The organism is Halobacillus sp. Cin3 (assembly GCF_947311855.1).
In the GTDB taxonomy this organism is placed as follows: domain Bacteria; phylum Bacillota; class Bacilli; order Bacillales; family Halobacillaceae; genus Halobacillus; species Halobacillus kuroshimensis.
On the sequence record NZ_CAMZMV010000005.1, the window covers coordinates 168995 to 225073 of the forward strand.

63 protein-coding genes, 2 tRNA genes and 1 other annotated feature (1 of these 66 running past the window's edge) are annotated in these 56079 nt (G+C 46.7%); of the genes, 45 read left to right on the forward strand and 20 right to left on the reverse strand.

Features of this window, described 5'->3' with window-relative positions; genetic code table 11:
• The first annotated feature begins 8 nt into the window (after nt 1–8).
• From QMA39_RS16195 to moaD, 4 genes are all read left to right on the forward strand, one after another.
• Entirely contained in the window at nt 9–293 is a 285-nt protein-coding gene (locus tag QMA39_RS16195) for a metal-sulfur cluster assembly factor (protein WP_035531397.1), read from the forward strand.
• Nucleotides 294–412: 119 nt separating this feature from the next.
• On the forward strand, nt 413–943 hold the full coding sequence (gene mobB, locus QMA39_RS16200) for a molybdopterin-guanine dinucleotide biosynthesis protein B (RefSeq protein WP_281659328.1): 531 nt from the start codon (nt 413–415) through the stop codon (nt 941–943).
• Entirely contained in the window at nt 933–1394 is a 462-nt protein-coding gene (locus QMA39_RS16205; protein WP_027953518.1) for a molybdenum cofactor biosynthesis protein MoaE, read from the forward strand. Before mobB ends, QMA39_RS16205 begins: the two co-directional genes overlap by 11 nt.
• Complete coding sequence (gene moaD, locus QMA39_RS16210; protein WP_027953519.1) at nt 1391–1624, forward strand: molybdopterin converting factor subunit 1; 234 nt, start codon at nt 1391–1393, stop codon at nt 1622–1624. Before QMA39_RS16205 ends, moaD begins: the two co-directional genes overlap by 4 nt.
• 125 nt (nt 1625–1749) lie before the next feature.
• Here the strand turns inward: moaD and QMA39_RS16215 are convergent, their stop codons facing one another.
• Both QMA39_RS16215 and QMA39_RS16220 read right to left on the reverse strand, forming a co-directional pair.
• Nucleotides 1750–2562 carry an undecaprenyl-diphosphate phosphatase gene (locus tag QMA39_RS16215; protein WP_027953520.1) on the reverse strand — a complete coding sequence of 271 codons (813 nt, stop codon included), beginning with the start codon at nt 2560–2562 and terminating at the stop codon, nt 1750–1752.
• Nucleotides 2563–2708: 146 nt separating this feature from the next.
• Nucleotides 2709–2882, reverse strand: a complete 174-nt coding sequence (locus tag QMA39_RS16220; protein ID WP_084162939.1) for a DUF2929 family protein — start codon at nt 2880–2882, stop codon at nt 2709–2711.
• A gap of 131 nt (nt 2883–3013) precedes the next feature.
• Here QMA39_RS16220 and QMA39_RS16225 point away from each other — a divergent pair, with 131 nt between their 5' ends.
• Both QMA39_RS16225 and QMA39_RS16230 read left to right on the forward strand, forming a co-directional pair.
• Nucleotides 3014–3526: a hypothetical protein gene (locus tag QMA39_RS16225; RefSeq protein WP_206931686.1), complete on the forward strand. Its 513-nt coding sequence runs from the start codon at nt 3014–3016 to the stop codon at nt 3524–3526.
• An 88-nt stretch (nt 3527–3614) separates the two neighbouring features.
• On the forward strand, nt 3615–4562 hold the full coding sequence (locus QMA39_RS16230; RefSeq protein ID WP_206931691.1) for a BMP family ABC transporter substrate-binding protein: 948 nt from the start codon (nt 3615–3617) through the stop codon (nt 4560–4562).
• 41 nt (nt 4563–4603) lie between these two features.
• Here the strand turns inward: QMA39_RS16230 and QMA39_RS16235 are convergent, their stop codons facing one another.
• Entirely contained in the window at nt 4604–4792 is a 189-nt protein-coding gene (locus QMA39_RS16235) for a hypothetical protein (RefSeq protein WP_281659329.1), read from the reverse strand.
• Between the two features lie 197 nt (nt 4793–4989).
• Between QMA39_RS16235 and QMA39_RS16240 the strand changes: the two genes are divergently transcribed.
• A complete protein-coding gene (locus QMA39_RS16240) occupies nt 4990–5928 on the forward strand; it encodes a beta-ketoacyl-ACP synthase III (protein WP_027953524.1) in 939 nt (312 codons plus the stop codon).
• Between the two features lie 16 nt (nt 5929–5944).
• Nucleotides 5945–7186 (forward strand): beta-ketoacyl-ACP synthase II, encoded by a 1242-nt coding sequence (gene fabF, locus QMA39_RS16245; RefSeq protein ID WP_027953525.1) that lies wholly within the window; start codon nt 5945–5947, stop codon nt 7184–7186.
• 22 nt (nt 7187–7208) lie between these two features.
• Here the strand turns inward: fabF and QMA39_RS16250 are convergent, their stop codons facing one another.
• Complete coding sequence (locus tag QMA39_RS16250) at nt 7209–8219, reverse strand: LCP family protein (RefSeq protein WP_281659330.1); 1011 nt, start codon at nt 8217–8219, stop codon at nt 7209–7211.
• A 157-nt stretch (nt 8220–8376) separates the two neighbouring features.
• Here QMA39_RS16250 and QMA39_RS16255 point away from each other — a divergent pair, with 157 nt between their 5' ends.
• Together QMA39_RS16255 and QMA39_RS16260 are read left to right on the forward strand one after the other, a co-directional pair.
• Nucleotides 8377–8577: a hypothetical protein gene (locus QMA39_RS16255; RefSeq protein ID WP_160834913.1), complete on the forward strand. Its 201-nt coding sequence runs from the start codon at nt 8377–8379 to the stop codon at nt 8575–8577.
• Nucleotides 8578–8667: 90 nt separating this feature from the next.
• Entirely contained in the window at nt 8668–9429 is a 762-nt protein-coding gene (locus tag QMA39_RS16260; RefSeq protein ID WP_281659331.1) for a YjbA family protein, read from the forward strand.
• A 27-nt stretch (nt 9430–9456) separates the two neighbouring features.
• Here QMA39_RS16260 and trpS read toward each other — a convergent pair whose 3' ends face one another.
• Together trpS and QMA39_RS16270 are read right to left on the reverse strand one after the other, a co-directional pair.
• Nucleotides 9457–10458, reverse strand: a complete 1002-nt coding sequence (trpS, locus tag QMA39_RS16265) for a tryptophan--tRNA ligase (RefSeq protein WP_206931697.1) — start codon at nt 10456–10458, stop codon at nt 9457–9459.
• 72 nt (nt 10459–10530) lie between these two features.
• Nucleotides 10531–10731 (reverse strand) — a binding site (T-box leader).
• 56 nt (nt 10732–10787) lie between these two features.
• Nucleotides 10788–11150, reverse strand: coding sequence for a DUF3899 domain-containing protein (locus tag QMA39_RS16270; RefSeq protein ID WP_242520213.1), 363 nt, complete (start codon nt 11148–11150; stop codon nt 10788–10790).
• A 416-nt stretch (nt 11151–11566) separates the two neighbouring features.
• Here QMA39_RS16270 and QMA39_RS16275 point away from each other — a divergent pair, with 416 nt between their 5' ends.
• The 8 genes from QMA39_RS16275 (at nt 11567) to spxA (ending at nt 20923) form a co-directional block, all read left to right on the forward strand.
• A complete protein-coding gene (locus tag QMA39_RS16275; RefSeq protein ID WP_281659332.1) occupies nt 11567–13249 on the forward strand; it encodes a peptide ABC transporter substrate-binding protein in 1683 nt (560 codons plus the stop codon).
• Nucleotides 13250–13421: 172 nt separating this feature from the next.
• The gene (gene opp3b / locus QMA39_RS16280; RefSeq protein ID WP_281659333.1) at nt 13422–14348 is read left to right on the forward strand and encodes an oligopeptide ABC transporter permease; all 927 of its coding nucleotides are present in this window, start codon (nt 13422–13424) and stop codon (nt 14346–14348) included.
• 6 nt (nt 14349–14354) lie between these two features.
• Entirely contained in the window at nt 14355–15485 is a 1131-nt protein-coding gene (gene opp3C / locus QMA39_RS16285) for an oligopeptide ABC transporter permease (RefSeq protein ID WP_206931703.1), read from the forward strand.
• A 16-nt stretch (nt 15486–15501) separates the two neighbouring features.
• Entirely contained in the window at nt 15502–16560 is a 1059-nt protein-coding gene (locus QMA39_RS16290) for an ABC transporter ATP-binding protein (RefSeq protein ID WP_281659334.1), read from the forward strand.
• Nucleotides 16557–17495: an ATP-binding cassette domain-containing protein gene (locus QMA39_RS16295; protein ID WP_027953535.1), complete on the forward strand. Its 939-nt coding sequence runs from the start codon at nt 16557–16559 to the stop codon at nt 17493–17495. The genes QMA39_RS16290 and QMA39_RS16295 overlap by 4 nt, the downstream gene beginning before the upstream one ends.
• Before the next feature lie 176 nt (nt 17496–17671).
• A complete protein-coding gene (locus QMA39_RS16300; protein WP_206931705.1) occupies nt 17672–18886 on the forward strand; it encodes a putative glycoside hydrolase in 1215 nt (404 codons plus the stop codon).
• A 762-nt stretch (nt 18887–19648) separates the two neighbouring features.
• Nucleotides 19649–20242, forward strand: coding sequence for a GNAT family N-acetyltransferase (locus QMA39_RS16305; protein WP_027953537.1), 594 nt, complete (start codon nt 19649–19651; stop codon nt 20240–20242).
• A gap of 285 nt (nt 20243–20527) precedes the next feature.
• Nucleotides 20528–20923, forward strand: a complete 396-nt coding sequence (gene spxA / locus QMA39_RS16310) for a transcriptional regulator SpxA (protein WP_027953538.1) — start codon at nt 20528–20530, stop codon at nt 20921–20923.
• Nucleotides 20924–20984: 61 nt separating this feature from the next.
• Here the strand turns inward: spxA and QMA39_RS16315 are convergent, their stop codons facing one another.
• A complete protein-coding gene (locus QMA39_RS16315; protein WP_281659335.1) occupies nt 20985–21650 on the reverse strand; it encodes a TerC family protein in 666 nt (221 codons plus the stop codon).
• Nucleotides 21651–21947: 297 nt separating this feature from the next.
• Between QMA39_RS16315 and mecA the strand changes: the two genes are divergently transcribed.
• The 3 genes from mecA to pepF all read left to right on the forward strand — a co-directional run bounded on the left by mecA (nt 21948) and on the right by pepF (nt 25752).
• A complete protein-coding gene (mecA, locus tag QMA39_RS16320; RefSeq protein WP_281659336.1) occupies nt 21948–22640 on the forward strand; it encodes an adaptor protein MecA in 693 nt (230 codons plus the stop codon).
• 90 nt (nt 22641–22730) lie between these two features.
• A complete protein-coding gene (locus tag QMA39_RS16325; protein ID WP_281659337.1) occupies nt 22731–23873 on the forward strand; it encodes a competence protein CoiA family protein in 1143 nt (380 codons plus the stop codon).
• 70 nt (nt 23874–23943) lie between these two features.
• Nucleotides 23944–25752, forward strand: a complete 1809-nt coding sequence (gene pepF / locus QMA39_RS16330) for an oligoendopeptidase F (protein ID WP_281659338.1) — start codon at nt 23944–23946, stop codon at nt 25750–25752.
• Between the two features lie 129 nt (nt 25753–25881).
• On the opposite strand, the gene QMA39_RS16335 is transcribed toward pepF, so the two are convergent.
• The 4 genes from QMA39_RS16335 to QMA39_RS16350 all read right to left on the reverse strand — a co-directional run bounded on the left by QMA39_RS16335 (nt 25882) and on the right by QMA39_RS16350 (nt 28064).
• Nucleotides 25882–26058 carry a hypothetical protein gene (locus QMA39_RS16335; RefSeq protein WP_035531133.1) on the reverse strand — a complete coding sequence of 59 codons (177 nt, stop codon included), beginning with the start codon at nt 26056–26058 and terminating at the stop codon, nt 25882–25884.
• Nucleotides 26059–26144: 86 nt separating this feature from the next.
• Nucleotides 26145–27032: a ClpXP adapter SpxH family protein gene (locus QMA39_RS16340; protein WP_027953543.1), complete on the reverse strand. Its 888-nt coding sequence runs from the start codon at nt 27030–27032 to the stop codon at nt 26145–26147.
• 2 nt (nt 27033–27034) lie between these two features.
• Nucleotides 27035–27427, reverse strand: a complete 393-nt coding sequence (locus QMA39_RS16345) for a protoglobin domain-containing protein (protein WP_281659339.1) — start codon at nt 27425–27427, stop codon at nt 27035–27037.
• Nucleotides 27428–27482: 55 nt separating this feature from the next.
• Nucleotides 27483–28064 carry a CYTH domain-containing protein gene (locus QMA39_RS16350; RefSeq protein ID WP_206931708.1) on the reverse strand — a complete coding sequence of 194 codons (582 nt, stop codon included), beginning with the start codon at nt 28062–28064 and terminating at the stop codon, nt 27483–27485.
• A 131-nt stretch (nt 28065–28195) separates the two neighbouring features.
• Between QMA39_RS16350 and QMA39_RS16355 the strand changes: the two genes are divergently transcribed.
• From QMA39_RS16355 to QMA39_RS16365, 3 genes are read left to right on the forward strand one after another with little or no spacing between them, the layout of a single operon-like run.
• Complete coding sequence (locus QMA39_RS16355) at nt 28196–28834, forward strand: GTP pyrophosphokinase family protein (protein ID WP_281659340.1); 639 nt, start codon at nt 28196–28198, stop codon at nt 28832–28834.
• A gap of 14 nt (nt 28835–28848) precedes the next feature.
• Nucleotides 28849–29655: an NAD kinase gene (locus QMA39_RS16360; protein WP_027953547.1), complete on the forward strand. Its 807-nt coding sequence runs from the start codon at nt 28849–28851 to the stop codon at nt 29653–29655.
• Nucleotides 29621–30526, forward strand: coding sequence for an RluA family pseudouridine synthase (locus QMA39_RS16365; protein ID WP_281659341.1), 906 nt, complete (start codon nt 29621–29623; stop codon nt 30524–30526). The genes QMA39_RS16360 and QMA39_RS16365 overlap by 35 nt, the downstream gene beginning before the upstream one ends.
• Before the next feature lie 44 nt (nt 30527–30570).
• Here the strand turns inward: QMA39_RS16365 and prpE are convergent, their stop codons facing one another.
• On the reverse strand, nt 30571–31305 hold the full coding sequence (prpE, locus tag QMA39_RS16370) for a bis(5'-nucleosyl)-tetraphosphatase PrpE (protein ID WP_027953549.1): 735 nt from the start codon (nt 31303–31305) through the stop codon (nt 30571–30573).
• Nucleotides 31306–31590: 285 nt separating this feature from the next.
• Between prpE and mgtE the strand changes: the two genes are divergently transcribed.
• The 4 genes from mgtE to QMA39_RS16390 all read left to right on the forward strand — a co-directional run bounded on the left by mgtE (nt 31591) and on the right by QMA39_RS16390 (nt 37046).
• Nucleotides 31591–32955, forward strand: a complete 1365-nt coding sequence (mgtE, locus tag QMA39_RS16375; protein WP_027953550.1) for a magnesium transporter — start codon at nt 31591–31593, stop codon at nt 32953–32955.
• A 16-nt stretch (nt 32956–32971) separates the two neighbouring features.
• On the forward strand, nt 32972–34834 hold the full coding sequence (locus QMA39_RS16380) for a monovalent cation:proton antiporter family protein (RefSeq protein ID WP_027953551.1): 1863 nt from the start codon (nt 32972–32974) through the stop codon (nt 34832–34834).
• A 417-nt stretch (nt 34835–35251) separates the two neighbouring features.
• Nucleotides 35252–36031: an enoyl-ACP reductase FabI gene (gene fabI, locus QMA39_RS16385; protein WP_281659342.1), complete on the forward strand. Its 780-nt coding sequence runs from the start codon at nt 35252–35254 to the stop codon at nt 36029–36031.
• A gap of 487 nt (nt 36032–36518) precedes the next feature.
• Nucleotides 36519–37046, forward strand: coding sequence for a CotO family spore coat protein (locus QMA39_RS16390; RefSeq protein WP_281659343.1), 528 nt, complete (start codon nt 36519–36521; stop codon nt 37044–37046).
• 44 nt (nt 37047–37090) lie between these two features.
• Here QMA39_RS16390 and QMA39_RS16395 read toward each other — a convergent pair whose 3' ends face one another.
• Complete coding sequence (locus tag QMA39_RS16395; RefSeq protein ID WP_027953555.1) at nt 37091–37564, reverse strand: CotY/CotZ family spore coat protein; 474 nt, start codon at nt 37562–37564, stop codon at nt 37091–37093.
• Between the two features lie 189 nt (nt 37565–37753).
• Here QMA39_RS16395 and QMA39_RS16400 point away from each other — a divergent pair, with 189 nt between their 5' ends.
• The 5 genes from QMA39_RS16400 (at nt 37754) to QMA39_RS16420 (ending at nt 39897) form a co-directional block, all read left to right on the forward strand.
• A complete protein-coding gene (locus tag QMA39_RS16400; protein WP_027953556.1) occupies nt 37754–37987 on the forward strand; it encodes a hypothetical protein in 234 nt (77 codons plus the stop codon).
• Between the two features lie 67 nt (nt 37988–38054).
• Nucleotides 38055–38381 carry a DUF1360 domain-containing protein gene (locus QMA39_RS16405; RefSeq protein ID WP_027953557.1) on the forward strand — a complete coding sequence of 109 codons (327 nt, stop codon included), beginning with the start codon at nt 38055–38057 and terminating at the stop codon, nt 38379–38381.
• Entirely contained in the window at nt 38378–38608 is a 231-nt protein-coding gene (locus QMA39_RS16410) for a hypothetical protein (RefSeq protein WP_244877712.1), read from the forward strand. Before QMA39_RS16405 ends, QMA39_RS16410 begins: the two co-directional genes overlap by 4 nt.
• 54 nt (nt 38609–38662) lie before the next feature.
• On the forward strand, nt 38663–38974 hold the full coding sequence (locus QMA39_RS16415; protein ID WP_206931716.1) for a hypothetical protein: 312 nt from the start codon (nt 38663–38665) through the stop codon (nt 38972–38974).
• A gap of 23 nt (nt 38975–38997) precedes the next feature.
• Nucleotides 38998–39897: an MBL fold metallo-hydrolase gene (locus tag QMA39_RS16420; RefSeq protein WP_281659344.1), complete on the forward strand. Its 900-nt coding sequence runs from the start codon at nt 38998–39000 to the stop codon at nt 39895–39897.
• On the opposite strand, the gene QMA39_RS16425 is transcribed toward QMA39_RS16420, so the two are convergent.
• The 4 genes from QMA39_RS16425 to QMA39_RS16440 form a co-directional block, all read right to left on the reverse strand.
• Nucleotides 39884–40561: a DUF421 domain-containing protein gene (locus QMA39_RS16425; protein WP_027953561.1), complete on the reverse strand. Its 678-nt coding sequence runs from the start codon at nt 40559–40561 to the stop codon at nt 39884–39886. The genes QMA39_RS16420 and QMA39_RS16425 overlap by 14 nt on opposite strands.
• Before the next feature lie 103 nt (nt 40562–40664).
• Nucleotides 40665–41093 (reverse strand): GNAT family N-acetyltransferase, encoded by a 429-nt coding sequence (locus tag QMA39_RS16430; protein WP_281659345.1) that lies wholly within the window; start codon nt 41091–41093, stop codon nt 40665–40667.
• A gap of 5 nt (nt 41094–41098) precedes the next feature.
• Nucleotides 41099–41614, reverse strand: a complete 516-nt coding sequence (locus QMA39_RS16435; RefSeq protein WP_206931721.1) for a YjcG family protein — start codon at nt 41612–41614, stop codon at nt 41099–41101.
• A gap of 35 nt (nt 41615–41649) precedes the next feature.
• On the reverse strand, nt 41650–42378 hold the full coding sequence (locus QMA39_RS16440) for an alpha/beta hydrolase-fold protein (protein ID WP_281659346.1): 729 nt from the start codon (nt 42376–42378) through the stop codon (nt 41650–41652).
• 235 nt (nt 42379–42613) lie between these two features.
• Between QMA39_RS16440 and QMA39_RS16445 the strand changes: the two genes are divergently transcribed.
• Nucleotides 42614–42686, forward strand: a tRNA-Val gene (locus tag QMA39_RS16445).
• Between the two features lie 153 nt (nt 42687–42839).
• The gene (locus QMA39_RS16450) at nt 42840–43085 is read left to right on the forward strand and encodes a biotin/lipoyl-containing protein (RefSeq protein WP_027953565.1); all 246 of its coding nucleotides are present in this window, start codon (nt 42840–42842) and stop codon (nt 43083–43085) included.
• Between the two features lie 54 nt (nt 43086–43139).
• Here the strand turns inward: QMA39_RS16450 and QMA39_RS16455 are convergent, their stop codons facing one another.
• On the reverse strand, nt 43140–44468 hold the full coding sequence (locus QMA39_RS16455) for a DUF2254 domain-containing protein (RefSeq protein WP_281659347.1): 1329 nt from the start codon (nt 44466–44468) through the stop codon (nt 43140–43142).
• Nucleotides 44469–44900: 432 nt separating this feature from the next.
• Between QMA39_RS16455 and QMA39_RS16460 the strand changes: the two genes are divergently transcribed.
• The 3 genes from QMA39_RS16460 to QMA39_RS16470 all read left to right on the forward strand — a co-directional run bounded on the left by QMA39_RS16460 (nt 44901) and on the right by QMA39_RS16470 (nt 45978).
• Nucleotides 44901–44973 (forward strand) — tRNA-Val (locus QMA39_RS16460).
• A 180-nt stretch (nt 44974–45153) separates the two neighbouring features.
• On the forward strand, nt 45154–45426 hold the full coding sequence (locus QMA39_RS16465) for a hypothetical protein (protein WP_281659348.1): 273 nt from the start codon (nt 45154–45156) through the stop codon (nt 45424–45426).
• A 222-nt stretch (nt 45427–45648) separates the two neighbouring features.
• A complete protein-coding gene (locus QMA39_RS16470) occupies nt 45649–45978 on the forward strand; it encodes a DUF4257 domain-containing protein (RefSeq protein ID WP_027953568.1) in 330 nt (109 codons plus the stop codon).
• A gap of 22 nt (nt 45979–46000) precedes the next feature.
• Here the strand turns inward: QMA39_RS16470 and QMA39_RS16475 are convergent, their stop codons facing one another.
• Nucleotides 46001–46489 carry a hypothetical protein gene (locus QMA39_RS16475; protein WP_281659349.1) on the reverse strand — a complete coding sequence of 163 codons (489 nt, stop codon included), beginning with the start codon at nt 46487–46489 and terminating at the stop codon, nt 46001–46003.
• Nucleotides 46490–46600: 111 nt separating this feature from the next.
• On the reverse strand, nt 46601–47461 hold the full coding sequence (locus tag QMA39_RS16480) for an SDR family oxidoreductase (RefSeq protein WP_281659350.1): 861 nt from the start codon (nt 47459–47461) through the stop codon (nt 46601–46603).
• Between the two features lie 235 nt (nt 47462–47696).
• On the opposite strand from QMA39_RS16480, the gene QMA39_RS16485 reads away from it, so the two are divergent.
• From QMA39_RS16485 to QMA39_RS16515, 7 genes are all read left to right on the forward strand, one after another.
• A complete protein-coding gene (locus QMA39_RS16485) occupies nt 47697–49169 on the forward strand; it encodes a CoA-acylating methylmalonate-semialdehyde dehydrogenase (protein ID WP_027953571.1) in 1473 nt (490 codons plus the stop codon).
• A gap of 192 nt (nt 49170–49361) precedes the next feature.
• Nucleotides 49362–50252, forward strand: coding sequence for a nitrilase-related carbon-nitrogen hydrolase (locus QMA39_RS16490; RefSeq protein ID WP_281659351.1), 891 nt, complete (start codon nt 49362–49364; stop codon nt 50250–50252).
• Nucleotides 50253–50361: 109 nt separating this feature from the next.
• Nucleotides 50362–51735 carry an NAD(P)-dependent oxidoreductase gene (locus QMA39_RS16495; protein WP_281659352.1) on the forward strand — a complete coding sequence of 458 codons (1374 nt, stop codon included), beginning with the start codon at nt 50362–50364 and terminating at the stop codon, nt 51733–51735.
• A gap of 27 nt (nt 51736–51762) precedes the next feature.
• The gene (preA, locus tag QMA39_RS16500; RefSeq protein ID WP_027953574.1) at nt 51763–53049 is read left to right on the forward strand and encodes an NAD-dependent dihydropyrimidine dehydrogenase subunit PreA; all 1287 of its coding nucleotides are present in this window, start codon (nt 51763–51765) and stop codon (nt 53047–53049) included.
• Between the two features lie 17 nt (nt 53050–53066).
• The gene (gene hydA, locus QMA39_RS16505) at nt 53067–54482 is read left to right on the forward strand and encodes a dihydropyrimidinase (RefSeq protein ID WP_027953575.1); all 1416 of its coding nucleotides are present in this window, start codon (nt 53067–53069) and stop codon (nt 54480–54482) included.
• Nucleotides 54483–54569: 87 nt separating this feature from the next.
• Nucleotides 54570–56063: an NCS1 family transporter gene (locus QMA39_RS16510; RefSeq protein WP_281659353.1), complete on the forward strand. Its 1494-nt coding sequence runs from the start codon at nt 54570–54572 to the stop codon at nt 56061–56063.
• 13 nt (nt 56064–56076) lie between these two features.
• Nucleotides 56077–56079, forward strand: the beginning of a protein-coding gene (locus QMA39_RS16515) for a hypothetical protein (protein WP_206931730.1). The gene runs 234 nt beyond the window's last position; only the first 3 of its 237 coding nucleotides appear in the window; the start codon lies at nt 56077–56079; the stop codon falls past the right edge of the window.

Here is a 56079-nt window from a genome sequence, read left to right on the forward strand (position 1 = left end):
AAAACGCAATGGGCGCCCTTGAGAATGTCATTGACCCGGAACTCGGCATTGATATTGTCAACCTCGGTCTTGTCTATGGTGTTGATATAGAAGACAACGGAGACACAAAGGTGACAATGACCTTGACCGCCATGGGCTGCCCGCTCGCAGGACACATTGAGCAGGACGTTAAGCGCGCACTTGCTGATCTGCCTGAATTGAATGAGATTACCGTAAACATTGTTTGGAATCCACCTTGGACGAAGGACCGCATGAGCCGTTATGCGAAAATCGCTCTTGGAATTCCGGATTGATGAAAGGTGAGCCCCCTGCCGTATGAAATGCGGCAGGGGTTTTTACATAAGTAAAGCATTTGGATTGGGATAAGGAAGCGTGCAGTGCCTGCTCGTGAATACGAGAGGGAGGGAACGATATGAAAGAAGCGCCGGTTTTCCAAATCGTCGGGTATAAAAACAGCGGAAAAACATCCCTGCTCTCCGACTTGATTGCTTTTGGAGCAGAGCGGGAAGAAAAAGTAGCCGCAATCAAACGTCATACCCATGAAGAACCATTGAAGGTGATGCATCATGAAACAGACAGCTACCGCCTTCATGAGGCGGGTTCCTTTATGACAGGGGTCGACAGTCCCGGCCGTTTTCAGCTTGAGCTGTCCCATCAAGAGGACTATACGCTCGACAAGCTTATTTTTTTATACCGCCAGTTTGATCCGGATTTAATTGCTGTAGAAGGGTATAAGAACGAAGCCTACCCGAAAGCCGTCATCATCAAAAGGGAAGAAGATCTGGAACTGCTCGATCAACTGCACAATATCCAGCTGGTCATTACATGGAATGAAGCGATGACCGCGGGCGTTCCTTTTCCAGTGGTTGCACTGAAAGACTGGAGAAAGCGTCTGTCGGAGGTCTATCGTCTGGCGAAAGGGGAGGAGAGCTGTGAACGGTAAACAAGTATGGGTGACCGAAGAACCTTTGTCTCCCGGCGAGATTATTTCCAGGGTGACGCGTAGGGATGCAGGGGCAATCAACACGTTCATTGGTACGGTACGTGAGTTTACAAAAGGAAAAAAAACACTCTATTTACACTATGAGGCTTACCCAGCCATGGCAGAAAAGAAGCTTCAACAGATTGCAGACGAGATAGAGAAGCAGTGGCCGGGCACAACAACGGTGATGGCCCACCGTACCGGCCGCCTTGATATTACGGATATCGCTGTTGTGATTGCTGTTTCCACCCCGCACAGGGACGCGTCCTATGCGGCAAGCCGGTATGCCATCGAACGGATTAAGGAAATTGTCCCGATTTGGAAGAAAGAACACTGGGAAGATGGCGAAGAGTGGATCGGGAATCAGAAGGAAACAAAACCTGGAGTGCCGACGAAGGAGGAAAGCCGATGAATCAGCTGTTGTTTTTTGCCGGATTGAAAGAAGCTGCCGGTACGGAAAACGTTAACATGGATCTTGCCGGATTGACGGTGGAGGAAGTGAAAAAGAAGGTCTTTGAAGTCTACCCAAGTGAACAGCTTCAAACAAGTATGGTCGCGGTCAATGAAGAGTTTGCCGGTCAGGAACATAAAATTGAAGAAGGCGACACGATTGCCTTTCTTCCTCCGGTAAGCGGTGGCTGAAATAAGAAGGGATTCCCGCCCCTCCATATTGAGGTGAGTGGAAAGAGCGGGCTCTTGAACATCCACCGGATTTTTCTGCAAAATAAAGAGGCGTTTCACACCTGTGTGAAACGCCTCTTTTACACTTATAAGAATAAAACGACAAGTCCGCCGACGATGAAGCAGTAGAAAGCGAAGTATTTTAAGTTTCCCCGCTCCATAATGTTCATGAACCAGCGAAGAGAGTAATAGGAAGCGACTACCGAGCCGGCAAAGGCGAGAACATAGGCAATCCACGTACCTGTAGAACCGCCGGCATCCGCAATGACATCCTCTACCGAAAGCAGCATCGTCCCTAGACTGACAGGGATGAACAGAAGAAAAGAAAAGCGCAGCGCGGTTTCCTGCTTCATGCCAAGGAACATAGCCGCAACAATGGTCGCTCCTGATCGGCTGATGCCTGGGATCAAGGCAACCGCCTGTCCGATACCAACGATGAGCGCATCCTTCCACGTCATCTGCCCGTCACCTTTTCTGCCCTTCATGTTACGGATCAGCCATAAGGCGATTCCTGTAATGATCAGTGTGATTCCAACGGTCTGAACACTGGATAAGGTTTCAATCGCATCCCCGAGTAAAACGCCGAGAACACCTGCAGGAATTGTTCCGATAAACAAGTACAGGATGAAATCAAAATCATCTTTCTGCCTGCTGTCCCTCGTCATGATATAGCCGATGCCGTTTCTGATCAAACGGATCAGATCTTCTCTGTATATGATCAGGACGGCGACAAGAGAGCCGAAGTTTACGAGCACCTCAAAGGTGAGCCCCTTCAGGTTTAAGCCGAGCAGCTCCTGTACGATAACGAGGTGTCCGCTTGATGAAATCGGGATGGGTTCGGTAAACCCCTGGAATATCCCGAGAAATAAGTATTTAATAATCAGCCATATTTCTTCCATGTTTTTCTCCTCCTACACCTGGATCAACCATAGCTTTATCCACTATATCGTTGATTGATTTTTATGTACAATCGGTCTATTTATTCATATCTTCAGCTATTCAGACACATAAAAACGCTGCCATCCGAAGATAGCAGCGTTTTGGCTCAAGCTTCGTCCTTGATCAGACCGTCCCCAAGTACAACAGCGGCTAATGTGAAAAGAATGGTCATCACAATCACCTGACTGAAAGCGAAACTGCCTCCGGCCATGTTGCTGATCACATACGCTGACATAAAACTTAATACAAAAGCCCATAGAATTGTCCATATCATCCGCATCGTTACTCACCTCATTTACGCAATCTATTTCTATAGTAGCAGAATGTCGAAAAAAAAGAAATATGAAATCGCTTCATGAAAAGACATCAGGTGGAATAGGATGTAGGAAGATAAAGAAGGAGTGATTTTCTATGCTTGTAACCGTCCAGCCGTGCTTTCACTGGATTGGATTTCATATCACATCCTATCTTCTTCAGGAAGGCGTGGAAGTGATCGGGGTCGATCCTATTGAAACGAATCAGAGTGATTTCTTATATATGTATGTCGGCCGCAACAGTAATTTTCAACACTTTTTCCAAAAGGAAGATAAGGAAAACCACGTGCAGGGGACAGAGAAGGAAGCCTCTGTGGAATATGTCGATCATCACCTCCTTGTCCGGAAAAACGGGGAAACGCTCTGGGTGAAACTTCCCGCCCTGTACGGTGAATGGATGGACCTTCAGCGGTTTGGTATTCAAGATAAGGACCAGCTGAAATCATGGATTAAGAAAAAAGAAGCGGTGTATATCGGAGACTTTCTGAACGACTTACTTAAGAGCCTTTTACACAATCAGTCTTTTCAGCTTTCCAGCCATGTCGAAGATGAGGAATTAATGGAACAGCGGATCGAAGCCGTCTTCCACAGCCAGCAGCTCCTTTGTTGACCCCCTGCCCTCCCGGCATAGCGTTCTCTTTGAAAAAGATGTAGAATAAAGGGATAGACTAGCCGCAGGGGTTTAGGAGTGCATACCGTTGAAAAATCAAGTCATCATGATTCTGCTTCTGATTCTTTTTCTAGCTGGCTGCCAATGGTTCCCTGGATATGAAAAGGACGCCGATGTCGGCCTTCTCGTGGAAACTTCGATTGACGATAAATCCTGGGGACAGCAGGGGTACCAGGGGCTGAAGGCGATTCAGGAAGAGTATGGGGTGGATATCTATTATAAAGAAGAAATCCGCAGCTACCAGCAATCGGCGGAAGCCGTGGAAGAGCTTGTTCAGCAGGGAGCTGAGGTGATTTTCGGACACAGCAATATCTATGGAAATTACTTCCGTGAGCTGCATCAAGCGTATCCTGATATTGATTTCATATACTTTAACGGTCAGTTTGCCGCTGAAAATGTAACCAGCCTGAACTTTGATGCGCGGGCAATGGGTTTTTTCGGGGGCATGGTCGCCGGTGAAATGACGAAGGCGGATCAGGTTGGTTTGATTGGTGCCTTTGAATGGCAGCCCGAGGTGGAAGGATTTTATGAGGGTGTGAAGTATCAGAATCCGGAGGCAGACGTCGATGTGGCTCTTTTGAACAGCTGGGAAAACACAGAACTTGCTCTTATGCAGTATGAAAGAATGAAGGACAAGGGAGCTGACGTTTTTTACCCGGCGGGTGATTTGTTTGCGGTGCCCATTATTGAACAGGCGAGGGAAGATGGGCATCTTGCAGTCGGTTACTTGGAAGACCAGTCCTCCATTGCTGCTCAAACGGTTCTGACGAGCACGGTTCAAAACGTTGATGAAGTATACAAATTGGCTATGGAACGTTATATCAATGGAGACCTTCCTGGAGAAGCACTGACCTTTGATTTCAGCGAAGGAGCGATTACGATGGGGGAATTCAGTCCTGTCGTTCCGGAAGAATTCCAGGAGAATCTGGAAGCGGAAGTGGAAAACTATAAGGAAACGGGCACGCTTCCGCAGTGAAAAAAGACTTTGAGGCTTCTGCCTTCAAAGTCTTTTTTTGTTCATTTCTTAAATTTATCCATAAACGGCTTCATCATCGGAGAAATGGATTTCCATGTTTTCGAAGCTTCCTGAAATAAGTCGGGGAACTGGAGGGAAGACTCCTTTTCTTTTTCCTGCTCTTCACGGTCATCGTCTTTTTTGAACCCCCAGAAATCATCAAAGGGGGAGGAATTGCGCTTGGCCATCAATGATACACCTCCTTATTTCTACAATATGAACAAAAGCCCCGGCCATGTGGGCGGCTTTTTTATAGAAATGGAAGGCACCGCATTTTTTTGAACGGGGAGGAGATGGCGGCGTGCTTGCAGAAATGTTCTGTATGAATTAGAATTAGTACCAAGTCATAAGAATTGATATTAGATATTACCTTTAAGGGGATGAACATATGAAGGCAGGATTCTTAGGAATAGGACACTACACGCCTGAAAAAGTATTGACCAACAAAGATATGGAGAAAATAGTAGATACAAGTGATGAATGGATCCGGACGCGGACAGGAATTGAAGAGCGCCGCATCGCCTCCGATGATATGGACACTTCTGACCTTGCTGTCCGCGCCTCTCAGGAAGCTTTGAAGGATGCCGGTCTGGACATTCAGGACATCGATATGATTCTTGTAGCGACTGTCACTCCGGATACGCCTTTCCCTTCGGTCGCAACCGTACTTCAGGAAAAGCTGGGAGCAAGAAAAGTGGCCGCTATGGACTTGAGTGCCGCCTGTGCAGGATTCATGTACGGGGTGATAACAGCGAAACAATTTATTGAGTCAAACGCCTATCAGAATGTACTCGTTGTCGGTGTTGAGAAACTGTCTAAAATTACGGACTGGAGCGATCGTAATACGTGTGTTCTCTTCGGAGATGGCGCGGGTGCAGCTGTTATCGGTCCTGTCAGTGATGACAAAGGTATCCTTTCCTTCGAACTTGGATCTGACGGATCAGGCGGTAAGCACCTATACCAGAAACCTGAGGAAAAGCTGCAAATGAATGGTCGTGAAGTATTCAAGTTCGCGGTCCGTCAAATGCCGGAATCATCCGTGAACGTAGTTAAAAAGATCGGCTTAAGTGAGCAGGATGTTGATTACCTGGTGCCTCACCAAGCCAACATTCGTATTATGGAAGCGGCCCGCCAGCGTCTTGGAATACCGGAAGAGAAAATGTCTACAGCCGTTAAACGGTACGGAAATACCTCTTCTGCTTCTATTCCAATCGCTTTGTCAGAGGACGTGAAGGCAGGTAAAATTAAAGATAATGATCTAGTAGTTCTTGTCGGATTCGGCGGCGGTCTCACATGGGGTGCCGTAGCTCTTCGATGGGGTAAGTAACCAAGGAGGAATTTTCATGGATAAACAACGTGTCGTCATTACTGGAATGGGAGCCGTAACTCCTGTCGGTAATACAGTGGAAGAAATGTGGAACAGTATTAAAAACGGCGTGTCCGGTATCGGAGAAATCACAAAAGTGAATAAAGACGATTACCCGGTGCATGTCGCTGCGGAATTGAAGGATTTCGACCCTTCCAAGTGGGTGGATCGTAAAGATGCACGCCGTATGGATCCATTTGTCCAATACGCCATGGCTGCTTCTCATATGGCCGTTGAAGATGCCGGCCTTGAAATTACAGAAGATATTGCGCCGCGTACCGGAGTATGGATCGGATCAGGAATCGGAGGCATGGGAACGTATGAGTCCCAGTTTGAGACCTTCCAGGAGAAAGGATACCGTCGTGTCAGCCCATTCTTCATCCCGATGATGATTCCGGATATGGCTGCAGGACAGGTGTCGATTTCTCTCGGTGCGAAAGGAATCAACTCCTGTACAGTAACGGCCTGTTCTTCAGGTGCCAACTCGATTGGAGATGCCTACAAGGTTATCCAGCGTGGAGACGCGGACATTATGATTGCGGGTGGTACGGAAGCACCGATGAACAAAATGTCCTTCGCAGGGTTCGCATCCGCCCGTGCGCTTTCCTTGAATGAAGATCCAAAGACTGCGAGCCGTCCGTTTGACCAGAACCGTGATGGTTTTGTTATGGGTGAAGGTGCAGGGATTCTCATTCTTGAGACGCTCGAATCTGCGAAAAAACGCGGAGCGAAAATCTACGGTGAAATCACAGGTTACGGATCGACAGGAGATGCGTATCACATTACTTCTCCAGCCCCGGAAGGCGAAGGAGCATCAAGAGCTATGCTTCAAGCCATCGATGATGCCGGCCTGAAACCAGAGAATATCGATTATTTGAACGCTCATGGAACATCTACAGAGCTGAATGATAAATTTGAAACCCATGCGGCGAAGACTGTATTCCAGGATTATGCCGGAAAACTGGCGATTTCTTCTACAAAATCGATGACTGGTCACCTGCTGGGAGCTGCCGGTGCGGTTGAGGCGGTTATTTCATTGAAAGCGATCAATGATGGCATTCTGCCTCCAACGATTAATTATGAAACACCGGATCCGGAATGTGATCTGGATTATGTACCGAACGAAGCCCGTCACCAGGACGTGAACACAGTGATGAGTAATTCCCTCGGTTTCGGTGGACACAACGTCAGTCTGATCTTCCAAAAATATCAGGATTAATAGAAAAGAGTCCGATGTGTCGTTATGACACATCGGACTCTTTTTCTTCTTCGAAAAATTGTTCCAACGTCTGAGCGGTCTCTACAAAATCATGATTCAGCACGAGGCCGACCGGATAGTCCTTCCGTTCATTCCATACGTTATCATTAGTCGGAACACTCATCATGTCGATGCTCCCGGAAGATTGGAAAAGAATATCCTTCCCGGCATTAAGAATGCTTGTTCCACTTAGATTGGTGTCGATGTAGGGCTGAATGGAGCCGACGAGGCGGGGAGCTTTCAAAACACCCTGCACAGACAGCAGTTCGTCCTTCAAAATTTGAATCACCTTCTGCTGGCGCTCCACTCTGCCAAAGTCTCCCGAAGCATCACTACGGAAGCGGACATAACCAAGCAGTTCATCTCCGGATAGAGTCTGGTCTCCCTGCTTGAGGTCAATATTGGTTGAGCCGTCCCCGGACGTATACTGCATATCTTTCTCTACGTCGATTTCTACTCCGTCAGGGGAGAGGGTGTCCACAATTTCGGTAAAACCGTTAAAGTCTATGATCGAATAGTACTCAGCTTCAACACCGAAGTTTTCAGCGATCGTTTCACGGAGGAGTTCAGGTCCGCCGATGGCAAAAGCTGCATTCAATTTGTTTTTGCCGTGACCTGGAATGTCCACATACATATCTCTCATTAATGAAACGATCTTCGTACTCTGCGTCTTTTTATCATACTGAGCCAGCATCATCGTATCCGTTCGGGACACTTCTGAACCTCTCTGGTCAATACCGAGAAGGAGGACCATCATTTGGTCGTCCCCATTATCGACACCTTTAAATTCATCCTTATAGAGGCTTTCCGTCGTTTCTGAGAAGGCATTCTCGGCCGATGCGGTCTGGTTATTGAGAGAACGGTGCTTGCCGGCTAAAAATTCGTAAGCGGTATAACTGCTGAAGGCCAGCAATATAAAAGCGAACAGGGCGATTATCCCCTTGCGTCTGCGGCGTTTATTCCGTCTTTTCCGCAAGGAACGGGAATTACTCAAACCTCATCATCCTTTCAAAGTAGAAACGTACCTGATAAATAATGTACCTGTTAATGGAAGAGTTGTAAAGACTGGGATTTCTCAGTATTTCCGCGCATTTCCAGAAGATTTTCTTCATAAGATAGCTGTAGGAGGACGAGCAGGGAGGAGGCTGCCTGTGTGGTATTGGTTATTGCTGTTAACCGGTTTCGGTTTTGCTGTGGCTGGAGGGACGATCACAATCACCTATTTGAACTTTGTTCCCGCAGGTCTCAGCTGGATTGAATTTTTCCTGCTGATCCGAACCCGCCTGGAATGTTACTTGTTTCCTCTTGGGATTCTACTCATAACAACGGCCCTGATTTTAATGGATGATTAATTTTCTAAAATATGGATTGAAAGAATAAAAAAGCCAGTAATGGTCATAATGTAACCAAAAGAGATCACTGATTGAAAGTGAGGGTCCGTAATGTTATACATGCATGATCTATGGGTGAACTGGTTTGAAGGTGAAGAGAACGGGTACAACGTGTGCCGTTTCCATGAGTGGAGGAAAGAAGACGGCATCGAATTGATCGATCAGATTCCACTTTTGTTTGTGAATGATGAGCTGTTTCATTTTATTGAAAACGACCTTCAGGATCTGCCGCCGGCACTGCTTCAGGATATCCATGGGAAGACGTATATGAAAAAGAACCAGGAGCGGCAGACCGTGGATTATGCTGCGGTTGTGACGAATGGTAAGGATGTCGTCGTTTTTGACACCATCGGCTATACCCTCCCGGTCAAGAAGAGCCGTCTGATTCCAAGGCAGGAACGTCTTGTTTTTGAAATGGTTCAGGGGAAAACGCCGGAATCCTATTATATGGATAAAAACATTTTGAAAGAGCATCATATTTTATCCCTTGATCCCCGGAAAATGGCCGGCTTAACCCGCAGGGAACGGCAGTTAAAGCAGCTGCTTATGATGGCGCTTGATCAGCTGAAGAATTCGGACCATCCTGAGGAAGTACGCTACTGGCTCACAGAATGGGATCCGGGTCAATATGCGTCCATCAAGCAGTTCAGTGTACAGGAAGCCTGGGACCGTTTGTATAAAGGGACATGCAGCGGGTGGTCAATGGTTCATGAAGAATTATGTAAGAAGATGGTTAAAGGACAACCATTCTTTGAAACCATCTGGCACGGAGAGAATGAACGCGTTTCCCAACATATGAACAGCCGGAATTGAGAAGACTCAATTCCGGCTGTTTTTGATTTATTTCTTTTTCACTCTTCCAAGGCCCATGGCTTTTTTCGCTTTCCGGATCATCTTCCCGGCTTCATAAGACGCTTTTTCAGCACCTTGATCAAGAATATCATCCAGCTCTTCCGAGTCAATCAGGCTTTCATAGCGGTCTTGAATCGGTTTGAGAACGGAAATGACTGCTTCCGCCACTCCCTGCTTGAAGTCGCCGTATCCTTTTCCTTCATATTTCTTTTCCAAATCGCTGATGGAAACACCACTGCAGGCAGATTCAATGGTAAGCAGGTTGGAGACGCCTGGTTTGTTTTCCTTATCGTATTTCACAATTCCGTCCGAATCGGTCACTGCGCTTTTCACTTTCTTCAAGATTTTTTTCTCGTCATCCAGCATTGAAATGAAGCCTTTCTGGTTCTCATCGGATTTACTCATTTTTTTCGTTGGGTCCTGCAGGGACATAATCCGGGCTCCTGCTTTAGGAATGCGCACTTCCGGAATCGTGAAAATGTCATTGAATTTGTTGTTGAAGCGCTGGGCCAGGTTTCGTGTCAGCTCCAAGTGCTGTTTCTGATCATCGCCGACAGGCACTACATCCGTTTTATAAAGAAGGATGTCAGCAGCCATCAATGGAGGGTACGTCAGGAGGCCGGAAGAAACGCCGTCCTTACCTCCGGAGGCAGACTTATCCTTAAACTGTGTCATTCTTTCCAGTTCTCCGATATAACTGATGCTCTGGAGCATCCATCCAAGCTGAGTGTGTTCAGGAACTTCAGACTGGATGAACAAGGTTGCTTTGTCCGGATCAATGCCTGAAGCCAGATACAAAGCAGCGAGAGAACGGATGTTCTTTCTGAGCTCCAAACGGTCCTGGGGAACGGTAATGGCATGCTCATCTACTATACAGAAATAGCAGTTGTTCTCATCCTGAAGCTCTGTAAAGTGTTTCATAGCCCCGATATAGTTACCCAGCGTCAATGTTCCACTCGGCTGAATACCGGAAAAAATCGTTTTTGTCATTTTTTTCACCTCTGGTTTAGTTTATAAGTAAGAAAAGCAGGGATATAAAAAAGCCATTCATCCCTTCCATATGGAAGGGACGAATGACCGTGGTGCCACCCTTATTACTTTCGTTTAAACAAACGAAAGTCTCTCGAATCGTTAACGCCGATGCTACGTCTATCAGAAGCTCCGAAGACCCAATTCCCGTTCATGCCCTCAGCTGTTCACAGCAGCCACAGCCTCTCTGGAGAGGGGAGATGAACCGTACTTAATCTTCTTCCCAGCTTTTCATCTTATGTTTGAAGTAGTTTTGTATTATAGCGTAACACCGGTATTTCCGCAAGTATCTATAGAAGATAGTAAATGACAAGTAAAATAAGTAAACCCACCATTAAGACGAAACCATGGAATAAGAAGAAGCGCGGCCAGGAGCCGCTGATTGTCTTAGAAGGAAGGGGCTTATCCTGCCAGTCGTCCATATAATCCCCGTTTTTACTCATTCTATTGGTGAAGCGCCGGAACCCGTAGGTAATTCCATCAAAAAAACCTCCGCGGGTCACCCACGCCATCAACCCGATCCCTAAATAGAAGAAGGACAGGTAAAAGAGCTGGTTAATGTAATGATTAAGATCGTATACAGGGGCGAGGATGATGAATAATAAAGTAGCGACCGCCAGATTAATACCGGTCATCATCCATTTATTTCTCATGATGCTCACAAGGTCTCCACCTTTCTGACAAACTCACCCATCATTATAGCATGGAGAGCAAGTATGAAGGCAGAGTAAAGTTGTTAATTAAACAGAATATTTAATAAACATAAAATAATGTATAAAACATACATGTGCTTTAGCGTAGGACTGCGCTAAACAACACATGCTTATCAAAAAGCCCCTTTTTTTATACAGAAAGGCTAATATTTACTAGAGTTTATTCCAAACTCTTTGTAAAATAAACTAGGTATTTGGTCTTATTTTGTGTTAATGAAACGTAATAATGATGGGAATTTGGGAATTTTCATTAAAAAAAGGTAATGCAAAATAGTTAGAAAACTTGTATAATTCGATATGTGGACAAAATACCACAATAATTTCTTGAAAATTTTTAGGGGAGGTCATTTTCAAAGATGAAAAAGACAAATTGGCTGCTGCTGGTCCTGGCACTGGCACTAAGCATGTTCCTCGCAGCATGTTCCGGCGGATCGGACGAGTCGTCTGATTCTGCAGACAGCGGGGACTCATCAGACACAGAAGGTTCTTCTGAAGCTTCAGGGGAACAAGTACTTAGCTTGATGGATACAGCGGATATTCCAACAATGGACGCTTCGCTTGCAACAGACGCTGTTGCGTTCCAATGGCTGGGATCTACGACAGACGGTCTTTACCGCCTGGGTGAGAATGGTCAACCCGAGCCGGGTGTTGCAAAAGAACACGAAGTAAGTGAAGACGGTTTGACTTGGACATTCACTCTTCGTGAAGACGCTGTTTGGTCAAACGGCGATCCGGTAACTGCCAACGATTTCGTGTACGCATGGCAGCGTGCTGTAAACCCTGATACAGGATCTGAATACGGTCCATATATGATGGGTGGAGTAATTGCTAATGCAACAGCTGTAGCTGACGACGAAGTTCCTCCTGAAGAGCTTGGCGTTAAAGCTGTAGATGACTACACATTCGAAGTTACACTTGAAAAGCCGATTCCATATTTTGAGTCTATGACGACGTTCGGCACGTTCCTTCCAATGAACGAGAAGTTTGTTGAGGACAAAGGCGAACAGTACGCGCTTGAATCCGAAAACCTTCTTTCCAACGGACCATTTGTAATGACGGAATGGAATCACGGGGAAGGCTGGAAGCTTGAAAAGAATGAAGACTACTGGGATGCAGAAAATGTGCAGCTTGAAGAAATCAATGTAAAAGTTGTTAAAGAAACAGCTACAGGGGTAAACTTGTATGATACAGGTGAAGTTGACCGCGTTAACTTGACTTCTGAGTTTGTTGATCAATACCGTACTTCTGATGAATTCAGTGTGAAGGAAGAGCCTACTCTTTTCTACCTGAAGATGAATCAGGAAAGCGATATGCTGAGCAATGTTAAAGCACGTCAAGCGGTTCAGATGGTCATCGACCGTCAAAGCATGATTGACGTTATCTTGAATAACGGTTCTGTTCCAGCAGGCGGCGATGTTCCTGGAAACTTCGCGAAACACCCTGAAACAGAAGAAGATTTCCGTGAAATCAACGGAGAGCTTGTAGAAACGAACGTTGAGGAAGCGAAGAAACTTTGGAACGAAGCGAAAGAAGAAGAAGGTATGGATTCTGTAGAGCTTGAATACCTTGGCGGTGACACAGAAACGGCCCTTGAAATGGACGCATACCTGAAAGATCAGCTTGAACAGCTTGAAGGACTGACAGTTAAAGTAACGTCTGTACCATTTAAAGAGCGTATCGAGCGCGATAAGAACATGGAATATGACTTCCAGAATGCTGGATGGGGTCCGGACTACATTGACCCGAACACATTCCTGAACATGTGGGTGACAGATGGTGGTAACAACCATACTGGCTATTCCAGTGAAGCTTACGACGGCATGATTGAAAAAGCGAATAATGAACTTGCACAAGAACCAGTTGAGCGCTTCGAAACTTTCCTAGAAGCAGAAAAACTGTTGATTCAAGAGGATGCTGTACTGGCTCCACTTTATCAGCGTGCACAGGCTCAGCTTTGGAAGCCGTATGTTAAGGGTGTCATGGCTCAGCCGATGGGTCCTGACTACACGTACAAATATGCTTATATCGAAGGTAAATAATTGAGGAATTCCAACCACATATAGGCTTGCTTAATAGGGAAGAGAGTATATGTCCAACGAGTTGGCATATGCTCTCTTTTTCCCTGTCAACCTATTATTCTGATTATAAACAACTTTCAGTTAATTCAGGCAATGAGAATAGACTGTGGTTTATCTAATGGAGGTGTTCAATATGACTCGTTATATTATTCAACGGCTTATCTACTTGGTTATAACGATGATCTTAATTGCTACCTTAACGTTCTTCCTGATGAAGTTTTTACCAGGTACTCCCCTAAGTGCTGCAGATAAATTATCAGAAGAACAACAACAGGTAGTTTTGGAAAAGTATGGCCTGGATGATCCAGTGCCGATTCAGTATTTCAATTATATGGTTAATCTTGCACAGGGAGACCTGGGTATTTCCTTCCAGTTTGATAACCGTGAAGTTTCAACGATCATTATGGAAAGAATCGGCCCGTCGATGCAGCTTGGTGTGCAGGCGATGGTAATTGGAGTCATTCTGGGAATGCTTTTAGGTTTGGTTTCTGCAATCTACCATAACGGATTTATGGATTACACTTCCACCTTTTTAGCTGTGCTGGGTCAGTCCATTCCGTCCTTTGTATTCGCAGGACTTCTACAATTTTATATTGGCGTTAAGTTCGGCTGGTTTCCAGTTGCCTTGTGGGAAGGCTGGGAGTATACCGTTCTACCAACCGCTTCGTTGGCCATCTTCCCAATTGCAATTGCCGCCCGCTTTATGAGAACAGAAATGCTTGAGGTAATGGGTTCCGATTATATCGTGACTGCCCGTGCCAAAGGGGTCAATAAAGTCGGTGTCGTATTCAAGCACGGTCTTCGTAACGCTTTGATCCCGTTGATTACGGTTTTAGGCCCTTTGGCGATCAGCTTGATGACAGGTTCTTTGGTTATTGAGAACATCTTCGCCGTACCTGGAATCGGTGAACAGTTTGTAAAAGCGATTAATGTGAATGATTACCCAATCATTATGGGGACAACATTGCTGCTATCTTTCATGTTCATCATCATCATCCTGGTCATCGACCTGCTTTATGGAGTCATTGATCCTAGAATCCGACTGGCAGAAGGAGAGTAGTCATTTATGGAAAACCATAAACCAAATAAAGATTTATTTGTTCCTGTGGATACCACAGATACTGAAAGTGAAAAGATTACCCGGCCGAGCCTGTCGTTCTGGCAGGATTCCTTTATCCGCCTTCGTAAAAACGTGGGAGCGATGATTGGCCTTGCTGTGCTAGTTATTTTAGCTCTGCTTGCAATTTTCGGACCGTACTTGAATGATTACGGTGTATACGAACAGGACCTTTCCCGTTCTAAAATGCCTCCGAAGGTAGAAGGGCTTGGATGGCTGGGCATGGATGGTACGCTGTCCGACGTCCAATCAGCCGCTACGCTTGAGCAGGCAGAATCCAAAGCGTTGATGCGCTTTAACAATCAGGAAGATTTCATTGAAACAGAAGTTGTTAACGACGGTACTAATGGTGAGCCCGCACAGGTAAGGGCGACGTATGATGTTTATGCTGCGAAAGATATTCAGGAAAACTACTGGTTTGGGACAGACGGTCTCGGTCGTGACCAGTGGACACGTACGTGGATGGGAACGCGTGTATCCTTGTACATTGCTTTCCTTGCTGCAGCGATTGATATGCTGATTGGTGTTGCCTACGGTGGTATTTCAGCTTACTACGGCGGCCGTGTGGATAACGTCATGCAGCGGATTATTGAAATTCTCGTAGGTATTCCAAACCTTGTTCTTGTTATCCTGATGATCTTGATTTTAGAGCCGGGGATCTTATCGATTACGATTGCCCTTGCGATAGCCGGATGGATAGCGATGGCCCGGATTGTCCGTGGTCAGGTTTTGAAATTGAAAAACCAGGAATTCGTGCTTGCTTCACGCACACTCGGTGCTAAAGACAGCCGGATTCTTCAAAGGCACTTGATTCCAAACGTCCTTGGGTTGATCATCATTAACACGATGTTCTCGATCCCGTCAGCGATTTTCTTTGAAGCCTTCTTAAGCTTCATCGGCTTAGGACTGCCGACGCCGATGGCTTCATTGGGTACGTTGATCAATGCCGGTTTCCAGTCGCTGCAGATTTATCCGCACATCTTGTTGTTCCCGGCAGTTGTCATTTCCTTAATTATGATTGCCTTTAACGTCTTAGCGGACGGTCTGCGTGATGCGTTTGATCCGAAGATGCGTGAATAGGAGGTAGGTGTAACCAATGGAAAAATTACTAAAAGTAAAAGATTTACATGTATCCTTTGACACCTACGGCGGTGAAGTAAAAGCTGTACGTGGGGTTAATTTCGATTTGAATAAAGGGGAAACCTTGGCGATTGTGGGAGAATCGGGTTCCGGAAAATCCGTTACGACCAAAGCGCTGATGCAGCTGATTCCAATGCCTCCAGGGCGCATTAAGCAGGGGGAAATCCTTTTCGAAGGACGCGACCTTGCTAAAATGTCGGATAAGCAGATGCAGAAAATCCGCGGGAAGGAAATCTCCATGATCTTCCAGGATCCGATGACTTCCCTGAACCCTACCATGAAGGTTGGAAACCAGATCATGGAAGGATTGATCAAACACCAGAAAATGAGCAAGCCGCAGGCACGTAAACGTGTCGTTGAGCTTCTTGAACTTGTTGGCATTGCAGACGCAGAAAACCGGATGAAGCAGTATCCTCACCAGTTCTCAGGTGGAATGAGGCAGCGTGTGGTTGTAGCGATCGCTCTTGCGTGTAATCCTAAATTATTGATTGCCGATGAGCCGACCACAGCTCTTGATGTAACGATCCAGGCGCAGATTCTTGAATTGATGAAGGATATTCAGAAGAAGACGGATTCAGCTACCATTTTCATTACCCACGATCTCGGTGTTGTAGCCAACGTAGCGGACCGTGTGGCGGTTATGTACGCTGGTAAAATTGTAGAAGTCGGAACGGTGGATGATATCTTTTATAACCCGAAACACCCTTATACATGGGGGCTTCTAGGGTCCATGCCGTCTCTCGATAGTGAAGATGAAGAGCTTTATGCCATTCCAGGTTCTCCACCGGACTTGTTGAATCCTCCGAAAGGGGACGCATTCGCAGCCCGGAATGAATATGCGATGAAAATTGATTTGGAACAGGAGCCGCCAATGTTTAAGGTAAGCGATACGCACTACGCTGCCACGTGGCTGCTTCATGAAAATGCTCCGGATATCGACCCTCCAGCTGCAGTGAAGAAACGCATGGAAGGCATGGCGAAAACATCCGGCGGTTCGGAAGGTGAACAACGATGAGTAAGGAAAAATTAGTAGAAATTAAAAATTTGAAGCAGCACTTTAAAACCGGAAGACACAGCGTTGTAAAAGCTGTGGACGGCTTGAATTTCGATATTTACAAGGGTGAAACCTTCGGCCTTGTAGGAGAGTCGGGCTGTGGGAAATCTACAACCGGCCGGACTATCATCCGTTTGTACGATGCTACCGATGGTGAAGTCCTCTACAACGGCGAAAACGTGCATGGGAAAAAATCCCGTGACCAGTTGAAGAAATTCAACAGGGAAATGCAGATGATTTTCCAGGATCCTTATGCATCCTTGAACCCACGTATGAAGGTCGAGGATATTATCGCAGAGGGCATGGACATCCACGGTCTATCAAAAGATTCGAATGCAAGAAAAGAGAGGGTTCATGAGCTGCTTGAAACGGTCGGTTTAAATAAGGAACACGCCAACCGTTATCCTCACGAATTCAGTGGCGGACAGCGCCAGCGTATCGGGATTGCCCGGGCGCTGGCTGTGGATCCTTCCTTTATCATTGCGGACGAGCCGATTTCCGCCCTGGACGTTTCCATTCAGGCCCAGGTGGTCAACCTTTTGAAGAAACTGCAGAATGAGAACGGACTGACGTATTTATTCATCGCCCACGACCTGTCCATGGTGAAATACATCAGTGATCGTATCGGTGTGATGTACTTTGGTAAGATGGTGGAACTTGCAGATGCAGAAGAACTGTATAAGCACCCGATCCATCCGTATACACAGTCTCTTCTTTCCGCCATCCCGCTTCCTGATCCGGATTATGAACGTTCCCGTGAACGTTTCACATATGATCCGAGTCAGCATGATACAAGTGAGGAACCGGAATTCCGTGAAGTACGCCCGGGACATTTTGTCCTTTGTACAACGAAGGAATTTGAGCAGTATCAAAGAGAGCATGGTACGGGTAGATAAGAAAGAGAAAGAAGACTCTGTCTCCATAGGCAGAGTCTTTTTCATGCGTGTTTACGCATATAGGAAAAAGGGAGCAATCTTCCAAATTTTTCAGGAAAGTTCATATCATTATTGTTATAATGAAGCTTCCTCTTTTATAATGAATAAGAGACATAATAGGATAGGAGTAGGATGAAATGGGGAAAAGAAGTCTCTGGACCATGATTTTCACAGGTATACTTCTTGTGGGCATGATGATTCCAGTACATAATGCAGAAGCAGCAGATGGAAAAGATGCCGGTACGCTTACGAAAAAGCAGATTGGCTTAAAGGAGCTGGCTGTTCCAAGTCCGGCCGCAAGGTTTACATACAACTCCGGCTTAAGCTTTGAATATCCGGATGCGGTTCGTGGCATTTACGTTACGGGTCCTTCCGCCGGCGGGGCTAAGATGGCAGAGTTGACGCAGCTGGTGGAAGACACGGAACTGAATGCGATGGTCATCGATATCAAAGAGGATAACGGAAACATCACGTTCCAGCCTGAAGAAGGCTCGCCATACGCTGATGTGGCTGAATCTTTTATTGATGATCCTGAGCAGATGCTGAAGGAACTTGAGGAAAAAGGCATTTATCCGATTGCCCGTGTCGTTGTGTTCAAAGACAGTATGCTGGCGGAGAAACGTCCCGATCTGTCCTTTACACAAAATGGTCAGGTGTGGAAAAACGGCAAAGGAGAAGCGTTTGTGAACCCATTTATGGAAGAAGTATGGGAATACAACGTAGAGCTGGCTAAAAAAGCAGCAGAGATGGGCTTTGAAGAGATCCAATATGATTACGTCCGTTTCCCTGAAGGTTTTGGAAGCCGGGATGACCAGCTGGATTACGGGCAGGGGAAATATGCGGATATGGATCTGGATAACGTGCAGAAGCGTGTTCAGGCTGTCACCGACTTTGTAGAATTCGCCCGTGGAGAGCTGGAATATTACGGTGTCGATGTGTCTGTGGATATCTTTGGATATTCAGCCACCATCGAAGAAGCTCCAAACATCGGACAGAACTTCTCAAAAATATCTTCAAACGTGGATGTTATTTCATCGATGATCTACCCAAGTCACTGGGGTCCGTACTTTGGTATATCCAAACCGGATGCTGAACCGTATAAATTGATTAATGAATACGCCAAAGTGGAGAATGAAGTTCTCGGTAAGCTGGATCCAGCTCCAACCTCCCGTCCATGGCTTCAGGATTTTGAAGCCCCTTGGTTGTATTCCGGACCAACCAAACAGTATGGCAAAGCTGAAGTAGAGGCACAGATCAGAGCCTTGAATGAAAACGGCATTGATGAGTTCCTTCTATGGAATGCAGGGAATAACTATACGAAAGGTGTCGACTACACACCGATGAATGAATAAAAAAGACCGGGGTCTCCCGTCTTAAGCTTGTAGAGAAATCTCTGTTTCTTTACAAGCTTTTTTCTTTCTCACCGCCAGGAGCGAAAGCCCCTTCCCTTTCCGCGGACGAGCGACCGAGCTTCCTCGCAAAACCCACGCTCGGCGATCACGGACCACTCGTTTTTCCGCAGGAGTGAAGAGGCACCGCTCCTTGGGCGTTCTTTAACATCGAAAAAGACTCTCCTTTTCCCAGTTCACCCTTGCTGGATGGAGGACAATCTTTTTCATATTCCGGCAGGCAGCTGTTATCAGACCCTGTTCTTTTCCTTTTTCTTTTCCACGCAAGGGCGATAGCGCAGCCCGTGCCGTTCTTTTGAATCTGCGAACCTGCGTAGTGCACAGTCTCTCTCCTCTATATTCCAACGTCGGCACGAGGAGCGTTCGGTGGTGATGCCTGCGGGAATAGCACGGGCCGAAGATCCACTTGGGCAGGCGGCCTTCCTGTCCAAGTCAGCTGAGGGCGTGCCCGCGTCATTTATCCACCGATAAGCGGAAAGTGACCCTTCACACGACAAATGGACAACTCTAACTGGTTCACACAGGCTTTTTTATTCAAGCAGGAGAAGGCGGCCTGCATTTTCAAGGTTAATGGCCGTGAACGCCGGGAATAACGTAAGTAATGAAAGTAAAGCCTAAGTGCACCAATGGTTGTACAGCGGGGCATTTAACAAGGTTGGGAATTTTCGCTATAATGAAAGGGACTAATGATAAGGGAGTAGATCAATGAATTGGTATGAAAAGCTGAACGAATATTTCCCGGTTGAGGAAATGAAGTCAAAAGAACACATGGAAGCTTTATTAAAGGAAAAAAGCGATGTCTACTATAAAGATGAGGGGGAATACCACGTCCTGATGTATGCTGAATTCGACAGCTTTCTTTTCATCGATTATGTATACGTTTCCACCGCAGCGCGGGGGCAGGGACTCGGTCATAAGCTCATTGAAAAGATGAAGGCCAAAGGTAAACCCATCATCCTTGAAGTAGAACCTGTGGATTATGAAGACTCTGATACGGAGGCGCGTCTCCGCTTTTATCAAAGGGAAGGTTTTACACATGCCCAATCCATTGGATATACCCGCCGTTCTGTTGTAACGAATGAAATGAACAGTATGGAGATTTTATACTGGTCACCGGATGATGCATCGGAAGAGCAGATTTTCGAGCAGATGAAGAAAATGTACACAGAAATCCATACGTATAAGGATGAACAATTTTATGGAAAGTCGTATCAGCCGGTAGAGGAAGTGCTGACCCACGACGAGAAAAGGGACACCGAGGATATTTTGGACGAACTCGGGAAAACCCGTCAGACATAAGGAAAATACCCGCTGCATTACCGGCGGGTATTTTCAATGACTGCATAGTAGTTGATAAACTAGATGGAAAGAAAAAATGCCGAAATGATGTTTAACCTCTATGTACAAGTGGTATAAGGGTATAAGAACCAGAAAATGATTGCTTTTTCATAACATATGTTCGTATAGATATAGAAAAAACTTGACAACTGTGTTATAGTAGAACCATAGTACAGATTGTACTGATTATAAAAAAAGAAGCAATTGAATCTCTACCATAAAATATTTGAGGAGTGAAGTTTCTGTATGGTTACACTTTATACCTCACCAAGTTGTACATCATGTCGAAAGGCGAAAGCTTGGTTGGAAGAGCATAACATCCCTTATACGGAACGAAATATCTTTTCTGAGCCGCTTACATTGGATGAAATCAAGGAAATCCTCCGTATGACTGAGGATGGAACGGAAGAAATCATCTCTACGCGCTCTAAAGTTTTCCAGAAGTTGAAAGTTGATTTCGATCAGCTTCCAATGCAGGATCTGTTTGATTTGATCCAGGAAAACCCTGGATTGCTGCGCCGCCCGATCATCATTGATGATAAGCGTCTGCAGGTCGGTTATAACGAGGACGAAATCCGTCGTTTCCTTCCGCGCAGTGTGCGTACATTCCAGTTGAAAGAAGCTCAACGTCTCGTTAATTAATACAAAATAAAAACTGCGACAGCCTAAGCTGCCGCAGTTTTTATTTTAGGCTTGAATATTGTCAAATCGCCGTTCCTTTTCGTTTATTTATCCAATACCCTAAAGTAATAATGATAATGACCATAATAACAGCAAACCATTGATGGATATATGGAAACTCTTCCATATACTGCATCATGTATCGATCCTCTTTCACCATTTCTGCAGCTGTATAAGCTAAAATTCCGGCCCCGAAATAAATGAGCAGGGGAAACTTGTCCATCATATGAAGAATGATCCGGCTTCCCCACACAATGATAGGAACGGAAACGAGCAGCCCGATAATAACCAGCAGAATATTATTGTGGGAAGCGCCTGCAATGGCCAGGACATTATCAAAGCCCATGACGATATCAGCAAACACAATCGTTTTTACCGCCGCCGCAAGACTGTCACCCGCCTTGATGTGGTCGGTTTCCTCGGTATCCGTCAGCAGTTTGATGGCAATGTAAAAAAGAAGCAGCCCTCCGATTAATTGAAGAAAGGGAATTTGGAGAAGATAAAGAGCAACCACCGTTAACAGGACCCTTGCAGCAATAGCAAGCCCTGTTCCGAAGAAGATTGCTTTATTCCTTTGTTCCGGAGGCAGGTTCCGGCTGGCCAGAGCGATGACAACCGCATTATCGCCGCCGAGAATAATGTCGATGCTGATAATGATGAAGAGTGGTTCAAGTAGGTCCCAGTTCATGAAAAAAATCCTCCTGCTACGTAGTGACAAACCAATGGTAATAAGCTAAAATGAAAAATCAACCCGCTTCACTACAGGCTCTGTTCTAATCTATTCAGAACGCGGACAGCTCTATGCTGAATTCGAGCAATTTGTTTTTCATTTTGCTTCAGCTGTCATACAATAGAATCACATCAACCCTTACATGGCACATTATTACGGTTGAAGTTCAGGCCTGAAGGGTAAGGGTCTAGGAAGAAGCACAAAGGGTGAGTATTCCCTTCCCCCTTAAAACATGTTTAGAAGGGAGAGAAACGTATGGAAATCGAACGCATTAATGAGAATACCGTAAAATTTTACGTAACATATCAGGATGTAGAGCAAAGAGGTTTTGATCGAGAAGAAATCTGGTATAACCGGGAAAGAAGTGAACAGCTTTTCTGGGAAATGATGGATGAAGTGAACGATAAGGAGAATTTTCAGGCGGACGGACCGCTTTGGATCCAAGTCCAGGCTATGGACAAAGGTCTGGAAGTGATTGTTACAAAAGCTCAAGTATCCCAGGATGGTCAAAAGCTTGAACTGCCGAATGATGAAGGTAAGGGTGTCGATGTTCCACTGGATGAAAAACTTGAATCCCTCCTGGATGATAAATACCAGACATCTGGAGATTATAAGCAGTCTGAGGAAGATGGAGTAGAAGAGTCGGAAGGTTCCTTGACTTTCACCTTGAAATTCAATGAGTTTGAAGATATTATCCAGCTCAGCCATTATCTATCTATTCCTGAATCAATGGAACAGCGCTTATTCCACTTCGAAGACCGTTACTATCTGTATATTCAGTTCGATGATGAACGTATGAATGATGACGAACAGGAAAATACGCTGAGCCAGCTGATGGAATATGCTCACGAATCATCCTTGACAGTTTATCGTCTTGAGGAGTATGGGAAAGTCATCTTTGAAGAGCAGGCCCTGCAGCAGATCAGACAATACTTCCCACTTGATTAATATAAACAAGCACACACCATCGTGTGCTTATTTTTTTTGCAGGCAGGAGATAATGACCGGATGTCGAATATTGGGGAGAGGTGATGCTTTATGCTGTATGCTCTTAATGATCAAGAGCAGCTTCAGTCCATTTATCAAAAATCCTTCTCCGATATTTCCCGATTGAAAGAGCGCGCTTATTATTGTCCATCCTGCCGGGAGCCTGTCCGGATCCGGTCGGGACCCAAAGTGATACCGCACTTTGCTCATCTCCCGGACAGTCGCTGTCCCTCGATAAAAGGCGGGGAATCAGAGGAGCATGAAGCTGGAAAGTGGCTGATATACCAATGGCTCAGAGCCCGGGGTTATCAGGTAGAACTGGAAAGTTACCTTCCCGGTATTCAACAGCAGCCAGATGTCTACATTTACGGTTCTAAGCGGCAGGTCGCTGTAGAGTATCAGTGCTCTACGATACCAGTTACAGACATATGGAAGCGTACAAAAGGGTACGTGGACCATGGGATCTTTCCTTTATGGATCCTTGGACCGAGGCACTGGAAAAAGAAAGGCCCTCATATTCTCCAATTTAATTCCTTTCTTCAATCCTTCTTATACCAATGGTCCTCTTGTTATCAACTCTTCTTCCTTCACCCACGCAAAAAGACGATGACGACAGCATCCGGTCTCCGCTGGTTGTCCCCAGCCTCTGTTACCGGTTCATTTCACTCCTTTTTCTTACCGCAAAGCACGTTTCCTCAAATTTTCTCCCCCGGCCGGAAAGCCGTACTCCCATCCATTTTCCATCACTGGAAAAAATCCTGGCACAATAACCGGTCAACATACCGCCGGGAGCCGGGCAGTAAGGAGAAGCAGTTCCGGCAGTATCTATACTTGAAGGGGTATCACTTTTCCCTCATTCCAAGCGTGTGTTACCTTCCCGTAGAGAGTCAGGTGCAGTTGAGTGTAAAGCCTTACATATGGCAGACAAGGCTTTTATTAGACCATTTTACGCCGGTCCCCATCGGTTCAGTGGTGGAATTCCCGAAAATGGAAGTTCCGGTTACAATTAATCAATACAAGCCTGATCCTGTATCGGAGTATGCGGAGCTGCTCAGCCTCTTAAATATCCTGAAAAAAACAGGGAACAATAAGTGGGTGAAAACCAGGGAGGTTGCTTTCCCGGCTACTATGGAGGAAGCCTTTCTGGATGACCGGACCACGCTGGCCAAGCTGAAAAATTTAAAGATCATGTAGCAGCGGGGAGGTATTTTTTCTTTTATCGAGAAGTGAATGAGGATGAGGAATGAAATAAAGGAGGATGCAGATGTCATCTACTAAACAACTGCCAAAACGAGAAGAAGTCCCTGTAGAAAAAACATGGAACCTTGAAGCCATGTATGCTGCAGATGAAGACTGGTATAAAGATCTTGAAGAAACGAAAGCCATGCTTCCTGAAATGGAGAAATATCAGGGCAGCATCGGTGAATCTGCTGAACAATTATATGAGCTTTTATCTTTCCAGGATAAAATATCCAATAAAATCGGGCTGTTATTCACGTATGCGCATATGCGCAACGATCAGGATACAACGAACGCCTATTATCAGGAAATGAATGCGAAAGCGGAAAATCTCTATACGAAAATCGCTTCCGCAATGAGCTTTATCGTGCCGGAGATTCTAGCCCTGCCGGAAGGAAAGGTGCAGGCCTTTCTTAATGAGCATGAGCCTCTGAAGCTGTATGAGCATACGCTGGATGAGATTACCCGTCAGCGTGCCCATGTTTTAAGTGAGAAGGAAGAGAAACTCCTTGCAGGCTTTTCTGAAATTGGAGCAAGTCCATCCCAGACCTTCGGGGCGTTGAATAATGCGGATCTTACTTTCCCATCCATTAAGAATGAACAAGGGGAAGAGGTGGATCTCACCCACGGCCGTTATATCAACTTCCTGAAATCGGATGACAGGGATGTGCGGAAAGCGGCCTTTGATGCGATGTATGATACGTTCGGTGCATTTAAAAATACATTCGCCTCCACGCTGAGCGGACATGTGAAAAAGAACAATTTCAATGCTCAGGTCAGGAAATATGACCGTGCAAGACAGGCGAAGCTGGATAACAACAATATTCCGGAATCCGTCTACGATAACCTGATTGAAGCAGTCACGGACCGTCTACCGCTGCTTCACCGCTATGTCGAACTGAGAAAAGAAGTATTGAATCTTGATGAAGTCCATATGTACGACCTTTACACGCCGCTGGTCAAAGAAGCGGAGATGGATATTCCATATGAGGAAGCCAAAGATCTTGTTTTGAAAGGTCTGGAGCCTCTTGGAGAGGAATACGTAAACACTGTGAAGGAAGGGTTTGAAAACCGCTGGATCGATGTCGTCGAAAACAAAGGGAAGCGCAGTGGTGCTTACTCTTCCGGCCATTACGGTACAAATCCGTATATTTTAATGAACTGGCAGGATAACGTAAACAATTTGTTTACACTTGCCCATGAGCTCGGACATTCCCTGCACAGCTATTATACGCACGAAAATCAGCCGTACCGTTATGGAAACTATTCCATCTTCGTGGCTGAAGTTGCGTCTACGTGCAATGAGGCTCTTCTGAATGAGTACATGACTAAGCATACGAACAGTGATAAAGAAAAGCTGTATCTGTTGAACAATTTCCTGGAAGGTTTCCGGGGCACAGTTTTCCGTCAGACGATGTTTGCAGAATTTGAGCACACGATTCATATGCAGGCCCAGAATGGGGAAGCGCTGACAGCTGAGAAACTGACCGAAATCTACTATGATCTGAACAAAAAATACTTCGGGGAAAACATTGTCATCGATGAAAAAATCGGTCTGGAGTGGGCGAGAATCCCACACTTCTATATGGGCTATTACGTCTATCAATATGCGACGGGCTATGCAGCCGCACAGGCTCTGGCTGGACAGATTCTTGAAGAAGGCAGCCCTGCTGTCGAACGTTATAAGAATTTCCTGAAAGCTGGAAGCAGTGATTACCCGATTGAAGTGCTGAAGCAGGCCGGTGTTGATATGACATCGAAAGATCCGATTTCGTCTGCCCTGGATGTCTTTGAGGAAAAACTCAATGAAATGGAGCAGCTTCTCAAAAAATAAGGAAAAAGCTTGTAGAGAAACTTTGTGTTTTTCTACAAGCTTTTTTTTTCGGAATGTTCATGCCCTTGCGGTAAGGGGGAAATTTTTCTTCAACCAGCCGACCGTACGAGTGTGAAGCGTGAAACAGGGTTAATGAAAGCCTTTGAATGTTTTTTTGTAGGAGGCTGCCGACACAATGAGGAAAATGGCTGTAAACAAGAGAGGGGAAGTGATGTAGAGAGGGTAGAGATGCATCAGAGCAAACAAGTGGAAAAGTAAGAGCATGAACAGGACAGCCAGCGCGGACAGCGTCAACCATATTTTCATGACCAGTCCCCCTTTATAAAAATGTATGATCAAGGCGAATTCGTCATGATCAGGCCATAAAAAAGCTCCCTCTCCGGGAGCTTTTTTTATGAACCGATATATTTCCAGAAAGCCCCGTGTTTCACAGGGACTTCGCGTACTTTCTGTTTTAGGACGAGCTTCTTCATTTCGTGTTTAGCTTCTTGTTCCGTCCAGTCATAAACGACGGCAATTTCCTTATTGGCTACAAAGCGATAGTGCTGTAAGAAATCCTCTAAATCGGGTTTGACCCCCGGCTTAGGATCCTTCTGCAGCATTTCTTTCAACACTTTCACATAAACATCGTACGAATACAGGCCGGTCACTTTTAATCCGGCGTCTTCTTCTGATTCATTGAAAATGACGATGGTCGGAGTAGAATCCACTTCCATCTCACCAGCAAGTTTCATGTCGCACTGAAGAGCGCGGCGGGCTGCATCAGAATGAAGATCCCGTTTGAACTCAGCAACATCCAGACGGCTGTTTTCTGCGCATTCAATAAGGACTTCTTCATTGGAAATATCCTTCTTTTCCAGAAATACGTATTCCTGAATCTTACGAAGGAAGCGCATGCCTGCTTTTTTTCCCTGCAGTTCAGCGGCTTTAACAGCCAGTGAAGTCGCAAGCGGGGAGGCAACAGGATTTTCAAGCCATACATCCCCATCACAGCACATGCCTGTTCTGGAACCGGTGTGGTCCCATTCTTTTTTCAGATTTTCGGCTTTTCTGCCGTAACTCTCCTGTAAGGAAGTAAGATTCCCGCTAATGACCGGGCGGATGGTAAAGAAGCGTCCATATTCGATCGTGAGCTTTTTAAGAAAGGGTTCAAGTGACCAGCATTCTGGACAAAGCGGGTCGATGAAGACGTATATCTCTATAGGGCGTTTCAATAAATTAAAAAAGCCGCTTGATGTTCCGTTTGTCTGTAGATCACGATCTAAACTTTTCCAACCCACAACTATTCTCCTTTCTCATCCTCAGGTGTATTCATCATATGGTTGGCCGTTTTCACGAGCCGGTCGAACATGGCAGAGCGGTAAGGCTCCTCCAAATCCACTTCTGTCATAGCTCCGGACATGCAGGACAACCATGCATCTCTCCGGGCAGGAGTGATTTCAAAGGGAAGGTGCCTGGCCCGCAGCATCGGATGGCCGTGCTCTTCCATATAGAGGGGAGGGCCTCCGAAAAACTGTGTTAAAAATTGTTTCTGTTTCCGGATGGTTTCTGTAAAATCATCCGGGAATATCGGAATCAAATCCGGGTGCTGCTGGACTCTCTTGTAGAAGGCTTCCACCAGTTCGTCGATTTTTTCTTTTCCGACGGCATCGTAAAACGATTGATTTCGCTGCATAGCATCCCATCCTTGTCTGTTCAACATTTTAGCAATGAGGGTTGTCTGACAGCAACTATTCTGATTCGAGCTTGGCGTTGTAGAAACGTTTGATCTTATTATCTGTTTCCCGCTCAGGAATATTGCAGGACTCAAGAATTTCCTGTATTACGGCTTTTCCCGACGTTCTGCTTTCTGCTTCTACCTCAAGCTCGTAATCCTCCTTGTCATAATAGAGGCTGTGGTCAAGGACAACAAGGGCGCCGTTATACTCCACTTCTTTCCGCCTTGTCGTCAGCGAACCTAAATAGTGCAGATGGTCCGGATCAATGCCGAGATCACGCAGCTGTTTGAACACCCGGCTTTTTTCCACTCGTTTGTTCTGTATCCATAAATTGGCTTCTTCCTCTGTGAGGGAATCATGTGTTTCAAGCAGACCTTCCGGGTGCGGCTGCTTCAAGGTCAGTGTCCACTGATCGGCTTTTTTGCGGATTCTCAAAGCCGCTCCGTGCTGCTTCAGTTTTAGATCTTCTGTTTCAAAATAATAATTGGTTTGTTCGATAAGTTCAACTGATTTGAATGGTAAAAAATGATAAACCTGGTTGTATTCTTCTTCCTTCAGCAGGTTCTTGAATTCAATTTCGATTTCCTGGGTCATGAGAACCCCTCCTGTATTGTAGTTCCTTCGGTCACTCTGCTTCTTCAGCAGGCTAACTTTATGATACAATGAATGAAAGATAAAACGCACATAATTACTATAAAGATTGGTTACATAAAGGTGGACGCTTAATGAATTGGGATATATTTATAGCCCCATATGCTCAGGTAGTTGAGGAGCTGAAAATAAAGCTGAAAGGCATGAGGCGGCAGTTTGAATATGAGGAGGAACAGTCTCCGATAGAGTTTGTAACCGGACGCGTTAAACCACAAACAAGTATATTGGAAAAAGCGAGACGAAAAGGGATCAATCCTGAAAACATTGAAGAGGAAATCCAGGACATCGCTGGTGTGCGCGTCGTCTGTCAGTTTGTAGACGATATTTACGCCGTTGTAAATATGCTGCGAAACAGGCATGATTTTAGGATTGTTGAGGAAAAGGACTATGTGTCCAGAAAAAAAGACAGCGGGTACCGTTCCTTCCACGTGATTATCGAGTACCCTGTTGAAACCATTCACGGGGAAAAGCGGCTGCTCGCTGAAGTTCAGATCCGGACCCTGGCGATGAATTTCTGGGCTACCAATGAACATTCGTTAAACTACAAATATTCGGGTAAGATACCTGCAGAGATCAAATCCCGTCTGAAGCGCGCAGGCGAAGCTGCCTTTCAATTAGATGAAGAAATGTCCAAGATTAAAAATGAGGTGCAGGAAGCCCAGCGTGCTTTCTTAAGAAAAGAAGAACAGAAGAAAAACCCGAAAAAAATGTAGAGGAGTGGCCGACGATGAAGTTTTCGATCTTATCTAAGGGAGATCAGAAATCCAACGAAATCCGTTCAAAAATTAAGAATTACTTAACTGAATTCCAGCTGGAATATGATGAGGATGAGCCTGAACTGGCCATATCCGTAGGCGGGGACGGGACCCTTCTGGAAGCTTTCCATACGTATGTCCACCGTTTGGATAAAACCGCATTTATCGGTATTCATACCGGGCATCTTGGTTTCTATGCTGACTGGATGCCGGAAGAACTTGAAAAACTGATCATTGAAATAGCGAAAACGCCTTTTCAAGTAGTGGAATATCCGCTCCTTGAGGTGACGATCCGTCCGAAAGATGGCAGTGAAGAAGACCGTTACCTGGCGTTGAATGAATGCACGATCAAAACATCCGAAGGTTCTGTCGTGATGGATATTGAAATTAAGGGCGATCATTTCGAAACCTTCCGTGGAGATGGCTTATGTGTATCCACACCCTCAGGAAGCACGGCTTACAACAAGGCGCTCGGGGGAGCGATTCTGCACCCATCACTGGAGGCCTTCCAGATTGCCGAAATGGCCTCCATCAACAACCGGGTTTTTCGTACGATCGGGTCGCCCCTGATCCTGCCGAGCCATCATACATGTATGTTCAAGCCGCTTCATGACCGCAGCTTCCTGTTCACCATCGATCACATTTCAAGAACGTATAAAGACGTGAAGTCGATTCAGTGCCGGGTGGCTGAAGAAAAAGTACGGTTCGCACGCTTCCGTCCATTCCCATTCTGGAAACGCGTGCATGACTCCTTCGTTGCGGATGAATACTCCGTCTAAAGTGAAAAAGCGGTGGACCATCACCGCCGCTTATTCCGGTTGTTCAAGCCGTGATTTCCTGTTTGGAGCGGGAGAATTCTCCCGGCAGCTGATCAAAAAGGTGCGGATCAGCGGCAGCGTTTTTGTCAATGGTGAACGGGTGGAGATGTGGCAGCCTCTGCGGAGCGGCGATCTCCTTGAAGTGGAATTTCCAAAGGAGGAGCGCGGGTCCATTGAGCCGATGGAAGGTTCGCTTTCCATTGTGTATGAAGATGAGGATGTACTCGTGATCAATAAACCGGCCGGCCTTTTTTCGGTCCCCGCTTTTGATAAAAACGAACCGTCTGTAGCGGCTTACCTGCTTTACCGATACATCCAGGAAAACTATCCGTGCACGGTTCACATCGTCACACGGCTGGACAAGGACACGAGCGGATTAATGCTGGCCGCTAAACACGCGTACAGCCATCGTCTGCTGACACAGAGCATGAAGAAAATCGACCGCCGGTATAAAGCTGTAGCGGAGGGAAGCGTACAAGCGGATCAAGGCATCGTGAATCAGCCCATTGCACGAGCGGAGGGGTCGATTATCCGCCGTACAACATCACCGGAAGGACGGCCGGCTGAGACGCGTTATGAAGTGGAGAAAAGAAGCGGGGCGTATACATGGCTCCGCCTCCAGCTCATGACAGGACGGACGCATCAAATCAGGGTGCACTTGGAACACCTGGGTTATCCGCTTGCCGGGGATACCCTCTATGGTGGAAACGCCTGCCCGTGGATCCCGGGACAGGCGCTGCACTGTTACCAATTGAACTTCCGTCATCCCTGGAGTAAGAAAAGGATGACATTCGTATCGGAAACACCTGGAGAGTGGGATCTATTCGCTTGAGGACATAGGGTTCTCAAGCTTTTTTTACCTTATGATGGATATCATCAATCGTATCGGAATTTCTCTTCTATATAAGGCATCGAGGAGGAGACACTGACCACCTCTTCTTCCGGAAGCCTGAAAGCCGTCAGTTTTCCTCCAAAGACACATCCTGTATCAATATTGACGGTCTTATTGACAAAACGTGGCGTTTTTACAGGGGTATGACCATAAACAATCCATCGGCTTCCCTTGTAGTCCTGAGCCCAGTCCCTCCTTACAGGGCGTCCGTCGGGGAGTTTTTCCCCGGTAATATCTCCATATAAAATGAATGTTTCGATCCGTCTGCTTTGTCTTCCGATATCTTCCTCTTTAATACCGGCATGAGCCACGACAGCTCCTGTATCTTGCAGAATCAGATGCAGCGGAGCTTCTTCGTAAAGCTGAAGAAACTGCTTTTTCACTACTTGCTGCTCCTTCCCGGGCAGGTTTCTGTATTCCGCCGCGGTCGTTTCCAATCCGTGTTTTTCCTGGACCGGGTTTCCAAGAAAGAATCGGTACAATTTGTTACAGTGATTTCCCGGGACATAAAGGGCGTTTTGTTCATAGACAAGTCTGTACACAAGCCGGATGCACCCGAGAGAGTCCGGCCCTCTGTCCGTGATATCTCCGACAAATACCGGTACACGGCCATCCGGGTGGAGGGGAAGTCCGTCGCTCCAGTTGTAACCGAGTTCCTCGAACAGCTGAACAAGCTCTGGGAGACAGCCGTGGACATCTCCGATCACATCATAGGTCATAATGACGCTCCTTTTGTAATTGGAATGAGGGGCTGCAGGAGTTTTAAAAGGGCAGAAATTGCAGCCGCGTGAAGGAATCTGAATGATATTTTTCCCACGGGGATGAATAATAAACATGGCCGCCTGTTATTCCATCCCGGAAGGACCTTTCTGTTACACTACGGATAGGCGTAAAGACGGTACGGAAGCTGAATTTAAAAGTTGCGTGACATTCGTTGACAAACCTATGAATCACAATTAAGATTAAACGGTCAAAAACGAAATAGACACGGGGGAGGGCTGCTTATGGAACACTTAGATGACCACGAGCGGAAAGAAGTCTGGGCAAATATTAAAGATGCCCTGTTCAATGAACATATCGACCAGTTCCGTGCTGAATTTTTGGAGATGCATCCCTATGATCAGGCGCGGATTTTTGAGGATCTGGATGCGGATGTAAGAATGCAGATCTATACCTATTTGTCACCGGAAGAAGTGGCAGATGTGATGGAGCATATCGATTATGAGGAAATTGAACCCTTCTTTTCAGAAATGGATCCAAGATTTGCCGCCCAGGTGTTCGCCGAAATGTCTGCCGATGATGCCGTTGATATATTCAACGAATTAGATAAAGATAAAGTAGCCAGCTTCTTGACGATTATGGATGATGAAGCTGCGGATGAAATCAAGGACCTGCTCCATTATGAGGAGAAAACCGCAGGGTCTATCATGACGACGGAGTTTGTTGTTGTAAGGGCCGGTATGACGATCAAGGAAGCCATGGTCCATTTGAGAACAGAAGCCCCTGATGCCGAAACGATTTACTATACGTATGTCATAGATGAAGATAAAAGGCTGGTTGGTGTTATTTCGTTGAGGGATTTGATTATTTCTGAAGAAGACTGGCTGATTTCCGATGTCATGAATGAACGAGTGGTATCGGTATCAGTAGGGGAAGATCAGGAAGAGGTAGCCCGGATGGTCAGGGATTATGACTTTCTCGCGCTGCCTGTTGTCGATTTTCAAGATCATCTGCTTGGAATCATTACCGTGGATGATATTATGGACGTCATGGAAGAAGAGGCCAGCGATGATTACTCGAAGCTTGCTGCGATTTCTGATGTGGACAGTCCGGATGATAATGCTTTTGCCTCTGCGAAAAAGAGGCTTCCCTGGCTGGTGATCCTGTTATTCTTAGGGAGTTTAACAGCCAGCCTGATCGGGCGGTTTGAGGAAACGTTGGATAAAGTTGCCATTCTGGCCATCTTTATTCCGCTGATTGCCGGTATGGGTGGAAACACGGGTACACAGGCGCTTGCTGTTGCTGTCCGTGGAATTGCTACAGGAGAAATTGAGAAACAAGGAAAATGGAAAATGATGATGAGAGAAGCAGGAACAGGTGTGATCACCGGAGTTTCCTGTGGTGTGCTGATTACCCTTATCGTTTATATATGGCAGGGAAACTTTTTCTTAGGATTATTAGTAGGTTTGTCCATTTTATTAACGCTGATTGTTGCAACGCTCGCAGGATCTCTCGTCCCCCTTATCATGCATCGTTTGAACATTGACCCCGCTGTTGCCTCAGGACCATTCATCACAACTGTGAATGACTTGATTTCCATTCTGATTTACTTCGGTATGGCAACAGCCTTTATGAATTTTTTGATATGAAGGAAGGAGGGCGAGTATGGAACATGGTGCTTCAGTAACTTCACTGGTTATTGTCATAATTGCAGCATTTATTACTCCCATCCTACTCCACCGGTTTAAACTGAATATGATTCCGGTGGTAGTAGCAGAAATCATCGTAGGTTTGATTATAGGTCAAAGTGGATTTGACCTTGTTGAACAGGGAAGCTGGCTTGAAATTCTATCGACCCTGGGGTTCATTTTTCTTATGTTCCTGAGTGGTCTGGAAATAGACTTCTCCATTTTTGCAAGTAAGAAAAAACGTGCGAAACCGGTCAACCAGGGAACCGGCGCCCCGAATCCAGTATGGGTGGCGGTCATCGTATTTGTTGGAATATTCATCATTTCCCTGGCGCTGTCCTATATATTCGTGCTGGCTGGATTCATAGACAATGCCTTTCTCATGACGTTGATCATTTCAACGATCTCCCTTGGTGTTGTTGTTCCAACCTTGAAAGATGCGCAGATGATGAAAACGACGATCGGTCAGACCATCCTTCTGATCGCCGTGATCGCCGACCTCGTTACCATGATCCTATTGGCCGTATTCGTCTCCATTTATGGAGAGAACGGCGGCAATACGTGGCTTCTGCTCATTTTGTTTGCTGCTGGTGTGCTTTTCTATTACATCGGGAAAAAGTTTCGTCACCAATCCTTTGTGGAGACGATGGCCAAAGGTACCATCCAGATCGATACGCGTGCCGTCTTTACATTGATCCTTCTTCTCGTTGCTTTATCGGAAACTGTGGGTGCGGAAAACATTTTGGGCGCCTTTTTAGCGGGTACCCTTGTTTCTCTGCTTTCACCGAACCCGGAAATGGTCAAAAGGCTCGACAGTTTCGGATATGGCTTCTTAATCCCGATCTTCTTCGTCATGGTCGGTGTAGAAATTGATATTTGGAGTTTGTTTACGGATACACGTGTCCTGTTATTGATTCCGCTGCTGTTTGCAGCCCTGTTGATTTCCAAAATTGTTCCGGCCTTAATCCTTTCGAAGTGGTATGACCGTAAGACGGTGTTCGGATCCGGATTTATTCTGACGTCCACCTTATCTCTCGTTATTGCCGCTGCTGCGATTGGTAAAAGAGAAGGAATGATTGACGATCAGATGGAAGGGGCGCTTATTCTCGTAGCCGTCCTGACCTGCGTTGTCGCACCGATCGTCTTCAAAAAGGTTTACGGACGCTTTGAGGATGAGGACCATAAAACGGTGGTTTCCTTCATCGGATCCAACCGGATGACCCTTCCTGTCGTGCGCGAACTGGATATCAACGCGTATGAAACGCATTTGTATCATACGAAAGTCGATAAAATCGATGAGCGGATCAGCCGGAACTGCTTTGATATCAAAGAGCTGGACGGTTACAACGTGGAGAATATGAAAGAGCTTGGTGTCTTTGATGTGGACCTTGTCGTCGCTTCTACAGGGGACGAAGAAAGAAACGCAGAAATCGCCCGCTATGCAAAAGAACAAGGTGTGGAGCGGATCATTGTCCGTGTCGAATCTCCTGAACTTTCTACAGAGATGAAGGAGCTTGGCATCAGTGTCTTCAGTGTCTTCCTGTCTTCGAAGGCTCTTTTGAAAGCGATGATCGAAGCACCGAACGTGCTTGATATTTTGACTAAGCAGGACAGTGCGCTTTATCAGATCAATATGAACAATTCCATGTATAACGGCGTCCATATCAGGGAGTTCCCTTTTACCGGAGACGTAATCATGGTCCGGATCTTCCGTGGCAAAGATTCCATCGTTCCTCACGGCGATACGGAGTTGAAAATCGGGGACCGCTTAATCGTGACAGGTTCCAACGAGTATGTGGATGAACTCAAAATGGAACTGGAATACTGCGAATGGTGCTGATGAAGGAATGCTGCTTTTGTTAGAGTGGGAGTTCCCATTGTGGGAACATGCTTTTCAACTTTTGGAGCTGACTCAGGTTAAGGTGGATGATCACGTTCCGCTTATCGGCGGATGCTTGCCCGCGGGCACGGCCTCAGCTAACTTGGTCAAGAAGGTCGCTTGACCAAGTGGATCTTCGGCTCGTATTGTTCCCGCAGGCGTCATCACCGAACACTCCACAGCCCGGACTGATGGATGAGTTGGGAAGGGGGATCTTCTATAAAGTAGAAGATCCCCCTTCCTTTTTTTTACGGTTCAAAAAAGGTGTGAAAGGTTTTCTAAAGCGTAATTTGTTTTTCAAACGTGGATGGTTTAAAATAGGAGCAGGTACTAATAACAAATACTAAATTGTGAGAAAGATTGAGGAGGGAAATCAGCGTGAACTTTTCTTTAGAAGGACGTACGTATGTAGTCATGGGTGTTGCCAACAAGCGGAGTATTGCGTGGGGAATTGCACGTTCTCTGCACGCAGCGGGCGCCCGGTTGATTTTCACCGTGGCATCAGAACGGTTTAAAAAGTCGGTGCAGGACTTGGCCGCGACTCTGGACGGAGTGGAAGAACCTCTGGTGTATGAGTGCGATGTGACCAACGACGAAGCGATTATCCAGACGTTTGAAGAAATCGGCCGGGATGTCGGAACGATTCACGGACTTGCCCATTGTATTGCATTTGCGAACAGGGAAGAGCTTAAGGATGAGTTTTTGAACACGAGCCGTGATGGATTTTTGACAGCCCACAATATCAGTTCCTACTCACTGACGGCTGTTGCGCGCGCTGCCCAGCCACTGATGACCGACGGGGGAAGCATCGTTACGCTGACGTATCTGGGCGGAGAGCAGGTTGTGAAAAACTACAACGTTATGGGTGTAGCGAAAGCAAGCCTTGATGCCAGCGTGAAATACCTGGCCAATGACTTAGGGAAGCACAACATCCGAGTGAACGCGATTTCCGCCGGACCTATCCGGACATTATCTGCCAAAGGTGTCGGTGATTTCAACGAAATTATGAAAGTGATCGAAGAGCGTGCTCCACTGCGTCGACCTGTGACCCAGGAAGAAGTCGGCGACACCGGCTACTACTTGATGAGTGACCTGTCCCGTGGTGTGACAGGAGAAATCATCCACGTTGACTCCGGATTCAGTACTGTCGCTTACTAAAGAAAAAATCCGTCCATTTTGATGAGGCCGCTGAAATACTGCTTCCTATCAAGAGAAGTGGTTAAAGGGTGTTGTTGATTCTCATGAATCGCTTGTCGATGGATGCTTGCCGCGGGCACGGCCTCAGCTAACTTGGTCAAGAAGATTACTTGACCAAGTGGATCTGGCTCGCGCTGTTCCCGCAGGCGTCACCATCGGACGCTCATTGTGGAATCAACGGTGTCCCATCTAAAAAGAGTGATGTTCTTTGATTTATCAAAGAACATCACTCTTTTTTTGTTCAATAAAAATAAGGGATTCCATGTTAGACCGTCAATGATCCATGTAAATCATCGTCATAACCGCGTCACTCCTCACCGGATGATGATCAAGAGAAAGAATGTGTAAATAATACGGAAACTTCCACGATGATCGTCGAAAATGAACATGGGAGAAAGACAGGGCATATACATAAGATGATGACCGACTGGAAAAGGAGAGATCTAACATGGCCGATGAAAAACGTCTTGCCAAGCAGCCGATGCTTTACATTGTTCAGCCGAAAAATCTAAAGCCTGCCGTTGTTCCTATGCAGACGAGTTTCCGTACGGAACGCTCAGTAAGGTCACGCGGTTCCGAACAGCCCGCTGCAAAAGAAACACCACGATATGAAAAAGAAGCACGGATGCGCCGAACCCATGCCGCCCATACAGAGGAAGTAACGAAATTACTTCCGGAGAATACAGACGTGCCAGAGGTGGAAAACGATCAGGATAACGAAGAAAAGCAAGTATCCAGCCGGGAGCGCAGGCAGCGGTTCCACGAGCTCTCCCTTGAGGAGAAAGTGGATTACTTCTTCCAATTATCTCCCCATGTTCCGAAGATGAAATGTGAAGTGACGACAAAGGAAGATCAGCTCAGGGGGTACATTACGGATTATCAGGATGGGAAAGTCCATATGAAGGTGTTTCAGCGGCCATTTCAGAGGGAGATTGACTTTGATACGATTATTGATATTCGTCTACTGGGCTTTTGAAACAGAAAAAACCGCGCCTGTATGCGCGGTTTTTTCCTGTTTTCTTACAGCGTGCTGGCAGCCGGAAGGCAGGTAACGTGGCAGAAGCAGTTCAAGTCCACCGTGATGCAGATTCCTGAAGCGCGAAGATCGCGGCAGCTTTGATCAGCAGGTGATTTCGGATCGTCGTCTCTTGAATCCTCATCGTCTCCGTTGCGGTCAGAGAATAGAAGTTCAAGAATCGCACATCCATCGTCGTCTACGGACTTGACGCGGAAGAAAAAGCTCCCTTTGACATTACAGCGGTCTCCGCTGCGTTTTGAACCGTAACCTTTAAAAGGCTTGCATCCGTCTTTACAGTAAAGAATAACAGGTACTGTATCGAAACCTGATCCTCCGTTACTGTCACCCAGAAGGTCTGCGATTGATTGTTCACAGCTCGTTGTGCAATCGTGCAGGACGTCATTCTGAGCATCCACGATGTCTTTTAAGATATCAATAACACAGGAGCCTGAATCGTATTTTTTACCACAGCTCATTGTTTTTTCCCCTTTCCATACGCATTGACGTATTGTCTTTACTAGAATATGTCTGTCATCGCTGTCGGTGTGGGCATTTGTCCGTATTCAGGCATTCCCAAAGTTTTTCGTGTGGTATGGGCGGACGACTATACCCGGCCAAGCTGAAAACCATAGAGTAACAATGAATTCGATTAAGGAGTGAGGGGAATGTCTGAGAAGAAAAAGGTCATTCATGTGAAAGACCTGGTTATTAAAGCCGATAATGTCATTATTGAGCCGCAGCACCGCGGACGTTATGACCGTGATGAAAGCAGTGACCGTGTGGATCCGTTTTTCGGAAGGAAACGCAGAGAAGCCGGGGCGGACGAAAGCAGTTCAAGTTCTAGAAAGCGCCATGATGATGAGTCTTCCGACCGTCGTGGAGGATTCCGCTGGTTCTAAACTGAGTAAGCAGCCACTACGATGTATGTAGTGGCTTTTTTCTTCTTTAGAAAGGATGGGATATCAAATGTTATCCATCGCAGAATTTTTGCTGCTTGCCCTGGCGAGTTTCCGTCTGACCCGCCTAATTGTGCGTGATTACATTATGGAGTGGATGAGGCGTCCGTTTTTCAATGTGAAGCTGGTTACGAACGATCAAGGGGTGGAAGAAGAGTGGGTCGAGCCTAAAGGTTTTATCGGTGAAGGTTTGAGCTGTCAGTGGTGTGTCGGTGTCTGGTCCTCCATCATTATGGTCGTATTTTATCTGGCGGTTCCTTACGGGGAGTGGCTCGTCTTTGTCTTTGCTCTTGCAGGTCTGCAGTCGGTTTTGTATGCATGGACAGACCGCCTGTGACAGGGAAAGAGGAAAAAAAGAAGGAAAAGACCCTGCTTGAAGTCCTGCAGGAAATTGATGTGGAAACGTCGAAATATAAAGGCATTATCAAACAGCCGGACAAGAAATTCCAGCAGTGGGAAAAGGATTTTGGAGCTTGGGAGAAAAGGTTTACCAAACAGATGACTGATGTAGAAAAATTTCTAAACAAATATGCAGGGAAGATGGAGAAGTTTTTTGAAGGATAGGCCTGGTTCAATTCGGTGTTTTTGGGGTAATGGAAGATAAAGGAGGCGTTCCAGATGGGATATATTCTGCCTGTGAATCATTACCAGTATCAGGATTACCAGACAAGAGTTGTGAATCAGCACCAGCAGTCCTTTGCTGTGGATAAAATTTTCAAGGCAAGCCTCGATACGAAACGACCCGGTCGGCAGCAGAGAGAAGAGGACCGCCTTGTCTATCAGAAAAACAGCCCGTTTATCACCACGCCTGGATTCCATGCGGCAGAGGCTGAAAATCATAGGCAGGCATCTTCCACGCATCAGAACATCGACGGGAAAACCTATGCTGCTGTAACAGGAAAAGGCAGCTACTTCAGCGAAACTGTATAGAAACGCTTGAAGGGGCTGTAACGATGACGTTCAAACAAATCAATGATTGGTGCTTCTATGATCATTCTTCCGTAAATATCGGCTACATTCATAAAGGCAGTACAGGGCTGCTGATTGATTCAGGTATCGACCGGTCATCGGTTAAAAAAGTGCTGAAGGAACTGGAAAAACGGCAGCTTCCTCTCACCCACCTATTTATCACTCATGCCCATGCGGATCATTATGGCGGAGCTTCCTATGTACAGAATGCCTATGACGTTCATACATCTGCCCCCGTTTTGGAAGAGTCGGTCCTTTCCAATCCATCGCTGGAGCCGGTCTATCTGTTTAACGGGGTGGCTCCGCTTAATGAACTCCGTAATAAGTTTCTTGAAGGCCCTCCTGTCCGGATTGACAGGGTTGTCGATGAGGGACAAGTCGATTTCGGCGATATCACAGCCGAGCTTTTTCTACTCCCGGGCCATAGTCATCACCAGCTTGCATTGAAAGCGGGGGATATCCTGTATGCCGCGGATAGTTATTTCAGTCTGGAGACGCTCCAGAAGCACCGGATCCCGTTTCTGGTGGATGCCGGAGAAGCCATCCACAGTTTGGAGCGTCTTCTGGCTATACCGTCTGCCGGGACAGTGCCCGGCCACGGGTCATTTGAAACGGATCCCTCTGAAACGATCCGTCAGAATATCGTCTATCATCAACGTATCCTCGATGCTGTCCAGTCGGCAGTGGAAGCAGGAGGAGAGGTGACGCACGAAGAGCTGATTTCTATTCTCTGTACGAAGTGGGATGTGCAGGCGCCTGCGCTCGGGCAGTGGCTCTTATATCGGACGGCTGTGACTGCTTATGCCGTAACCTTGAAAAAAGCAGAAGTGATTCAAGATCGTCTGGTTGATCATAAGTGGGTATTTTCCGCTATAAGCCGATGACAAACAATGTTTGGTCACCATCCTGGAACTCTGCATACAACACTTCCTCTGGCGTCTCGTAATCCTGGGCTTTCAGCTGATGATGCAGCCATTTCTCATCAAGCCCGGCTTCCTTCAGGTTATCCCAGATGACTTCCCCGTCGCTGATGATGGTGCGGGGAAGCGGGACGGGAAGGGGAGGGAGGTTCAAATCGCTTCGGCTGACATTTTGCGAATGGGAGTTTTTCAACACAGAAATGGTTCCATCCGTTTCCAAAACAGCATACTGCACATCCCTGATTGAGAAGACGTCCTTGGAGCGGAGGAGATGTTGAAGCTGGTTGATATCCAGCTTATTTTTTTTGAGCTGCTCGCGGTCAATCTTTCCCTGATAAATCACGAGGGATGGGCTTCCTTCAAGAAGCTGCCGGGATCCTTTAAACTTTTCTGTGATCATCTCTGTTGTGTAAATGAGGACGCTCCATAATATAATGGCAAAACCGATGTCGAGAATACCGACGTCAGGATCGTAAAGGGCATTTCCCACTAGCTCTCCAAGTACAAGTGCGGAGATGAAATCAAAAGCTGTAATTTGAGTAATCTGGGATTTTCCCAGTACCTTAGTCATCACAAACAGCGCGGCAAACCCGAAAAGAGTTTCCACCGTAATTTGTATATATTCCATGGAAGCGTCACGATCCTTTTTTTTCGATCTTCTATGCTTCATTGTAGACAAAAGGGGTGGAATATAAACGAAAAACTCCCGCCTTTCCATAGGCGGGAGCCGGTTATTTATTCAATTCTTTGATCATCGTGACATGCGGGATGCCGGCATCCATGAATTTGTCTGAAATCGTGACATAACCGAGGGCCCCATAAAAGGTTTCGGCTTGTGTTTGAGCATTGAGTTTCGCTTTATCATACCCATAGTCACGCACGGCTGCTTCCAGCTTTTCAATCATCTGTCTGCCGTAGGAGTGGCCTCGTTTCTCCTTCAGGACACAGATGCGCTCGAGCTTCCCGTATCCGTGGACAAACCGGAGACGGGCTGCGGCTACCGGTTCATCGTTCTCATAACCGGTGAAGTGAAGGGACGCTTCATCATGCTCATCGATTTCAAGTTCTTCAGGTACCTGCTGTTCTTGTACAAAGACGATTTTTCTCACCGAGTAGGCATCGTCCAGCTGTTGTTTGTTTCTGACCTGACGGATATCCACAGTCTTCACCCTCTGCCAAGGCGGAATGTCTCGTAGACACTCCATGCGCCGTTTTCAAGTTGGTAAAGAAGCTGGAAACGATCGACCTGATCCTGCAGATCGAATTTAAGCATGGTGAGGCTGCCGTATACATCGGAAAATTCCTCGTCTGAAAGCTTCTGAGCAATCGTGATGTGCGGAACGAAGGCGAAATCTTTTTCTTCGGGCAGTACACCAGTGTAAAGTTTATCATTCAAATCAAAAATTTCATCGGATGGTTCAATCTTCAGATAGATGGTGTTGGTTACGGGCGAGAAGGAGCTTACCTTGTACACCCCGTAGGAGAATGGCTCTGTGTTCTTGGCAATTTCCCTCAGCTGCGGGATGATTTCACTTTCAATCTGATCTTCCTCCGCTTCAAACGCCTCTTTCATCGTAATGTGAGGAGGAATCAGCGCGTAATGAGGGTCATATCGCTTGCGGTAAGAATTCGCTACATCTTGTACTTTTTTTGATGGAAACACTGCTATTCCGTATTTCATTGAACTAACCTCCTGATTGTCCCATTTTAAAACGTTTATTCACCACTAAATATGTTCAATAAAGCCCGTTCAAAATCCTTCTGCCAGGATCCCCAAGTATGACCGCCATCCAGCTCATGGTACGTATAGGAGACCGGTTTTTCCTGTAGAAGATCCTTCAGCTTTCGGTTTGGTTCAAGAAAATCCATCCGCTCACCAGTTGTCGTCTCCACGTCCGTTTCCTCCAGACCGATGGTGTGATCGATGGTTAATGAAGAAAGCTGCCGGCCCGTGTTGACGACTTCCAGGACGTGATCATCGACATAAGGACTCTGCATGATGACATTTCCGAAAATATTCGGAAATTTAACAGCTGTCATTAAGGCAAGGGTTCCGGCAAGGGAATCTCCGGCCAGTGTGCGGCCTCTTCCCATATTATACCCGGGAAGCTGTTCATCAAGAAATGGGACGACCTCCCGGATGAGGAAGCTGACGTAGTCTCCCTGTCTCGGGCCGTCAGGATGGTATTTCTCCCTGCGGTCGTATTTATCCTTGTAATGTATACCAATGAAAATCGTCCGTTCCATACGTTCCTCCCTGTGGAGCTTATCGCTCAGAGTGGCGGCACGCCCCATGGAGTAATAATCGTTTCCATCCTGCATGATACAGAAATGGTACTTGTATAGAGGAGAGAAGTTGTTCGGCGTATACACACGAAGGGTCATTTCTTCGTCTAAGTACTGACTGTTTATCGTGTACTCGGTCATGGATCCGTCTCTACCCATAAATAGACCACCTCCTTACAGCACGGAAGTATATGAAAAATTCCCGCTTAAAATTCGATGTAAACGTTGCACTTCTTATTTTATCATAGAATTGTTGAAAAAGTGGAACAGATCAAGAACCCAAATCATGGGGGGAGGTGGGCTTGTTGAAAAAGTTTGTCGAATCATGTTGACTTCGATTGTCATTCATAGTATATTAATCTTTGTCAGCAAAAAACGACAAATTTCTACATAAGATTCCGTAGCTCAGCTGGGAGAGCGCCACCTTGACAGGGTGGAGGTCGTTGGTTCGAGCCCAATCGGAATCATCATACAAAGTGCCGGAGTGGCGCAGTTTCTCATCCAGGGAGAGGCTGCGTCACTTCTTTTTATTTTCCGGTCATCTTGTCCTCTTCTCCCACATATGCTGTTTCAAACGCCCTGGGCAGGACCGGGCGTGGTAAGAACAGGAGGAATGAACCATGCGGCCGGAAAAAATCATTTCCCCGTGTTATGGAGAAGTGACCGAAATCCTCGTCCAGAACGGGGAGTATGTCTATGAATGGGAACCCCTTTTTGTTATTAAACGGGACGGGACAGAGTCAGAGGTAGCGGTGGGCATCAGCGGCAGCCTGAAAAAGCTTTATATTAAAAAAGGTGATAAAGTGTCACCTGCAACCCTTCTTGCTGAGATGGAAGACGATATGATTATATCCGGCAGCGATTAATACAACAAAGAACCGTCCGGTATGTGGACGGTTCTTTGTTATTTGGCACACTGGTTATGAAGCGTCATTGCTTTTTAAGGAAATGGCTGTACCACACGCATCGGCCAGCTTCTGTGCCTGATGGTTAAACCGCTCAAAATCAAGCTCGTCCATATTCTCTACATCGACGGCCTTGATGATATAACAGCCGAACTGCCACACATCGTCCTGCACCTTCTCTTTTTGTATAAATGCCAGTTTGTACAGTACTTCCATCACCGAGTTCATGACCGACACATCATGATGGCCGTAAATCCGAATTTGATAGAAGCATTTATACAAATATTCACGGAAGGGTACGGGCTCTGCGATAAGACGCAGACTTCCTTCTTCGTCCGGGTAATACCGGATCGGCTCATACACATCAGCGAGCTCAATCAGCAGGGAGCCGATCCGGTTGATGCAGTTGGTAGCGGTGTGAGGGTCATTAAGGCTCGGAGAAATAGCGCGGACGGCTATTTCCACAAGCTTTTGAAGGGAAAATTCGATATCCTGTATGTCGACCCGCTCGTTACCGATGGCCACAAAGTTTCTGGCTTCTTCATAGTTTGAATCCTCTTGATCCGAGGTGCTCCAGTAATAAAACAAAGGCATACCCTTCTGTATATACTCCCCCATGGAAAAAGCGGTTTCCATTAAGAGGTCATTGTTCTCTGCCCATTGAATCAAGGAAGCGTAGTGGACACTTTGTACGTATCCGGATTTCCCTGTAGCAATGATTCCTTTGTCTGTGCTTTTTCGTTTTTCAATATCTTCCTTGTTCCAATCTGTGTAACTGTCATAATTTTTCTGTGAAAAAGTCCGGGTGATCAATGCCGATGTGCTCTTCCGAATGGTTCCGATTAAATTGTTCACTTTAATGAAACGGGAAGAGTGGTGGATGAAAATGATAAAGAAAGCAAGGCAGACGACAGACACGAAAACGGTTAGAAACGGACTGATTAAACCGGATCCGGAATCCTTCCCAAGCAGGAACAACTGCAGCAGGGAAAAAATGAAGCCGAAGGAGAAAACGCCCAACACGTGCTGGGTGATCCGGCTTTTCATAAAGTCCTGCAGTGTCCTGGGAGAGAATTGAGTGGTATAGGTTGTAAGGACAACCATAATGGTGGAAAAACTGATGGTTGTCATCGTTAAGATGGAAGTTACGAGCGATCCGTACAGTGTCTGAGCCACTGAGCTGCCTGTAAGGAGAAAATCGGGAAGGGCGTCCTTCCAATTGGATACAATCCACTCATCAAGAAGTATGGAAATCACAACGCTGAATATGGAAATCACGCTGTAAATGGCGGGAAGAAAAAGAAAACTGTCTCTCAAATCAATCCATCGTTTGCTGTTATTCATGTGAAAAACCTGCCTTCTGTATAATCGTTCTCTTTCTATTATGAACGAAATTTTAAAACCTACAAGAACGAAGGTTCCATGCATCAGCAAACCTCTATATCGTGTTCTACAACATAGAGGTTTTTGATTATTTTCGGAATGTCTCTTCGTGAAAACCAAGAGAGGTGGTCAGCATAACATGGGTATTTTTTTGTTGGTTTGCGGTCCTGCACGCGTGTCTGTATTAAGAATCCTTCAGGGATTTGAGAAGGTATGCAAAAGAAAAGGGCATAGACCGATCAACAGCTGTCCGCATCACATAGTAAAATAAGGGATTGGGGCATTTCCTTTGCGTATTTACAAACCGTTAAAAAATTCTTCACACTATATTGACACTTCGATTTTTCCGTAGTATATTATTACTTGTCACCAGGAAAGACCCACTATTATTTTGATTCCGTAGCTCAGCTGGGAGAGCGCCACCTTGACAGGGTGGAGGTCGTTGGTTCGAGCCCAATCGGAATCATACAAACCCACGTGCTGAAATGGTACAGTTTCTCGTCAATGAGAGGCTGTACCATTTCTTTTTTTATTAGAAGAAATTTGGATTCTCTAACGTGGTTCGTTACATATTCTTGTATAATGGGTAATAAATAGAAATCAGCTCCATTTAATAAATCTCTTCAGGAGGTGCGGCAGGCAGGATATGGGGAAAAAGAAAAAAGATGAAGAATTCGATGATTTGCTGGATGCTTTCAGAGAAGCCGTTTCATTGGAGGAAACCCGGTACTATTACATGAAGCTTCAATTGTTTCTGGATCACTATGAGGAGAGCAGAGCCGTATTTCAATCTACAGACAAAGTGGAGAAGAAAGACTATGAACCCTTACTGCAGGGAATGATGGAGGCCACTTCCAAAAAAGAAGTGGATTACTATGAAAGAGAAATCCAGCACTTGCTTGATGTGAAAAAAACTTAAAATTACATTTATTGTTATTTGAAGAACAAAATTGAAAAGAAGTATTTATTTTCTTGTTGGAATATTGTACACTGAAGGTAGCATGTTCATTATAGTAACTTTTCGTTTATACAATAAAAGACTTATCGAGGCGGCCTGCTTTGGTGGATGATTAGTGCATAGTTCTTATGTTTCTAAATATCTTCCAGCGGCCGCCTTTTTAAGTTTAGGGGGATCAATAATGTGGACACGCTCCTGATTGCCGGTTGTATCGGAGGGATGACAGGCGTTGTGGCTCATTTGATGAGAAACGGAAAGGTTTTGGTTTTCCCGAGGAGGCGGAGACGTCCAAAAGGCATTTATCTCGGGTTTTTAGCAGATTTTTTAATTGGCGCCGCAGCGGCGGTTTTTGCTGTCACATACCTTGTACCGGAGCCGGGCATGCTGCGGACTTTGATCGGCATATCGATCCTGGCCGGGATGACGGCAGAGAATGTACTTTTGAAAAGAGAATTGAACGTAGAAAAAGCGAAAGTGGAAGGATTGGACCGGATCAATCAGCGTTTAAAGTGACCGGACCCATCCTTTTTTTGTTTCAATCCACCAGAATCATAAAATGATCATGCTCCGTATCGACAGGCGCTGCTTTAAAGATGCTGGTATACACCGCCTTTAACTCCTCATACAACACCTTCGAATGAACCGTTGTCAGATAAGTATCGGGATTTTTTTGGTAGGCTTTCAGTTTATGTAGATCCAAATTGACGGTATACGAGTAAAAGAGATCCTGTGATCGTAGAAAAGGTTTTTCGCACGGGGTTTGACCGTCATCTGTAAGCGGGGAACGGCTGTGGATCCGCAGCTTTTTTGGTGAGGCATCCTCTTCCCATTCGCTGGACACCCCGTAGAATGTAGCAAAGGGAGGTTCTTTGCTTTGATCGATATATGTCGTCTGAAAGCTGAACTCAATGGCACCTTCCCTGCCGGTTACTACACAGAAGGCAAGGTAGGTCCGGTTGGATGCTGTACCTTGAGCGAGGTCTTCTTGATTGCTGAAACAATGACAGAAACTGGTTCGGGCCATAAGCGACACCATCCTTCCCATACAATTATGGATAATTATAACACGTCCACCATTCCGTTAGTCGGTTAAACAGCGTTCGGTGAACGAAAAAAAGCCGCTTCCGCAGCTTTCTTATCCGTTGACGGGTATTCCTCCGTTTACATGCAGCATCTGACCTGTAACATAGCTGGAATCACTGGAGGCCAGATAGACATAGGCAGGGGCCACTTCCCTCGGCTGACCTGGACGGCCCATGGGATTGTCCGAACCGAATTCAGACACTTTTTTCTTGTCAAAACTAGCTGGAATCAACGGCGTCCAGATCGGCCCGGGGGCCACCCCGTTGACACGTATGCCTTGATCGATCAGTGATCCGGCAAGGGAGCGGGTGAAAGAGGTGATGGCACCTTTCGTTGATGCATAATCAATGAGCTGATCGTTCCCTTTATAAGCTGTCACCGAAGAAGAGTTGATGATACAGGATCCTTTCTTCATATGAGGCAGGAGGGCTTTCGTCATATAAATGTAGGAAAAGAAATTAACGCGGAATGTTTCCAGAAGCTGTTCATTGGAAATGTCGAGCACACTTGTCTGCGGATATTGAACGGCTGCATTGTTGACAAGAATATCTATGGTTTTAAATGTCTTTACAACCTGTTCGGCGATGGTTTCGCAGAACTCCGGTCCTCCGATATCCCCGTGATACAGCTCACAGCGTCTGCCTTCTTTCTCGATTAAGCTCTTCGTGGTTGCTGCATCTTCATGCTCATCCAGATAAAGGACAGCTACATCAGCCCCTTCCTTAGCAAAAAGCAGGCTGACCGCTCTGCCGATCCCACTGTCTCCTCCGGTGATGACGGCGGTTTTACCGGCTAGTTTTCCACTTCCTCTATATGTCTCATCTGCATACTCCGGCAGCGGATTCATTTCATACTCGTAACCAGGCTGTCGTTCTTGATGCTGTTCCGGCTGTACGGCCTTCTTTTTCTTCATGATGCGTAACCCCCTATGTACAAATGGTTAAAATTGGTGCAGACCCGCTTCCGCTAGCTTGCCCTCGGGGCCGGCTTCTTATCCTCCCATTCTTTCAGGGTGTTGGATATAGGATTTACGTGTCATTCTGTTCATTCCAACGGCCATTCATTTAACGTTTCGTCCATTGATGTGTAAAAATTCAGAATTTATACTTATCTTGAGTGAAAAAATATATGAAACCAGAGGTGACATGATGGAGACAACTTTCTCGAAGTCGAATCAGGTGGTTATTGAAAACTTTATCCATGGCGAGTGGGTTCCTTCTGAAGGAGGTCAGGTGGAAGAAGTTCCAAACCCGGCTACTGGACAGACCATTGCACGCGTCCCTATTTCAACTAAAGAAGATGTGGATCAAGCGGTCCGATCAGCGAGAGAGGCTTTTCAGTCCTGGAAGAAGACTCCAGTACCGAAACGAGCGAGAATCATGTTCAAATATCAGCAGCTTCTGATTGAAAACCGTGATCAGCTGGCTGAAGCGTTGACACAGGAAAATGGAAAGACGAAAAAGGATGCAGCAGGGGAAGTGCAGCGCGGCATCGAATGTGTGGAATTTGCGGCAGGGGCACCTAGTCTCATGATGGGGGACGTGCTTCCGGATATCGCCGAAGGGATCGATTCAGGGATGTACCGGTATCCAGTAGGGGTCGTCGGTGGAATCACACCATTTAACTTTCCGATGATGGTTCCGCTCTGGATGTTCCCTCTTGCGCTCGTATGTGGGAATACCTTTGTTCTTAAGCCATCGGAACGGACGCCGATTTTAGCAAAAATGCTGGTAGAGCTCATTCATGAAGCGGGACTGCCGAAAGGCGTGCTTAACCTTGTTAACGGGGCGCATGATGTCGTCAATGGCCTGCTTGAGCATGAAGAGGTCGATGCTGTCTCCTTTGTAGGTTCCCAGCCTGTAGCGGAATATGTGTATAAAACGGCTTCACAACATGGGAAGCGCGTTCAGGCTCTGGCCGGCGCTAAAAACCATTCCATAGTTATGCCGGACTGTAACCTGGATAAATCGGTCGAAGGTATCATCAATGCCGCTTTTGGAAGTGCGGGCGAGCGGTGCATGGCCTGCTCTGTCGTTGTTGCCGTGGGTGATGTAGCGGACAGTCTTGCGGCAAAAATCAAAGATGCAGCGGATCAGTTGAATGTTGGCAATGGTCTCGATGATGAAACAACCCTGGGGCCATTAATCCGTGAAGCTCACCGTGAGCGGGTGCTGAGCTACATTGAAGCCGGGGAAAAAGAGAACGCGGCTTTGATCAGAGACGGCCGGGTAGAGCTTCGGGAGCATGATTCCGGATACTTCCTTGGCGCAACGATTTTTGATCATGTATCCAAGGATATGAAAATATGGAAGGATGAAATTTTTGCTCCTGTCTTAAGCATCGTCCGGGTGAATACTCTTGATGAAGCGATTGCAACGGCGAACGAGTCGGAATTTGCCAACGGTGCCGTCATTTATACGTCCAGCGGAAAAGCGGTTCAGCAGTTCCGGGAAGAAATGGATGCGGGAATGCTCGGAGTGAACGTGAATGTACCTGCACCGATGGCCTTTTTCCCGTTCTCCGGAAATAAAAAGTCGTTTTATGGGGATCTGCATGCCAATGGGAAAGACGGCTTGAACTTTTATACAAAGCGTAAAATGCTGACACAGCGCTGGTATTAAGGAAGGAGGAAGGAAGAAGCAGATAGGACGCTTCTTCCTTCTTTGTTTCCGCCATTAACAATGTATCCAGCAGGGTACGGCAAGGTTTTGACACTTTGTATAATGGATTTTCCGACAAAAACCTGTATGGTAAGATTAAATAACTAAATATTATGAATTTTATAAAATTAAAGCAGTATGAGGAGGAGCACTATGTCAGATAAAGTACAGATCGGTTTAATTCAAGCATCACATGATGTGGATGGAAGTGAACCTGTAGAGGTCCACAAGCAGCAGTCCATCGAGAAGCATGTGCTGCTGGTGCGTGAAGCGGCACAAAAAGGAGCGCAGATCATCTGCCTGCAGGAAATTTTCTATGGTCCTTATTTCTGTTCCGAGCAGAACCCGAAATGGTACGACGCTGCAGAGGAAATTCCGAACGGTCCGACGACGAAATTGTTTCAGGACCTGGCTGCAGAACTGGCGGTCGTCATCGTTCTGCCTATCTATGAGCGGGAAGGAATTGCTACGTATTACAACACGGCCGCTGTCATCGATGCTGATGGGTCCTACCTGGGCAAATACAGGAAACACCACATCCCACAGGTGGGCGTTGGGGACAAAGGATATGGATTTTGGGAGAAGTACTACTTCAAACCAGGCAACCTTGGCTATCCGGTTTTTGATACGGCCTATGCCAAAGTAGGGGTCTACATCTGCTATGACCGTCATTTTCCTGAGGGTGCTCGTGTCCTTGGCCTGAACGGTGCAGAAGTCGTCTTCAATCCATCGGCTACCGTAGCCGGGCTTTCAGAATATCTATGGAAGCTGGAGCAGCCGGCCCATGCCGTTGCGAACGGTTACTACCTGGGGGCAATCAACCGTGTCGGCTATGAAGGTCCATGGAATATGGGCGAGTTTTACGGCCAGTCCTACCTGGTTGATCCGCGTGGCAGCTTTGTCGCAGAAGGCAGCCGGGATCAGGATGAGGTCATCCTTGGGGAAATGGACAAAAAATTCATCCGGGAAGTCCGGGATACATGGCAGTTCTACCGTGACCGCCGCCCGGAAACGTATGAAAAAATGGATGAGCTTCTCCCGTAACTACACATCATGATTTGAACAGAGAGTTCTGCATAGGGCCGGGGGCTGAAAAGAATCTATGCAGGGCTTTTTTTATAAATCCGTATCTTACTGAAAGAGGGGGATCAGCGTGACTCAGTTGAAAAGCAAGGGGATATCACTGGAAAACCTGCAGGTGAATTTTAATGAGGTCCATGATGGATTGAATGCCCAGGAGGCGATGGAGGAGTCCAATCGCTGCCTGTACTGCTATGATGCACCCTGTATTAAGGCCTGCCCGACAAGTATCGATATTCCGAAATTCATTAAAAAGATTGCTTCCGGGAACCTGAAAGGATCTGCGGCAACCATCATGTCCTCCAACCCGGTTGGCGCGACATGTGCACGTGTTTGTCCGACAGAAGAGCTTTGTGAGGGGGCCTGTGTCCTGAACCACTCGACAGAACCGATCTTAATCGGTGATCTTCAGCGGTTTGCCACAGACTGGGCCATTAAAAATGAACAGCTGTTATTCAAACCCGGAGAGAAGAATGGGATGAGTATCGCTGTGATCGGCGGCGGACCTGCCGGCTTGTCTACCGCACGGGAGCTTGCCCGTTTCGGCTATGATGTCACAATTTTTGAAGCAGCAGAGGAGGCCGGTGGCTTGGATACATACGGAATCGTATCGTTCCGGCTGCCGCAGGAAATTTCCCGGTGGGAAGTGGACCAGGTGGAAAAGCTGGACGTGAAGATTAGAACGAATACGGCGGTTGGAGCAGATGTTTCCTTTGAAGAACTGTCTGAGCAGTTTGATGCGATTGCCTTGACGATCGGTATGGGCCACGTACCGATGCTTGGAATCCCCGGAGAGGATCTGACAGGCGTACACGATGCGATTGATTTTGTAAAAGAAACCAAATCTGGTCCGATTACGGATGAACTGCTTGGACGCAGAGTTGTTGTGATCGGCGCTGGAAACACAGCCATTGATGCAGCGACCTGTGCCGCCCGTAAAGGGGCGGAGGATGTGAAAATCGTCTACCGCAGAACAAGAAAAGAAATGACAGCCTATGAGTTTGAGTACGATTTTGCCAAACAGGATGATGTACAGTTCCACTGGCTGACTCAGCCTGTAGAAGTTCTTGGTAATGAGACAGGACATGTCATTCATTTGAAATGTGTGGAGATGAAGCTCGGGGCCCCTGATGAAGATGGAAGAAAAAGGCCTGAACCCGTGCCGGAATCCGAATTCCTGATGGAGGCGGATGCGGTGATCAAAGCCATCGGTCAGACGCGCTACACAGATTTAATTGAATCGTTTGGTCTGGACCATGAAGGCGGCGTCGTTAAAGTCGACCCTGTCACTCTAAAAACCTCCCAATCCAACGTCTTTGCTGCCGGCGATGTCATTTTTGCGAAGGGGCAGGGAGAGGCCATGGTCGTAACGGCTGCCCAGCAGGGCAAGGAAGTCGCTATGGCGATTCATAAACAGCTCTCTCCAACGCCTACGGCTGCGGTGTAACTTTACAAAACTACGAGGAGGAATCTTATGGCTGACCTACGATTAAATCTGGCAGGGATCGAATCCCCCAATCCATTCTGGCTGGCTTCCGCTCCCCCGACCAACTCGGGGTACCAGGTGCAGCGTGCGTTTGAGGCGGGGTGGGGAGGAGCTGTTTGGAAAACACTTGGCGATCCAATCTTGAATGTGTCCTCCCGGTTCGCTGCTGTTTCCTATGGTGGAAAGCGTGTGGCGGGATTTAACAATATTGAATTGATTACAGACCGCCCGCTTGAAGTGAACCTGAAGGAAATCTATGAAACGAAGAAAAGATTTCCGGATCATGCGATTATTGCTTCCTTAATGGTCGAACCAACGCAGGAAAAATGGCACGAAATTGTTAAACGCGTGGAAGATGTCGGGGTGGACGGGCTTGAGCTGAACTTCGGATGTCCCCATGGCATGGCGGAACGCGGCATGGGGGCGGCCTCGGGCCAGGTTCCTGAGCTGGTGGAAAAACAAACCGCCTGGGCGAAGGAAGTGGCGCAGACCCCTGTTATTGTGAAATTGACCCCGAACATAACAGACATAACGTTTACAGCGGAAGCAGCCGTCAATGGTGGCGCAGATGCGGTCAGTATGATCAATACGATTAACAGTCTTGCCGGCGTGGACCTGGACTCTTGGGATACGGTACCAAACGTAGCCGGCAAAGGAGCGCACGGAGGGTATTGCGGTCCTGCCGTAAAACCGATTGCTTTGAACATGGTGGCGGAATGTGCCCGACATCCGAAAATCAATGTACCGATATCAGGAATGGGCGGCGTTTCCAGCTGGCGGGAAGCGGTCGAGTTCATGCTGATGGGCGCAACAGGCGTGCAGGTGTGTACAGCCGCCATGCACCACGGCTTCAGCATCGTTGAGGATATGATTGACGGGCTGGACAATTATTTGGATGATAAGGGTCTTGATTCGGTCATGGATCTTGTTGGAAAATCTGTCGAAAAGTATTCCGACTGGGGTAATCTTGATCTCAATCATCAGGTCGTTGCCAAAATCAACAACGATGTGTGCATCAACTGTAATAAGTGTCATATTGCCTGTGAAGACACGTCCCACCAGTGTATCGATATGCTCAAGGATGACAAGGGCCGGGACATTTTGAAGGTGCGCGAGGAAGACTGTGTCGGATGTAATTTGTGCAGCATCGTCTGTCCGGTGGACGGAGCCATTGATATGGTGGAGTACGCCAACGGGAAGCCTCCGATGACGTGGAACGAGCGGCAGGCAGCGATTGGAGCCACTCCATCGTGCAACGTTGATTTAATCAAGTAATTTCATGGAGGGATTGGATGAGAAAAATTATAAAGAACGGAACGATTGTCACGGCAGCAGATACGTATCAGGCAGACCTTTTGATCGAAGATGAAAAAATCGCCATGATCGGCCAAGGTTTTGATGAAACTTCGGCCGAAATTGTGGATGCTTCCGGCCGCTACATCTTCCCAGGTGCGATCGACCCGCATACTCACCTGGAGATGCCGTTCGGGGGTACGGTCAGTAAGGATGACTTTGAAACAGGAACCATTGCTGCGGCCTATGGTGGAACGACAACAGTCATTGATTTCTGTTTAACAGATAAAGGAAAACCGCTCCAAAATTCCATCGATCAGTGGCATGCCAAATCTCAGGATAAATCAGTCATCGATTACAGCTTTCACCTGATGATCAGCGAAATGAATGAACGTGTGCTGGATCAGCTTCCTTCTGTCATTGAAGATGAGGGGATCACTTCATTCAAAGTGTTTATGGCGTATAAAAATGTGTTCCAGTCCGATGACGGTACGCTTTTTAAAACGCTGGAACAAGCGAAAAACCTAGGAGCGCTTGTCATGGTCCATGCTGAAAACGGGGACGTTATTGATCACTTAGTGAAAAAGGCCCTCGACGCAGGGCAGACCGACCCTATTTACCATGCCTTGACCCGACCGCCGGAAGTGGAAGGAGAAGCGACCAATCGGGCAGCAGAATTGACAGGACTGGCCGATTCCCAGTTATATGTCGTCCACGTCACCTGTGAGCAGGCCGTATCAGCCATTGCTGCAGCAAGGAAGAAAGGGTACAACGTCATAGGTGAGACGTGTCCGCAGTATTTGGTTCTCGATCAAAGCTACTTGGAAAAACCGGACTTTGAAGGGGCAAAATACGTCTGGTCCCCCCCTCTCAGAGAAAAACACCACCAGGAAGTGTTATGGAACGCATTGAAGACCGGCGATCTGCAGACGCTCGGGTCGGATCAATGCTCATTCGATTTCAAGGGACAGAAGGACCTTGGCAAAGACGACTTTACTAAAATACCAAATGGCGGTCCGATCATTGAGGATCGTGTCAGTATATTATTCTCAGAAGGTGTGAAAAAAGGCCGGATCAGCTTGAATGAATTTGTTGATATTACCTCTACCAAAATAGCGAAAACGTTTGGATTGTTCCCGCAGAAAGGAACGATTTCCGTTGGGGCCGATGCGGATATCGTCATCTTTGATCCGGATGTGGAACGGACGATTTCTGTCGAGACGAGTCACATGGCTGCGGATTACAATCCGTTTGAAGGCATGCAGGTGACCGGACAGACGGTCAGCGTCCTTTCCCGTGGGGAATTCGTCATTAAGGACCAGCAGTTTGTCGGAAAAATCGGCAGCGGCCGGTATGTGAAGCGTTCCAAGTTCGGTAGTCCAACGTCTTCCCAGGAGAAGCTTTACCAAAAGTAACCCGTCCTCGTTACAGAAATAAAAGGCTGTCCGGCACCAGCCGGGCAGCTGAAAAATTTATAGGTAAACTTAGGAGGAGACGGCTTCATGAGCAGGAAAGATAATCATTTAATGTCCCCGGACCTTATGCCCATTCCTCATGATCAGAAGAAAATCGGCACCCTCGGATTTACATTTATGTGGGTCGGGATGGCTGTCGTTTTAGCTGCATTCGCCATCGGTGGAGCAGGGGTCCAGTCCATCTCTCTCATCTGGGTTGTCCTCGGAACACTTCTCGGTACGCTGCTGATCGGTCTAGCCATCACTCTGACTGCTGACATCGGTATTGAGCATGGCTTGTCTTTTCCCGTATACATGCGGGCTCCCTTCGGTATCGTCGGCACGCATTTCCCATCCGTCATCCGCGGTGTGGCTGCATCGATGTGGTTTGGAATCAATACCTACTTCGGATCTACAGCTATTAACGGTATTTTAAACATTTTATTCGGCTTTGATAACTGGTTTATTTGTTATATTTTGTTTGCTTTATTCCAGCTTTTTAATACCGCACTTGGAATCAAGGCTGTTGAGAAATTTGCGGACCTCGCCGCGCCGATCATTATTCTGATCGGGGTATGGATGTACTTCAACCTTACAGGTACCGCGGCGGAACAGGGCAAAGACATCTGGGCATGGGTGGAAAGCCCGGTGACCGGTGGAGCGGCTTTCACCGCTTTTGTCATCGTTGTGGTCAGTAATATGGGATATTGGGCAACGCTGGCGGCGGATATTTCCTCCATATCCCGGTTCATTAAAGCTCCAAAATATGAGAGGAACTGGTTCAAGCGGAATAAAGGGGCAATGGTCGGAAGTCTTGTCGGTCTGCCTCTAACACAGACGTTTATCGTTGTGCTTGGTGCTGTCTCGTACATTGCGGTTTCCAATTTTGACCCGGTCGTCGCCCTGCAGGAATCAGCAAGCGGACTTGTCCTTGGGATTCTCCTTCTCATGATCGTACTGGCCCAGTGGTCGACGAACGTGAGTGCGAATATTGTTCCGGCTGCAACGATCTTTTCCAACGTCGGCGGCCCGAAACTGCCTTTCTGGGCAGGGGTGTTCATAGCGGGTCTTGTCGGGACGGTCATACAGCCGTGGAGTATTTTTAATCTGCTGATTCCCGTCCTCTTAATAGCGGCGGCGATTCTATCTGTGATTGTCGGGATCATCTTTGCCGATTACTATCTATTAAGAAGACGCCGGATGAATGTTACGGATCTGTATAAGAGCGGCGGTCAGTATACCTACGACGGCGGGATAAACTGGGCTGGTATGATTTCCTGGGTCATTGGCAGTGTATTCGCTTATCTCTTCAGTACATGGTCCTTCTTCGTAGGATTTGGGATCGGAGCGCTCTGTTACTATCTGCTTGCCAAGCACTGGTATTTTAAAAAGCATCCGCAGGCTGAGATCGAGAACCCGAGTGATGATGAGTATTTGGGAATCACAGTTGGACGGGATTGGGTTATCGGTGAGGGATTTGTAGAAGAGAAGCTTGGAAAGCGAACAGGGACAGAGGATTTAACAAAAAAAGCAGATGCTTAAAAGGAGGAGTAACATG

Excerpts from the sequence above, each read along its gene's own strand:
- QMA39_RS16455 (WP_281659347.1), bottom strand. The coding sequence starts at position 44,468 with ATGAATAACAGCAAACGATGGATTGATTTGAGAGACAGTTTTCTTTTT.
- QMA39_RS16440 (WP_281659346.1), bottom strand. The coding sequence starts at position 42,378 with ATGGGTAGAGACGGATCCATGACCGAGTACACGATAAACAGTCAGTAC.
- QMA39_RS16510 (WP_281659353.1), top strand. The coding sequence starts at position 54,570 with ATGAGCAGGAAAGATAATCATTTAATGTCCCCGGACCTTATGCCCATT.
- opp3C (WP_206931703.1), top strand. The coding sequence starts at position 14,355 with ATGGAAAACCATAAACCAAATAAAGATTTATTTGTTCCTGTGGATACC.
- QMA39_RS16475 (WP_281659349.1), bottom strand. The coding sequence starts at position 46,489 with ATGGCCCGAACCAGTTTCTGTCATTGTTTCAGCAATCAAGAAGACCTC.
- mecA (WP_281659336.1), top strand. The coding sequence starts at position 21,948 with ATGGAAATCGAACGCATTAATGAGAATACCGTAAAATTTTACGTAACA.
- pepF (WP_281659338.1), top strand. The coding sequence starts at position 23,944 with ATGTCATCTACTAAACAACTGCCAAAACGAGAAGAAGTCCCTGTAGAA.
- QMA39_RS16305 (WP_027953537.1), top strand. The coding sequence starts at position 19,649 with ATGAATTGGTATGAAAAGCTGAACGAATATTTCCCGGTTGAGGAAATG.
- QMA39_RS16345 (WP_281659339.1), bottom strand. The coding sequence starts at position 27,427 with ATGCAGCGAAATCAATCGTTTTACGATGCCGTCGGAAAAGAAAAAATC.
- QMA39_RS16270 (WP_242520213.1), bottom strand. The coding sequence starts at position 11,150 with ATGAGAAATAAATGGATGATGACCGGTATTAATCTGGCGGTCGCTACT.
- QMA39_RS16380 (WP_027953551.1), top strand. The coding sequence starts at position 32,972 with ATGGAACATGGTGCTTCAGTAACTTCACTGGTTATTGTCATAATTGCA.
- QMA39_RS16365 (WP_281659341.1), top strand. The coding sequence starts at position 29,621 with ATGACTCCTTCGTTGCGGATGAATACTCCGTCTAAAGTGAAAAAGCGG.
- QMA39_RS16355 (WP_281659340.1), top strand. The coding sequence starts at position 28,196 with ATGAATTGGGATATATTTATAGCCCCATATGCTCAGGTAGTTGAGGAG.
- spxA (WP_027953538.1), top strand. The coding sequence starts at position 20,528 with ATGGTTACACTTTATACCTCACCAAGTTGTACATCATGTCGAAAGGCG.
- QMA39_RS16465 (WP_281659348.1), top strand. The coding sequence starts at position 45,154 with ATGGGGAAAAAGAAAAAAGATGAAGAATTCGATGATTTGCTGGATGCT.
- QMA39_RS16300 (WP_206931705.1), top strand. The coding sequence starts at position 17,672 with ATGGGGAAAAGAAGTCTCTGGACCATGATTTTCACAGGTATACTTCTT.
- QMA39_RS16450 (WP_027953565.1), top strand. The coding sequence starts at position 42,840 with ATGCGGCCGGAAAAAATCATTTCCCCGTGTTATGGAGAAGTGACCGAA.
- QMA39_RS16315 (WP_281659335.1), bottom strand. The coding sequence starts at position 21,650 with ATGAACTGGGACCTACTTGAACCACTCTTCATCATTATCAGCATCGAC.
- QMA39_RS16275 (WP_281659332.1), top strand. The coding sequence starts at position 11,567 with ATGAAAAAGACAAATTGGCTGCTGCTGGTCCTGGCACTGGCACTAAGC.
- QMA39_RS16225 (WP_206931686.1), top strand. The coding sequence starts at position 3,014 with ATGCTTGTAACCGTCCAGCCGTGCTTTCACTGGATTGGATTTCATATC.
- QMA39_RS16425 (WP_027953561.1), bottom strand. The coding sequence starts at position 40,561 with ATGGAATATATACAAATTACGGTGGAAACTCTTTTCGGGTTTGCCGCG.
- QMA39_RS16350 (WP_206931708.1), bottom strand. The coding sequence starts at position 28,064 with ATGACCCAGGAAATCGAAATTGAATTCAAGAACCTGCTGAAGGAAGAA.
- QMA39_RS16485 (WP_027953571.1), top strand. The coding sequence starts at position 47,697 with ATGGAGACAACTTTCTCGAAGTCGAATCAGGTGGTTATTGAAAACTTT.
- opp3b (WP_281659333.1), top strand. The coding sequence starts at position 13,422 with ATGACTCGTTATATTATTCAACGGCTTATCTACTTGGTTATAACGATG.
- QMA39_RS16415 (WP_206931716.1), top strand. The coding sequence starts at position 38,663 with ATGGGATATATTCTGCCTGTGAATCATTACCAGTATCAGGATTACCAG.
- hydA (WP_027953575.1), top strand. The coding sequence starts at position 53,067 with ATGAGAAAAATTATAAAGAACGGAACGATTGTCACGGCAGCAGATACG.
- QMA39_RS16395 (WP_027953555.1), bottom strand. The coding sequence starts at position 37,564 with ATGAGCTGTGGTAAAAAATACGATTCAGGCTCCTGTGTTATTGATATC.
- QMA39_RS16215 (WP_027953520.1), bottom strand. The coding sequence starts at position 2,562 with ATGGAAGAAATATGGCTGATTATTAAATACTTATTTCTCGGGATATTC.
- QMA39_RS16400 (WP_027953556.1), top strand. The coding sequence starts at position 37,754 with ATGTCTGAGAAGAAAAAGGTCATTCATGTGAAAGACCTGGTTATTAAA.
- QMA39_RS16240 (WP_027953524.1), top strand. The coding sequence starts at position 4,990 with ATGAAGGCAGGATTCTTAGGAATAGGACACTACACGCCTGAAAAAGTA.
- QMA39_RS16490 (WP_281659351.1), top strand. The coding sequence starts at position 49,362 with ATGTCAGATAAAGTACAGATCGGTTTAATTCAAGCATCACATGATGTG.
- preA (WP_027953574.1), top strand. The coding sequence starts at position 51,763 with ATGGCTGACCTACGATTAAATCTGGCAGGGATCGAATCCCCCAATCCA.
- QMA39_RS16420 (WP_281659344.1), top strand. The coding sequence starts at position 38,998 with ATGACGTTCAAACAAATCAATGATTGGTGCTTCTATGATCATTCTTCC.
- mobB (WP_281659328.1), top strand. The coding sequence starts at position 413 with ATGAAAGAAGCGCCGGTTTTCCAAATCGTCGGGTATAAAAACAGCGGA.
- QMA39_RS16260 (WP_281659331.1), top strand. The coding sequence starts at position 8,668 with ATGTTATACATGCATGATCTATGGGTGAACTGGTTTGAAGGTGAAGAG.
- fabF (WP_027953525.1), top strand. The coding sequence starts at position 5,945 with ATGGATAAACAACGTGTCGTCATTACTGGAATGGGAGCCGTAACTCCT.
- QMA39_RS16335 (WP_035531133.1), bottom strand. The coding sequence starts at position 26,058 with ATGAAAATATGGTTGACGCTGTCCGCGCTGGCTGTCCTGTTCATGCTC.
- trpS (WP_206931697.1), bottom strand. The coding sequence starts at position 10,458 with ATGACAAAAACGATTTTTTCCGGTATTCAGCCGAGTGGAACATTGACG.
- QMA39_RS16295 (WP_027953535.1), top strand. The coding sequence starts at position 16,557 with ATGAGTAAGGAAAAATTAGTAGAAATTAAAAATTTGAAGCAGCACTTT.
- QMA39_RS16405 (WP_027953557.1), top strand. The coding sequence starts at position 38,055 with ATGTTATCCATCGCAGAATTTTTGCTGCTTGCCCTGGCGAGTTTCCGT.
- QMA39_RS16325 (WP_281659337.1), top strand. The coding sequence starts at position 22,731 with ATGCTGTATGCTCTTAATGATCAAGAGCAGCTTCAGTCCATTTATCAA.
- moaD (WP_027953519.1), top strand. The coding sequence starts at position 1,391 with ATGAATCAGCTGTTGTTTTTTGCCGGATTGAAAGAAGCTGCCGGTACG.
- QMA39_RS16435 (WP_206931721.1), bottom strand. The coding sequence starts at position 41,614 with ATGAAATACGGAATAGCAGTGTTTCCATCAAAAAAAGTACAAGATGTA.
- prpE (WP_027953549.1), bottom strand. The coding sequence starts at position 31,305 with ATGACCTATGATGTGATCGGAGATGTCCACGGCTGTCTCCCAGAGCTT.
- QMA39_RS16480 (WP_281659350.1), bottom strand. The coding sequence starts at position 47,461 with ATGAAGAAAAAGAAGGCCGTACAGCCGGAACAGCATCAAGAACGACAG.
- QMA39_RS16390 (WP_281659343.1), top strand. The coding sequence starts at position 36,519 with ATGGCCGATGAAAAACGTCTTGCCAAGCAGCCGATGCTTTACATTGTT.
- QMA39_RS16195 (WP_035531397.1), top strand. The coding sequence starts at position 9 with ATGGGCGCCCTTGAGAATGTCATTGACCCGGAACTCGGCATTGATATT.
- mgtE (WP_027953550.1), top strand. The coding sequence starts at position 31,591 with ATGGAACACTTAGATGACCACGAGCGGAAAGAAGTCTGGGCAAATATT.
- QMA39_RS16360 (WP_027953547.1), top strand. The coding sequence starts at position 28,849 with ATGAAGTTTTCGATCTTATCTAAGGGAGATCAGAAATCCAACGAAATC.
- QMA39_RS16220 (WP_084162939.1), bottom strand. The coding sequence starts at position 2,882 with ATGCGGATGATATGGACAATTCTATGGGCTTTTGTATTAAGTTTTATG.
- QMA39_RS16290 (WP_281659334.1), top strand. The coding sequence starts at position 15,502 with ATGGAAAAATTACTAAAAGTAAAAGATTTACATGTATCCTTTGACACC.